Raw genomic sequence first — 57,671 nt, 5'->3', positions numbered from 1 at the left:
TGCACCACTGCGGCGGGCGCCTGGTAGAGGCCGCCGCTTCGCTGAACGTAACCGTTCACCGACTCATGCTGCGTGCGCGGGCTGAGGGACTTCCGCAAGGGGAAGCAGCGAGGGAGGCGGCAGGCTCCGGCGGTGCGTGCGCAGCGTGTCCGTGAGGAAGTCCAGTACGCCCCGCTCTTGCAGTTTGAGCGTGGTGACGGCGGTGAAGATGCGCTCGACGAAGCAGCTGCCCTCGGGGCCTTGCGTCCCGAATGACGTCTTGCGGTACATGACGGCGTGGCGGATGCACTGCTCGCCGAAGTTGTTCGTCGGCTCGATGTCGGGCACGTCGACAAAGGTCCAGAGGCACTCCTCCAGTTTGAGGATTTCTCGTGCCATGCCCGCCGTCTTCTTCTCCGCGCGTACCTCGGCCTCACGCAGCAGTCGGCCCACCGTGCGTCGTACCTTCTTCATCCGCTGCTCGAAGTCTTCTCGAGCCAGCGTCCCATCGCGCACCCGGTGCCACCACTTGAAGAAGCGGTGGCGCTCGCGCATCAACCGCTCGCCAATGCGGCAGCCTTCGCCTCCGCGGTCGATGAAGCCTTGAAAGTCGCGCGTTAAATGGCTCCAGCAGAGTTGGCGCAGGCCCTTGTCATACCAGTCATACCCGGCCCACCTGTCCGTGGTGAGGAAGCCCAGGAAGCCCTCCCCCAGCAGGGCTTGGGCCACCTTGCCGCCACGACTCCGCGCGATGTGGAACACCACCACCAAGGCCGTGGCGACCACCCACAACCAGGCACGATGGCCCCGGCCATCCTTGCGCCCCTCCACCCATCCCGTCTCGTCCGCGTGGGCCTCGTCGGCCGCCTGCACATATGCGAGGGCCTCGGCCACCGCTGGGGCCAATGCGTCCGTCATCTCCCCTTCGAGATTCACCACGCTGCCCACCGACAAGTCCACGCCTACCATGTCCGAGAGGGCATCCTTCACCAGTCGTTTGGACAGCCGGTACTTGCCTACCAGCAGACTGGCCAGCGCCCCCAGCCTGTCTCCGAAAGCGCTGCGGGCGTGCGCCGGCACCGGCTGGCGCGTCAGCGTGCCGCACGCGCGGCACTCCAGGGCGTGGCTGCGGTACTCGGTGACGACGGCCGACAACGGCGGCACTTCCACTACCTGGTGGCGGCGCGGCTCGCAGTCTCTGCCCTCCAACCGGTGCCCGCAGCCTTGGCACTCCTTGGGCACCAACTCGACGACGTGCTGCACGGCTTCGGGCGGCAGGAGACTTCGCTCATGTTTCTTGTGCCCTGGCTGACCACCGGGGCGGCGGCCCGTGGGCTTCTTCAGCGGGCGCGGCGTGCCGGGGGCGTCCGCGGAGGGGGGCTTCGAGGAGTTGCTCGAATTGAGATTCAGCCGCTCCTTCAACTGCCGGTTCTCCTCGCGCAGCTGCCGGTTCTCCTCGCGCAGCTGCCGGTTCTCCTCGCGCAACCGCCGATTCTCCTCCTCCAGGTGCGCGATGCGCCCCAGCGCCGCTTCCAGCAGCGCCTCCAGCTTCGCAATCCGCGCGTCCCGGGGGTCGAGTTCCGCCACGAGTGGCGGTGTGTCACGCCGCGGCCAACACCGTCGAGCGCCGTCCCGCCCACCGTCCGCTGCCCCGATGTCTCTTCAAGCAGGCACCAGCCGGTGAACGGTTACGACCGGGGAAGTTGCCCTCCCCGGCCCCCCACAGATCCGGACGTGCAGAATTCCCGCATCCGGCTCTTCGGAGAAGGGATTCGCTACGTGGCGTAGATGGAGTGCGTGACACGGGCGCGCGGCAGCGGATTGGACTGAAGCAGTTGGTTGAATCGCGGCCACGGGATGGTGCCTCTCTGGGGGGTGTGGCTCTCGTACTGATCACGCGGCGCATTGCACCTCCGCGCGCTGCGACGCGAGCGTGAGGTTCATGGCGGAATCCCAGCGGTCCGAGAGCACCAGGGCGCGCAGGTCCAGGATGTGCTGGCCAGACGCCTCCTTCCAGCGGGCACCTGGGCGCTTCATACGCAGGGCGACGAGAGACTTGCAGGTGGCCTCCACGTTGCCGCTGCCGATGGGCAATCCCAATCCCCGTGCCTCGGCGTAGTGCATCCGCTCGCCATGGTTCTCCAGGTAGGTGAGTGCCTCGTGCACCGGTCGCCGGTCTGCGAGGACAATGTCCCGCTTGCCGGAGGCGTGCAGTGCACTGGCGATGGTCCACACCGCCCCAGGCGTGTTGAGCAGGGAAAGCTTCCACTTCTCACACAGCACGGAGGCGTGCGGCTGCCCTGCAACCACGAGGGCTGCGGACCCGAGCTTCTCCATCAGGTGCCAGAAGTCCACCAGACGCACCACTTCGTCGGCCGCCGGGGCGTGAGCGGCGAGGGCCTCGTCCAGCAACGCGTGCAACTCGGGAGCGCCATCGGTGAGGACGATGACATGCAGTGCGGGCTGTCTGGAAACCAGCGCATGGACATCGCGAGCCAGGCGCTCGGCCAGCGCACGGCAATCGCCCTGGGGCATCCGCCCGTAGCGGAAGGTGCCCAGCGCTTCGCCGTGGGCGTCGTGGAAGGTGAGGCAGGCGGCGTAGGCCATGCGCCAGACGACGTCCACCGGGCGCTTGGGCGCGCCCTGACGAGGCCGCCCCACGGGGCGCTTCTTCGGCTCCTGCATGGGCACCGCCACCCGGTCCATGCTGACGCTCACGCTGTGCGTGCCTCCGGGCGATTGCAGGGCCTCTGCCAGCGCGGCCTCCACCCGGGGCCGCTGGTGGCCGTACAGCCCGCCCACCTCGTGGCCCACGCGCTCAAACGAAGCGCGGCAGTAGGGCAGCACGCTCAACTGGCGCGCCGTCGCTTGCGCCTCGCGCGAGGTGCCACGGGCCAGCAGGTACGCCATGGGCACCGCGGCCTCGGGTAACCAGCCGTCGGCCACGCACCCGGCACGCATGCTGACGGTGTCCACCGTGGGGCCGTTTCTCACCCCCACCTGCCGGTAGAGGCTGCGCTCTATTTCGACGGGGCCTTGCCGCGTCTTGTACGTCGCCGTGTACCGGCCGACTCGGGCGTGGACCTGGCCCGCGAGGTGGAGGCGGGGCTCGTCGACGTCGTAGCCTCGAAGCAACCTCCGCTTCGCATCGCGCTGCAACGCCTCGGCTGCCTCGTCGATGGCCTCCAGCGCGCCGTCCGGGTCCACCTCCCCGAAGCTCTGACCCTCCTTGGCCTCCCGCCGCAGCTTCGCCTCCATGCGCTTGAGCAACTGCGCGACTTCCTCCGGTACATCGAGCGTTACCTTGGGCATGGGCACACCTCCTTTGATGCAACCCACTGGAAGCCTCGTACTGTGCTGACGAGCAGGTCCCCAACCGCTCGATTCCCCGTCAGCTCATCCAACGCTCAGGATCGGATCCAGACCCAGGGCACCCACTTCGCGAACAACCGCCACACGTCGACGCCAGAGTTGGACAGCAGTCGGTCCACCTGCTTGATGGCGCGCTTGCCTTCCAATCCCCGCGCCTGGGAGAGCGCCAGTCCGATGGCCCTCAATGAGAGGCTGGCGGCGTGCACGGCGCCCAAGGTGGCATTGGACAGCGACAGCACACGCTTGGCATGGGTGTCCGGGCCGACGGCTTCCTCAATGAACCGATGCACCTCGGCGTGCGTGATGGATTTCGACATGCTCCGCACGATGCAGGACAACCTCTGGCGCCGAAAAGAGCGCGCCTCACTGCCGCTTCCCGCGCTGCTCCGGCCCCAGCCAACCACTGGGGACAGCACTTGACGCTCGGCTCAAATGAGGGGACGACTCAGGTCCGTGCGAGATTTCGGCGTCGGCATCCCGCGCAAGGACCAGACGCGCATCTTCGAGCGATTCGAACGCGCGGTGTCCTCGCGGAACTATGGGGGGCTCGGGCTTGGGCTCTGGATAAGCCGGCAGGTCGTCGAAGCCCACGGTGGCGTCATCCGCGTCGAGAGCGAGCCCGGGAACGGCGCCACATTCACCGTCGAGCTTCCGTACTCTCCTGGCAACAGCGACTGAGCGCCGTCACGAACCGGTGTGGCGACCCTCGCGTTGTTCGCTGTCTCATTTGTGCGTCAAACACACGTTGCGGCACCGCTCCCCCTTTGGCCAACACCCCACAGGCACAAGGCGAACAGGCGGGCCACCTGGCAGGCCTGATGCGTTTTCTCGGGGTCGGATTTGAAGAAGGGTCGTCGGGTCGCGGGGTTGCGCGCGGGAGGGGTGAGCGGATTCGTACACCACCTGACGGGTGCCCTGGATGATCGCCCCCTGGCGGGTGGGTTGTGCTCGAAACTGAGCGCGGCAGCCGGAGGCGGAGGGACGGGGCCGGCGAGCCCCATCCCCCCTATGCCCCGCTCCGCGAGACGCGTGGAGCGGGGCGAGAAGGAGTCGAGCATGGGTGGACTTCGAGGACAACAGCGGCGCGTGCTGCGGCAGGCGCGCCTGCCGTGGGATGACGCGGTGAGGGACCCGCGAGACTCGCGTGGCACCCGCCATGAGCACCTGGGCCTGTTGGGGCTGGTGGTGGCTGGCTTCGCGGTGGGCAAGAAAGGGTTGAAGCAGGCCGCGCAGCTGGCGGGGGATGTGGGAGCGCGGACGCGCAAGCGACTGGAGTTGCCGCATTCGGTGAGGGGCTCGACGCTCTGGCGTCTGCTGCGCAAGCAGCAGCCGGGCGGCCTGAGGGAGACGTTGAGGGCCCAGGCGTGCGAGGTGCTGGAGGATTCGAGCGCCCCCCGCCTGCCATTTCCCTTGGGCGTGGTGAGCGTGGACGGCAAGAGCTTGTGGACGACGCACCAGGGCGAGGTGGAGGGGCTGGAGGCCGTCGCCAACGACGAGGAGGGCCGCGCACTGTGGCGACTGGGCGCGCTGCGGGCCGTGCTCACCAGTGCAGCTGGCGGCGCCCTGCCTGGACTTGGAATTCATCGGAGCCAAGGAGGGTGAGTCTCCGGCCTTCCGGCAGTTGCTTCCGCGGGTGGTGGAAGCCTTTGGCGAGCACTTTGGGGTGGTGACAGCCGACGCGGGGCTGACGGCCGCGCAGAATGCAGCCTTGGTGCGAGAGCTGGGCAAGCACTACTGTTTCGGGTTGAAGGCCAACCAGCCCACCCTTCACGAGTACGCCATGCGGGCCATCGCCTCCAAGCAGTGCCCAGCCCGCTCGCGCACCGAGGAGCGGGCGCATGGGCAGACAGTGGTGCGCGAGTTGTGGACGCACGCGCTGACGCCTGACGAGGTGAACTTCCCTGGAGCGCGCACGTTGCTGCTGGTGCGGCAGCAGCACTGGGACGACGAGGACAACCTCCGGGCGGAGGACTACCGCTACTTCGTCACCTCGCTGGACACCACCGTCTTCAACTTCCACCAACTGCTGCGGCTGGTGCGGGTGCATTGGGGCATTGAGAATCGCCACAACTGGACGCTGGACGTCGTCCTGGGCGAGGACGCGCGCCAGCCCTGCCGCCCAACGCGCACGGCCCTGGAGGTGGTGGCCTGGCTGCGGGCGATGGCCTTCAATCTGCTCGCCTGCTTCAGAACGCGTCTGCCTCCGCAAGGCCGTCACCTCGTGGAGTGGACACGCGCATGCGAGCTGCTGCGCGACAGCCTCGTCCATGGACGACGACAGGCGGCATTGGTCATACCGGACTGAGGGCTCGCCGGCCCTCCCTCCGCTTCTGGCCGCCACTCTCCTCCATGCGCACGGCGCCCCGGCCGAACGGCGAAGCTTTGCCGCACCGCGCCTCACTCTCACGCGGCCTCCTCACGAAATCGCAGACACCCGAGAACGCATCAGGCCTGGGCCACCTGGTAGCATCGACAAGAAGTCCATCTTCCCAGCAACCGAGTTAACGGGTCTCCCACGACCGGTCGATAGTCATCGGCATGGCTATCTCGCCGCAGAGCAATCGGCGCACGCACGCATGTGCCCCTCCGAGAAGCCATGCGAGAGGCGCTCTCGACGGTGCGGCCGCAGGGCGCAGCGGCTGGGTTCGCGCACTGCGGCTACCCGCCTCAATCGCGATGCACGCCGTGTTAGATATTGATGCGGGAGCTGACGGCGCGGATGTCCATCCCCAACGCGGAGAACTCGGCGGAGTGGGCGCGCAGGAGCTCCACGAAGCGGGGATGCACGTCCGCCTCCTCGTTCGCCAGCAGGAAGCCGTAGCTCGTCTTCGAGAGCATCCACGAGATCCACAGCATCTCCGTGGCCTCCTCCGGAGGCGGCGCGACGTCATGGTCCGCCTCCGTCGACAGCGCGCCCGCCTTGCCCCAGCGCAGGCCCAGGCACGCGTAGAGCACCTCGCCCGCGTCGTCCCATTGGAGGTTGTTGGCCCAGGCATGGCGGAATGTCGCGAAGTAGATGACGTACCGGCACAGCTGCTTGAGCGCCTCCATCTCTCCGGGCTGGGGCGCGTCCGTCCGGGTCACCGCGCTGACGGCCTTGGCGTGGGTCGCGGCGAGCTTCGCGTCCAGGTCCATGCGCTCGGAGCGCACGAACCACGGCGCCGCCCTTCCCGGCACCGTCGCGCGCAGGTAGCGGCACACGAAGGCGGGCGCCGAGTGCGCCACCAGGTCGTCCGAGAAGCGCCGCACCTCGCTCCACTGCGCCTCCAACGCCGCGCCGTGCTCCGCGAAGAAGGCATCCACGTGCTCCCCTAACAGCCGCCAGAACAGGCCCGCCGCGCGTGCGTAGCGGTGCGACTCGCAGATGGGCGGCGCGGGCGCGAAGCCCTTCCAGTCGTAGCTGCCCATCAGGTGCAACAGCCGCGTCTCCACGCTGCGCTCGGTGAGCGCGCTGGCGCGGGTGATGTAGCCGGTGGGTCCCACGAGGAAGCCGTTGGCGGAGTGGTTGATGAGGACCACCTCCCGCAGGTGCGGCATGAGCAGCCAGCGCAGCGGACTGCGGCGCAGATTGCGGTGCGCGGCGATGGCGTACTGCTCCACGTTGAAGTGGCACTGCCCCAGGTGGTTGCCCAACTCCGTCTCCAGCGTCGCGCTCACCCGCGCCATCCGCTTGGCGGCCTCCCAGGCCTCGCCGTCCGCGGGCGTGTAGCTCCGCCGCGTCACGGGAGCGCCCGGCGCCGTCGCGCCCGGCTCACGCATGCCCAGGATGATGCGCGCCGGCAACAGCCGCCCCTCCACCAACCGCAGCCGCACGTCCACGTCCGGCAGGCAGTGGACGCCGTCCTGCTCGTAAGCGTTCCACGGGAAGTAGAGCCGGAACGCCTCCGGGTCGCCGGGGGCCTCCGGGTCTCCATCCATGAGGGTGGAGAACATGCCGTTGAGCAGCCGCTCTCCGAAGAAGGCGTCGGTGCGCGTGGAGCCCGGCGACTCGCGCTCCATCCGCACCGTCATCGCCTCCGGATAGTCCGCCTGAATCCTGTCCAGGGTCGGCGCCTGCCCCAACCGACCCTGGAGCAGGTGGCGGCGCTTGACGAGCTCGATGGGCGCCACCGCCTTCAGCATCGCCAGCGCGCGCCCCGGCGCGTAGGCCGTGGGCGGAGTCCCCTCCTCCGTGACAAGCAACCGGGCCAGCGGCGTCGTGGGGTCGTACTCCCAGTAAGGCAGCCGCAACGTGCCGAAGTCGTAGTGGAGCCCACCATGGTCATCCGGCCCCTTCTCTGAGCCGATGCGGCGCCATGCCTCCACCACGCGCCCATCCGGGCGGAAGCTGTGCTGCGGCTCGAAGAAGCGCACCTCCAGGTCGGGCAGGTCCTTCACGCCCGCGTCGGCCGGGTCATAGCGAATAGAAAAACACCCATCCGAGTCCGTGAACCCCTGCCCCAGGAAGTCATCCGGCGTGCCGAAGTCCCGGTCCCACAGCTCCACCTTGATGTGATGCAGGGGAATGGGGCCCTGGGGCCCGTCCTGCTCGAAGATCAGTCGCCCGACCGCGACGGCTGGCAGCGTGGTGGGCTCCCTCGCTGGACGGACAGCCCGGACGCGCGGTGCGAGCTCGCGGCTGATGGCCAGACGCTCCTCGAGCGCGAGCCCCGAGTACCACCGGGACAGCTCCTCCACGTCGAGCACCTCGTTGCTTCCGCTCTCGCGTCCTTTGCCGCCGAGAGAGCCCATCCATCGGCGCAGCCCCGCGAACATCATGCCCGTCCCCATGCCGCAGGCGCGCCCGTCCCAACGTCTGTCATCAGCCTCACCTCTCCGGGTCACACTCGCGCTCACGTCAGACGCTTGTTCAATGCGTTCGTGCGCTGAGCGACGCCGGCTTCATTCCCAGGGGAGGGTACCACGACTTGAGGTCCTACTTTTCTCGTTCTACGGTCTGCGCCCGCTACGCAGAGGGTTCCATGACTGTCGAGTACAAACTCACGATTCGGACGGGCACGAAGCTCGGCGCGGGGACGGATGCGAACATTTCCATCGTCCTCGTGGGCACGCGAGGAGAGAGCGCCCCCCGCGTGCTGGACAAGCACTTCCACAACGACTTCGAGGCGGGCGCGGAGGACGTATACGCCCTCTCCTCCGAGGACCTCGGTGACCTGGTCCTGTTGCGCTTCAGCAACGCGGGCGGCGTGGCGGCCGACTGGCTGCTCGACTGGGCAACCGTCACGGCCGGAGAGAAGCAGTGGCGCTTCCCCTTCTACCGGTGGGTGCTGGGTGGCGCCACGGTAGACGTGCTTGAGGGGACCGCGAAGCTCGCGCGCCAGGCAGGCAGCGAGCGCGAGTCCACTGCGCGGCGAGAGCTGCTCGAGGCCCGCCAACGGATGTACCCGTGGCGCGCGCCCGAGGCGACCGAGGGGCTTCCCGGCGCGCTCGACATCAGCGAGGCGCGGCCCCTGCCGAAGGACGAGCTCTACCGGGGCCTGACGGAGGGCAGCTACGAAGTGGTCATCGCCAAGACGCTGGCGGCCATCAAGCTGAACCTGCCCATGCTGACCCGCGCCTGGAACGGGCTGGTGGACATCTTCGACTTCTTCAAACACCTGGAGGTGCCCCAGCTCGCCCAGCGATGGAAGGACGACCTTGAGTTCGCGCGGCAGGCCATCCAGGGCATCGCCCCCCTCCACATCACGCTCGTCCCCGGTCTGCCGCAGGGCATGCAGCTCACCGACGACGACGTCCGGGGCCTCTTGTCGCCCGGCACCACGCTGGCCAGGGCGCTCGACGCCAAGCGCATCTTCCTGCTCGACTTCGAAATCCTCGACGACATCAGGATGTACCGGAAGGTCGGCGAGGACGGCGTCGAGGAGCGGCGCTGGGCTCCCGCGGCGCGCTGCCTGCTGTACCTGGATGACCAGCGTCAGCTGCGGCCCCTGGCCATCCAGCTCGGGCGGGACGCCCAGAAGGACCCCGTCTTCACGCCGAACGACGAAGCGTACGACTGGCTCGCCGCGAAAATCTACCTCCGGTGCAGCGAGGGCAACGCGCACCAGATGGTGACGCACGCGCTGCGCACACACTTCGTGGCGGAGCCGTTCGTCATGGCGACGATGCGCAACCTGCCGGACCCGCACCCCGTCTACAAGCTGCTGCGGCGGCACTTCCGCTACACGCTCGCCATCAACGAGGGCGCACGCAAGGGCCTGCTCGACGCGGGCGCGGTGTTCGACGACTTCATCGCGACGGGCGGCCCCGACAAGGGCCACCTCCAACTGGGCAAGAAGGGCTTCCAGCGCTGGACACTGGCGGACAACAAGCCCCGTCAGGACCTCGAGCGGCGGGGTGTGCTGGACCCGGCCGTGCTCCCCAACTATCCCTACCGCGACGACGCCCTGCCCTTGTGGGATGTACTCGAGGAGTGCGTCGGCGGCGTCCTCAGGCACTTTTACCGGACCAATGCCGACCTCGAGGCCGACACCGAGATGCAGCAATGGTGGAAGGACCTCACCGAGCACGGGCTGCCCGCGGACAAGCTGCCGTGCCGAGAGTTGCGCAGGGTCGACGACCTGATCGACATCCTCACCACCGTCCTCTTCACGGTCAGCGTGCAGCACGCCGCGGTGAACTACCTGCAGTACGAGCACTACGCCTTCGTGCCGAACGCCCCCCTGTCCATGCGCCGGGAGCCCCCCCGGCAGAAGGGAACGCTGCGTGCCGAGGACATCCCCGAGATGATTCCCACCAAGTCCCAGATGCTCTGGCAGGTCGCCATCGGCCGGGCACTCTCCAGCTTCGGAGACGACGAGGAGTACCTGCTGCACGAGGGCGGCTGGCGCGAGGAGTACTTCCAGGAACCGGAAATGGTGGCCATTCGCAAGCGGTTCCAGGAGCGCCTGCGCGCCCAGCGCGAGGCGGTGGAGGCGCGCAACGCGGGCGCCGAGGTGCCCTACACCGTCCTGCGGCCCGACCGGATTCCCTGCGGCATCACCGTCTGAGCCCCTGAAGACACGCGCCCATGCCCAACCTGCTCTCTCGTGGTCTCTTCAACCTGTTCTTCGGCGGCCGACGCAAGCCCCTGGAACGCCTGCCGGGGCCCCCGCCGGGGATTCTGGGCAACATCGGCGACTTCCTCGGCACCCAGCCATGGGACGCCTGCGCCCACTACGCGCGCACCTACGGCCCCATCGCCGTCACCTGGCTGGGGCCCAGCCCCGCGCTGGTGCTCAATGACCCCGCCCTCATCCACGAGGTGCTCGAGACGCGCCGGCTGGAGTTCGAGAAGGGGAACATCGGCGACCAGATTCGCCACTCCGTCACGGACGACACGCCCTTCATCGCCCAACAGGGTGAGGACTGGGCTCGCAAGCACGCCATGGATCCGCTCGCCCAGCCGTGGACTCCCGCCTGGCAGGCGGCCCAGGTGGAGCCCCTGCGTGTGGCCATCCTCGAGTCGGTGGAGACGCTGCTCCAGCAGCCGTCCATCGACCTGACGCTCACGCTGCGCAAGCTGACGTTCGACGCGTTCTGCGTGGCCACGGTGGGCGAGAAGCTCCCCACGTCCGTGTACGACGACTTCATGCTCCTGGCGACGGCGGCCGACGCGCGCATCCAGGCCAAGCTGCCGTTGAAGTTCGTCTCGCCCCCCAATGGCTTCGCGGCCGCGAAGGAGCGCTTCTACGGCCTGTTCCTGGCCAAGGTGCGCACGGCCAGGAAGGCCCCGGCGCCGCACCGCGTGGACCTGATGTCGTGGACGCTGCGCGAGATGCCCCAGCTCGATGACCTGGTGCACGCGAACCTGCTCGGCGGGTTCTTCTTCGGCGGCGTGTTCTCCTCGAGCACCACCCTGGTGGGCGCCTTCCATCAGCTGAACAAGTACCCCGCCACCGAGGAGCGGCTGGCGCTGGAGTCCGCCGCGCTGGCGCAGGGGCCGCTCACCCTGGAGCGCCTGAAGGACGCGCCCTGGGGCGAGGCCGTGGCCTACGAGGCCCTGCGAATCCTGCCCGCGGTGCGCGTCTTCCTGCGCCGCACGCCGCCCACGCCGACGCGGTTGGCGGAAGTCACGCTGCCGCCGGGCACGACGCTCATGATTTCCAACCAGCACCTGCACCGGGACCCGAGCCACTGGACGGACCCGGAGACGTTCGCCCCGGAGCGCTGGCTCAACGGGGGCGCGGCCCGGAATCCGCTCGGCAGCGGCCACTTCTTCCCCTTCGGCCGGGGTCCTCGCGCCTGCGTGGCCGGGGACTTCGCCATGGTGTTCCTGCGCACGGCCCTGGCCACCCTCTCCGCCCGCGCGCGCGTCCACGTCGACTCGATGGAGCCCTTTGAGGAGGGCTTCTTCTTCGGCGTGGTGCGGCCCCAGGGTGTCACGGGCAAGCTCGTCCCGCGCCAGAGGCAAACCCTTCACCCTCCCACGGGAGCCCGTCCCACCGCCGCAGTGGAATCCGCATGACCTTGTTCCGACATCCCCGAGACCGCATCCCCGTCCTGCTGTTCACCCTGGTGTTCGCCATGGACCTGACGGTCTTCTTCACGGCGCGAAGCTGGTGGTTCCCCATCCTCTGGCTCGCCCTGGGAGTGATTCCCAAGGGGTGGATCAGCGCGTGGAACCACCACCACCAGCATGTGCCCATGTTCCGTCATGCGCTGCCCAACCGACTCCTGGAGGTCATCTTCGGCTTCCAGACGGGCGTGACGTCCCATGCGTGGTTCCTGCACCACGTGCTGGGCCACCACCGAAACTACCTGGACCAGGCCCAGGACGAATCGGGGTGGAAGCGCCGCGACGGGTCCACCATGGGCGAGGTGGAGTACTCCGTCTTCAACACGCTCGTCGCCTATCCCCGCGCCTTCCGCGTGGGCCGCTCACATCCCAAGGTGATGCGCGTCTTCCTGGCCATGGGCGCGCTCCAGGTGGCACTGCTCGGCGTGCTGTTCTGGCACGACTGGTACAACGCCCTCTGGGTGTTCCTGCTGCCCATGGCGGTGTCGCTCTACGCCACCGTCTGGGCCACCTACTTCCACCACGTGGGGCTGGAAGCGACGGAGCACCCCCACGCCTCGTACAACATCCTGCACAAGGGCTACAACCTGATGACCGGCAACCTGGGCTACCACACCGCGCACCACGCGAAGCACGGGCTGCACTGGTCTCAACTGCCCGAGCTTCACGCGAAGCTCGCCCAGGACATTCCGGCCACGCACTACCGGCAGCCGGGCATCCCCTTCGTGTGGACCAACCCGGAGGCGAAAATCGAGCCGGCCGAGGCGGAGTTCGGGGCCATCACCCAATAATAAGCTGACGCCGGGCACGGTGTACGAGGTGCTGTGCCTACCCGAAATCCGGGTGCTGCGTCATGCGTGGGCCAAGGCGAGCGGGCGCGGCGCATAGGGGGCCGCCGAGTTCCTGTAGCGGCGAAGAAGGGGTGGAGCGGGGAGGCGGCCTCGGGGCGTACCAGGCTGCCGCTGCGCGCGGCCGGCTCGGCGCCCCCCCGAAGCGGGGACGCAGGCCGGACCCGTGTGCCTACCCAAAATTCGGTCGCTGCGTCATGAGTGCGTCAAAGCTGCGTCAAAACGCGCGTCATGACGTGAGCGATGCGCATGACGACCCGCTAGGAGTGTGTAGCGGTAGTGGGGTTGGGAGCGAGACCGGACGAGAGACGTCGGTCCGCCGCTGGGTCCGGCAGACTACTACGCCGCCGTCATGCGGAAGAGCTTGAGGAGGTTGTGGGTGGCGCAGATGAGGGCCCACTCCTCCCGGGCGGCCTTCAGGCCTCGTCGCAGCAGGGCACGGATGCCGCGGGCCTCTTTGATTTGGCCGAAGACGGGTTCCACAATCGCCTTGCGCATCCGGTACACCTCCTTGCCTCGCTTCGTCGCCAGCTTCCGGGCCATCCGCTCCTTCGGGGTGAGTCCCGAGGGCGGACGGCCTCTGACTTTCGGTGGCGCTTCTCCATGCTTCTGGCGGCCGGTGGCGAGGTATGGCTCGACGCCCACCGACTCCAGCCAGCGGACGTTCTTCGCCGAGAAGTAGCCCGCGTCCGCGCTCAGCTTGCCCGGCACCTCCTCGAGGTGAGCGACCACCCGGTCCACCAGCGCCGGCAGGTGCTCGGCGTCCGGAGGCTGGTTGGTGAGGGCCTGGGCGACAATCACCTGGTGCGCCGAGTCCACCGCCGCCTGCGCGTTGTAGGCCTGCTCGAAGCTTGCGCCCTTCTTCATGATTCGGCTGTCGGCGTCCGTGAAGTTGCGCTGCGCCTTCGGCGTCGGCTTGCCCTCCGCCGTGTGGGGCACGGTGTGGCTGGGCAAGTCCTGGACGGACGGGGGCGCGTCGTCGTCATCATCCTTGCGTTTGCCTGCCTCCGTGGCGGCCTTCGCCTCTGCCTCCAGGGCCCGCCGGGCCTCCTGGATTCGCTGCAGTCGCGACTGCGCCCGCCGCAACTCCTCGGGAAGCTCGTCGCCTCGCTTGCCCTTGCCGTGGCGGGCGTCCTCTTCCGCGTCGACGGCCTCCGCCTGGGCCAGCAGGTGCCGCACCTGCTCGCGCAGCTTCGCTTCCTCCTGCTGCATCCGCTCGTAGCTCATCGCCTTGTGCTTGCTGGCGTTCGCCTTCAGCTTCGTGCCGTCCAGCGCCACGTGCCCCAGCTTCACCAGCCCCGCCCTCGCGCACAGCTTCAGCATCTGCACGAAGAGGCTCTCGAAGTGCGCCCCGTGCCGACGCCGAAACTCCGAAATCCTCGAGTGGTCCGGGGACTGGTTCGCCGCCAGCACGCGGAAGGCCACGTCCTCCTGCGTCTTCCTCTCAATCTTCCGAGAAGACGTCACCCCGGTGCAGTACGCGTACAGCAGCAGCGCCACCATCATCTTCGGCTCGTACGGCGGGTAGCCTCGCAGCTCCTTCTCGTACGACTCGTAAATGGGCCCCAAGTCCAGCTCCTCCACCACCTCCAGCACGAATCGCGCGAGGTGGTGCTCCGGCAGCCAGTCCAGCAGCGACGGCGGCAGCAGGAAGGCCTGCTGCACATTCCAGGGGCGGAACTTCTTGCTCATGCCCGGCATTCACCACGCGGGCCTCCCTTCGGGCAAGCCCCACCGCGATTACCGCGACACGCTCCTAGCAGGCTGCTGAAAAACTCCGGTACGGGATCGACCTTCCGCACCGGGGCATGCTCTCATTCCGACCTGGAGGGTAGCAAGTGTTCGAGGAGATGTCAGGGGTCAGTCGAGCTTCAGTCTGGTGCAGCCGGCGCAGCGGGTGCCGCAAGGCCACCCCATTCGGCGCGTCAAGGCGCTGGCGGATGCCCAGCTCGCGGCGCTCTCACCCGTCTTCGACGCCATGTACTCGGGCAAGGGGCGGCCGAGCATTCCTCCCGAGGTGCTGCTCAAGGCGTGCCTGCTCATCGCGCTCTACAGCGTGCGCAGCGAGCGGCAGTTCTGCGAGCGGCTGGAGTACGACCTGCTCTTCCGCTTCTTCCTGGACATGGGGCTGGACGAGCCGGGTTTCGATGCGTCTAGCTTCGCGAAGAATAAGCAGCGGCTGCTGAAGGCCGACGTGGCGCGGCGCTTCTTCGAGGGCGTGGTGGGGCAGGCCAAGGGCCAGGGGTTGATTTCGGCTGAGCACTTCACCGTGGACGGCACGCTCATCGAGGCGTGGGCCGGGGTGAAATCCTTCAAGAAAAAGGGCGGCCAGGACGAGGAGCCGCCAAACGACAAGGGCAACCCCACCGTCAACTTCCACGGCGAGAAGCGAAGCAACCCCACGCACGAGTCGACGACGGACCCAGAGTCGAGGCTGGCGCGCAAAGGAGGTAACGGCGCGAAGCTCTCCTACTCGGCCAGCGTGTTGATGGAGAACCGCACCGGACTGGTAGCGGACATCACGGTGGAACTGGCCACGGGCGAGGCGGAGTGGACAGGTGCGCTCAAGATGCTCGACCGGCAGAAGCAGAACGGGCTGACGCCCACGACGCTGGGGGCGGACGCCGGTTACGACGTGCAGCGCTTCGTGGACGCCACGCGGGAGCGAGGCATTACGCCGCACGTGGCCCAGACGCGCGATGTGCGCCGGGCCCTGTTGATGGTCTCCAGGAAGCGCTGATTCCTGGTCATGGGCGACCAGGAGTTCGGGCGGGCAGCGCCGCCAGCGCGGGCCCAGTCGGGTGCGCGCCAGGGTGGTGTGGCGGAGGAAGGGACTGGCGCGTCCGCAGGACGTGCACGCAGGAAGGGACGGTGGCGCATACTCAGGGGGCCTCGCTGCGCTCGGCTCCGCGGCCACCTGCGTGGTGGCCTGGACCGGCGTGGGCGACACCGTCACCTCCAGGGCCCCTGGCGGGGGAGCCTGATTCGTCACTTTCTGCCGTCGCCTCCGGTACGCAGCCTGGCGCTCCGCGTGCGCATGCCGGCCGTCTCGGGTGCGCTGGTAGCGCCGCCCGGCCGCACGCACCGACTCCGCCCGCGCCAGCACCCCGCACCTGCGCCCGCAGTAGCGCTGCCCTCTGTCACACCGGCTGCACAGCTGGAACAGCCGCCGGCACTCCGGCCGTCCGCACACCACCAGACGCAACGACTCCACGCACACCTTCCCGTGCGCGCGCCGACTTCTGGCGCTGCGCCCTGGAGTGCGCTACCCCTCCCTCACCGGCTCGCCCCTCTCGCACACCAGGGCGCGCCCCCAGGAAGGCCCTCCAGGTGTCGCTGGTGGGCCTTCTGACTTTCTGGACACGCGCTGCCCTGGACTCCACCGGCCGGAACCTGTCAACGCGAGTGAGACAGTGAGTTCGAGAGATTACTGCGTAGCATCCTGTGAGGCAGAGAGCCGCGCGGGGTCATTTATCCAGACGATGGTTGGCGGGGCCTTCGGCACGGGTACACCGCGAGGGAAGCGCTCAGGGTGAGCGGCGTAGGCAGCGGCGAGCACGGCAGCGCGGGCCGCGAGGCGCTCGGCCGCCAGGCCGTGGTGCACGTCGTAGGGCGTCAGCAGGCCGAGGCCGCCGTGGTGGTGCTCATTGTTGTACCAGCCGAAGAAGTCACCTGAGTGGCCGCGAGCGTCCTGGATGCAGCCGAAGCACTCGGGAAAGTCGGGCTGGTACTTCATCGTCTTGAAGTGGGCCTCGCTGAAGGGGTTGTCGTTGGAGACGTAGGGCCGCGAGTGCGTCTTCGTCACGCCCAAATCGGCCATCAGCAGGGCCACCGGCTTGGACGTCATGGAGGAGCCCCGGTCGGCATGAATCGTCAACTGGCCGGGCACCACGCCTTGGCGCTCGCACGTCTGCGCCAGCAGCTTCTTGGCCAGGGTGGCTGACTCGCGGTGGGCCACCATCCACCCGACGACGTAGCGGCTGAAGACGTCCATGACGACGTAGAGGTAGAAGTACGTCCACTTCGACGGGCCGTGCAGCTTCGTTATGTCCCAGCTCCAGAGTTCATTGGGCTTCGTTGCGTGAAGCTGAGGCACCGGGTGGTTGGGGTGGCGCAGCTGGTCGCGGCGCTCGCGCACCTCCTGATTCTCGGCGAGCACCCGGTACATGGTGCGCTCCGAGCACAGGTAGCGCCCCTCATCGAGGAGCTGCGCGTAGACTTCCGCGGGCGCGGCATCCACGAATCTCGGCTCGTGCAGCACCGCGAGCACCTCGGCTCGCTGCTCGGGCGACAGGGCCCGCGGCTGAGGGCCTCTGCGCACCGGCCCGTGTAGGGGCCGAGCCTGCCGGTAGAAAGTGGCGCGCGGCAGGCCCAGTGCCTGGCACACCGGCGCCACGCCCAGTGCGTCGACAGCCTCCAGTGCCACGGCCATCAGGGCGTCTCGCCGGGCATGGGCAGCTCCACTCCCAGGATTTCCGATACTTTTTTTTGGAGGTCCAGCAGGGCCTCGGCGCGCTTGAGGCGCACCTGGGCCCGCGCCAACTCCCTCTCGAGCTCGGCCACGCGTCGGGCACTCGCGTCGGGCACCTTCGCTGGCGGCCCTCGCTTCTTCGGGCTGCGGGCCGACAGCTCTCCCGCGTCGCGCTGACGTCGCCACGCGCTCAGCAGGGAGGAGTACAGCCCCTCGCGGCGCAGCAGCGCCCCGACTTCACCTGGCTGCGTGCAGCGCTCTGCCTCCGCCAGCACTCGCAGCTTGTACTCCGCTGTGAATCCTCGGCGCCTGGCCTTCTCCACCACCTCGGTCTCCCGGACTCGAGTCTCTTCCACCACTGGATTCATCGTTCCTGCCTGGGTCGCCCTGCACACTAAACTACCGGGTACGAACTGTCTCACTCACGTTGGCAGAGAGGGGGCGCGCTTCCCTCTCCTCAACTTTTCGGCCGCTCCCAGCGCTGCACCGGCCGCGCAGTTTCCGAACTCCTGGTCGCCCATGACCAGGAATCAGCGCTTCCTGGAGACCATCAACAGTGGTGGTGTTCCACATCGCGCGAAGCCGCGGTGGCAAGGTGGCCAAAGCCCTGCTGGGGGAGGACTTCCTGGGCATCCTCACCACGGACAGATGGGGCGGGTATGACGGGTATGACAAGGGCCTGCGCCAACTCTGCGCTTCGTTGAGCGCATCTTCACCGCGGTCACCTCGCTCAAACTGCAAGAGCGGGGCGTGCTGGACTTCCTCACGGACACGCTGCGCACGCACCGCCGGAGCCTGCCGCCCCCCCCTCTCTGCTTCCCCTTGCGGAGGCACCTCAGCCCGCGCACGCAGCATGAGTCGGTGAACGATTACGATAAATGACCCCCGCGCGGCTCTCTGCCGCACAGGAAGCTGCGCAGTAATCTCTCGAACTCACTGTCTCACTCGCCTTGACAGGTTCGGCCCGGAGAGGAGCGGCACGGGCCGCGCCGACTCCGGCAGGGTGACTGTGAATGTCGTCCCCTCTCCCGGGAGGCTCCGCACCGCAATGCGGCCCCCATGCGCTTCGACGATTCTCCGACTCAGGTACAGCCCGAGGCTCACCACGCCTGTGTAGCCAGTGGCTCCCGGCGGAATCGGTTCGTAGAAAGGCTCGAACACATGGAGTTGGCGTTCGGGCGGGATGCTCGGTCCGTGGTCGCGCACCGAGAAGACCACCTCCCCATCAACATGCTTGGCCGTCACGTCGATGGGCTCTCCGGGATGCGAATAGCGGATGGCGTGCTCAAGCAACTCGGCCACGACCTCCTCGATGCGCTGGCGGTCGGCCTCCACATGGAGGGGGCGCGTGGCCTCAACCCGAATCGGAGCTTCGCGGGCCCACCGGCCCCCTCCCGCCTGCGCCTCCACCAGCGCTCCGAGGTCGAAGCGCTGGTACTCCAACTTGGGAGGCCCGGAAGCCATCTGCACGACGGCGAGAAGGTGCTCCACCAGCCGGGCCAGCCGCCGGGTGTTCCGGTCGAGAGCCATGAAGCCCCGCTGGTGTTGCTCGGAGAGGGAGCCCTTGCGCAGCAGCAATTGGGCCCAGGTCTGGATGGCGGTGACGGGCGTCTTCAGTTCGTGAGCAGCCGCCGACATGAACTCCTCGCGCAGCCGCAGGGCCTCGCGAAGCTCCTGGAACAGACGAGCCTTCTCGAGGGCCACTGCGAACAGGTGCCCCACGGCGGCGTGGAAGTCCTGCTCCCAGCGGGAGAGCGCTCGGGGCTCCCGGGTGTAGTAGCTCATCACCCCCACCAGGCGCTCGTCCGCGTGAAGCGGAATGGACACCACGCCGCGCGCGTGTTCCGCCGTCGCCAGGAGGCTGGTGCTTGTCGGGGTGCCAAGTGCGGTCGAATCCTCGATGACCTGGAGCTGGTCGGTCCGGGCCGCCGAGGCGGTGAGGTAGGGAGCATCGAAGGAGAGGCAGCGAAGGGCGTCCACCGTGAGCGGGGACAGGCCGAAACTGGCAAGCATCGTCAGCTCGCGGCGCTCCGGGTGGGCCAGCCACAGCCCCACGCCGTCCGCCCCCAGGCCCAGGCGACTCTCCGCGATAATCACCCCGGCGATGCGCTCGAGTTCCACCTCGCTGACCAGGACCTGCCCGATGCGGGCAAGGGCCTGCTCCCGGCCGAGGAGTCGGTCGCGCTCCTGCTCGGCCCGCATACGCTCGGTGATGTCGCGCCCTAAGACGACGAAGCTCTTGCGTCGCCCGTCCGGGTAGAAGAGGGGCACCTTGAGCACGTCGAAGTAGCGCGTCGTGCCGTCCGGCCGGGGCACCACCTCCTCCACGTGCGCGAGCCGGCCCACCGCCCAGGTGCGCTGGTCCGTCTCGTAGCAGTTGAGGAGCGCCTCCCGATAGAAGTCGGTGAAGGCCGACAGCTGCGCATCCGTCTTCCCCCGATAATCCACTCCCTCCAGTTGGAAGAGCTGCCGCGCCGCCGGGTTCATTTCCAGCAGCCGTCCCTCTCCGTCCTTGAGGAAGATAGGGTCCGGCGAGGACTCAATGAGGGTGCGCAGCCGCTCTTCGCTGGCGCGGAGCTCCTCCTCGCTGCGCGTGCGCTCGGTGATGTCCTGGAGCGTTCCCACCATACGCACCGGCCGCTCCCTTTCCCGAAGAATTTCCCCTTCGGTGTGGACGAAGCGCTCCGAGCCATCCGGACGGACGATGCGGTGGTCGAGGCAATAGTGATGGCGGCCGGCTCGCGCCTCCTTCAGGGCGTCCTCCACCGCGGACCGGCCCTCAGGGTGAATGAAGCCGAGGAAGGCATCAAGACTGCCCTCCCGCGAGCGGGGGGCCAGACCGAAGATGCGGTAGAGCTCGTCCGACCAGCGCTGCCGCCCCGTCTTCAGGTCCCAATCCCAACTACCCACATGGGCGATGGCTTGCGCGCGCGCCAGGCCCTCCTCGCTCCTGCGCAGCGCTTCCACCTCTCTCCGCTGCCGGGCCCCCTGCGCGTTCCGGGCATGGGAGAAGATGACGGAGAAGCGGGTCAGTATTCGCGGCAGCAGAAGGACCCTCAGCATCACATATTCCCCCTCGTGGCCACTCGCCGGTGGAAAGACTCCCGTGTCCAGCCGCCCACCCCACCGGGCCAACAGCAGCCACCATGCTTGCCATTGACAGGAGGCAGACAAGGAGGACCAACAGCAACTCGCGGGTGCTGTGACAACCGAGATGCACGCAAACCAAATCCTCGCCGAACTCGCCAGGGCAGCCGCCGAGTGCAGCGGACGATGCGCTGACAGACACATGAAGCGGGAGTGGCCGGGAGGCACGCGCCCTTTAAGTAAAAGAATGTAGGCCCGCCCAGCAGAAAGCCCGTCCCCGAACACGACCATGAGCTACGGCGCTCGCTCGACGGGCTGTTGCGAGGCCCTGGGCAGCAGCCCTCCCCGCCTATAGGGGCCCACACCTGGACGGCGGCGCGTCCACCCGCGATGCCATGGCAGAGGCGTCCATTCCCCCAAGTGCCCGCCGGAGATGCCCCCCCTCACGGCGGGCGCCAGGGACCGGAACCTCACGGCGGCGCAACCAACAGGCCCGATGTCATGTGGGGCACCGCCTCCAGGGCGTGCTGGTCCAGCTTCACCAAGCCTCAGCCGAACAGCTCCCGGTCCAGCAGGGGCACCGGGAGCGACGCTGGCATCGTGTTCAGGGCGCGGACACCCGGCGGGACCCCCGGCTCAATTCAGCAGGAAGGAGCCCTCGGCGATGATGAGGAGCTCTGCGGCCGGGGCCGCATTGGCGCCGAACTGCGAGAGCGCCTGGGCCTGAGCCCGCACCGCCGTGTGATAGGTGCTGAAGGCATTCACCACGGTGTTCGCGAGGGCGGTGGTGTTGATGTTGCCGGCGACCCCCGCCAGTTCCACCGCCAGCCCCAGCGACGAGTCCAGCGCGGCGCTGGCCTGGGTCGCGGCATCGATGGAGCCCCGGAGGGCCGCCTCGTTGGAGGCATTCACCCCCAGGTGCGTGCCCAGCACGGAGGCAGACACGTTGCTACTGGACGCGAGCGCCACGGAGTAGCTCGCCCACGCCTGCGCCGCAGCGCTGGCGTTGGTAGCGCTGGCGAGGCTGGCGCGGAGGCTGCCGGCCGCCGTGCGCGCCTTCGCCAGCGTCGTGTCCGTGGCATTGGCGCCCTGGAGGATGGCCTCCACGGCCGCCTCGGCGGCGTACGCCTCCAGCGACGCGGCCGAGCGAATCGCCGCGTCCGCCGTGGCCGCGCTGCCAGCCGTGGACAGCCGAGCCTCCACGGTGGCGCGGAAGGCGGCGCTGGCCGCGCGCTCACCTTCGGCCTCCTCCTCCTCGTCCAGTTCCGGCGTGGCCGCGCGCAGGGCCGCGAAGAACTCCGCGTAGGTGTCCGCTGCGGACTTCGTTCCGGTATCCAGCGCCGCGTCCAGCGCAGCGGAGGCCTGCAGCGACGCATTGAACAGCGCGTCCTGGCTGGTGGTGAAACCCGCCTCCGCGTACGCCTGAACCTCCGCCTCCTGCGCCGCGCGCACCGCCGTAGCAAGCGTGCCCACCGTCTCCTGGGCCCGCGCGTCTGACTCGGCCGCCACCGCGCGCGCCATCTCCGTGTTGATGCGGCTGCGCAGGTCCACCGTGTCCACGGACTCCACCGAGGCACCGTCCTTCACCATGCGGACGAAGACCTCCGCCTCCAGCGAGGACTCACTGCTCATGGGCGGCGCGGTGCGCGAGTCCTGCCCCTCCGGGGTGGCATCCAGCAGGGCGGAGGCCACCACCTTGCCCGAGCCGTCCACTGCCTCCAGCACCACGCGCTTGCTGTCTGGCGGCAGTTCCAGGGTGTAGGCACCGTTGGCCTCCAGCGACGCCTCGGCGAGGACGGTGAGGTTGCCGCCACTGCCCACGCTGCTGGCCTTCACGCGCGAGGCCGCCGCCACGGTGCCCTCGCCGCCCAGCGCGGGAGTACCTTCGCCCAGGCCCTGCTGCTGCTGGCCGTAGGTGTCGGTGACACGGCCCTTCACCTTGACGGTGTCCTCGCCACACGCCGTCAACATCAGGGTCATCAGAGAGCCCAACAAGGTGTTTCGCGTAAGAGTTGTCTTCATGTTTCACTGACTCCTGTGCCGGGAGCGGCTGGGGATCGGTTCGTGAGAAGACTCCATCGCGCGGCCAGGTCCCGGTTGCAGCAGGCGGGAGGCCGGGCCCTCTCCCCCCCGCGGCCTGCCCGTCACGACGGATCCGGCATGTATTGCGCGTGCGACGGACGGCTGGATCTTCTTTTTTCGGAATGGCCTACCCCCCTGCGCTCGCGGTGCGGAACGGGCACGGCGCTCCCACATGGAGCGCCCCATCGGGGCGCTCGACATGCGCCTGCCGCCACCGCCGAGGCGGTTCAGCGCCCCTCACAATTGCCTCAGCGAGGGGTCAGCGTCACTCGCGTCTCCGCCAGTGGCCGCCCCTGCGCGTCGGTGAAGCGCGCTCGCACCTCGAGCGCACCCGACAGCCACCCGCCCTGCACCGGCGTGCTGTACGGCAGGGGAACATCTACCCCGGGCGCGATCTCCGCCGCCGTTCCCTCCCGTGGGAAGAACCGCAGCGGCTCGCCGGAAGGAGACGCCGCCTCCAACCGCAGTCGCGCCGCCTGCGGCGCCGTGTAGCTGAACTGGACCGCGCTCCCCTCCGGGCAGGCCAGCGCCCCTCCGGGCCGGGCCTCCGAGACCACCTGCCCCGCCGGGCCGATGCAGAAGGCTCTCACCCCGTACGCCGAGCCCGCCGCGCCCGAGCGCGCCTGCCACTCCTCGGGCTGAGACTGCTGGCGCATCATGGCCGGCACCACCAGCATCACCAGCACGGCGGCCACGGCGAAGCCGAGCGAGGCCCCCATCCAGGGACGGAACGTGAAGCGCTCGGGCGCGGCGGCCCGCGTGGGGGACTTCGCCGGCACCGAACCCGCGCGCAGACGGGCAAACAGGTGGTCCTCCAACAGCGCCTGCCGCCGCTCGGGAAGAACGCGTTTCTCCAGCGACGACTCCACTCGCGCCAGCCGGTCATACGCCTCGCGGCAGCTCGCGCAGGTGGCCGCGTGCGCACGCAGCCGGGTGAACCCGTCCCGGTCCAGCTCGCCGCGGAAGAGCGCCTCCAGCGCCTGCTTCGCCATTCTGTCCGCGCACTCTGTCATCGGTCGCCTCGCCGTCTGAAGAAGCTCCAACCCCGTACCTCCAGCCCCTGCAGATAGCCGCGGGTCTGGAGGAAGCCCAGCAGCCGCGTCTTGATGCGGTGCTCCCGCCGCCGCACCTGAATGCGCGTTAGCCCCATCCGGCTCGCCGCCGCCTCCTGCGACAGCTCCTCGCCGAAGCGCAGCTCGAACAGCCGCCGCTCCTCCTGGGACAGCCCCTCCTTGAAGCCCGCCAGCAGCGCCTCCACCTCCCGGTCCTCCAGCACCTGCGACAGCCCCTCCTCCTGTCCCGTCTCCTCAAAGGGCTCCAGCCCCACCGCCACCTCGCGAAGCCGCGCCTGCTCCAGAAGCACGTTGCGGGCAATCCCCATCAGGAAGTACCCGTACGGCCGCGCCCCGTCGTAGGCGGCCCGCGTCCGGGGCTCGAAGGCCCGAGCGAAGGTCTCCAGCAGGACGTTCTCCAGCTCCATTGCGCTCCTCAGGTGAGCAAACGGCCCGCCTCGCCAGGCGGCAGCTCTCAACATGCGTGCGAGTCCCTCCGCGTTCGCGCGGTACACCTCCGCCATGGCTTCCGGACTTCCTTCCCGGAAACGGCGCAACATGTCGTCATCCCACTCCATCCGTCACCGACTTGCCGCGCTGTGCGGCCGACGTCACTCCATCTTGATGGGAGGTCGCCCGAGTGGATTGCGCATGTCAACTCGTGGCAGTCTTCAATCCGCTGCGGCTCATTGTCCCCTCCCGAATGAGACGACCTCTCCGTGCTACCCTGGCCCTGTGGGCCGCGCTGCTCGCGACCGCGAGCGCCGCGACCGAGCGCCCCAGCTACGCCCTCATCATCGCTCACAACGGAGGCATGGACCGCTCGCAGGTCCCCTTGCGTTATGCGGACGATGATGGCGCCCGCTACCACGAGCTGTTGACCCCCCGCGTGACCGAAGCGGTGCTGCTGAGCGTCCTGGACGAGGAGACCCAGGTGCTCCACCCCGGGCTGGCCGCGAAGGCGCGCCCGCCCACCCGCGCTGCCCTCGAGGAGGCGCTCGCAGGGCTGAACGCCCGCATGGCGGAGGACCGGGCCCGGGGCGACCGTCCGGTGCTGTACTTCGTGTTCACCGGCCACGGGAAGCGAGGCCCCGCGGGCGAGGGGGCGGTGAGCCTGTTGGACGGCCCCTTCACGCGCACGGAGCTGTTCGAAAAGGTGCTGGCACCCAGCAAGGCGTCCATCGTCCACCTCATCGTGGACGCGTGCGACTCCTACTACTTCGTCCACTCGCGGGGCGCGCTGCCGGTGGGACCCGCGCACCCGGAGGCGGTGAAGGGCCTCCTGGCGACGCGGGAGCTGGAGCGCTACCCGCAGGTGGGCGTGGTGCTGTCCACCTCCACCGAGCAGGAGAGCCATGAGTGGAGCGCCATCCGCTCGGGCATCTTCAGCCACCTGGTGCGCTCGGCGCTCACCGGCGCGGCGGACGTCAACGCGGACGGACGGGTGGAGTACTCGGAGCTGCAGGCCTTCGTTGCCGCCGCCAGCCAGGGCGCGGAGGACGTGCGCGGCAAGCTGGCGGCATTCGTCCGGCCGCCTGCGCTGGACCGCTCGGCGCCGTTGGCGGACCTGGGCGCGCGCGCGTCCGTGGGCTACCTCCTGGTCCCCACCGGCATCGAGGGCCGGCTGTGGGTGGAGGACTCGCGCGGAGTGCGGGTCACCGAATTCAACAAGGAGCGGGAGAAGCCGCTGGTGGCGGCACTGCCCACCGGGCGCGGCTATTTCCTGCGCGCCGTCGGGCGTGAGGTGGCCTTCCGCTTCGAGCGGACCGGCGAGGTGGTGGACGCCGGTGGCCTCACCTGGCGCGAGACGTCGCTCGCCGCCCGCGGAGCGGTGGAAGACGCGTTGCGAGAGCGGCTCTTCTCGGTGCCCTTTGGCTCGCGCTTCTACCGTGGCTACGTGGCCAGCCTGGCGCTGCCACCCGTGGCGCCCGAGGAAGGTCCGGACTTCTCGCCATGAGTGTCCTGGCTCTGGCACTGTCCCTCTCGCTCACGCAGGCGGCGGCCGCGCCTTGCGCGGGAGAGCGGGTGGTGCTCGTTCCGTTCTCGCCCGTGGCGCTCTCCCGTGCCGAGACGCGCGTGCTGGAGGACACCGTGCGGCGTGCGGTGGCGGGCACGCCCGGCGTCTGCCTGGAGTCCCGCGCGGAGACGGTGGCGCGGCTGAAGGCGCTGAGGCCCACGGCGGCCTCGTGCGAGGGCGCGGCGTGCCTGGCCGCCAAGGGAGTGGCGCCCGGAGCGGCGTGGCTCCTCAGGGGCATCGCGCTGGGCGTGGGCGGTGCGCGCAGCGTGATGCTCACCCTGGGAGACTCACGGGGCTGGGAGTGGCGCGGCTCGTTCCAGCTCCCCACCGCGCGGGCGGATCCCGGCGAGGTCGAGCCACACGCCCGTCAGACCTTTGGAGCATTGTGGCGGGTGCGGCCCTCGGTGGCGAAAGGCTCGGCGGGGGCGCGGGTGGAGCAGCCCGCATCGATGTGGCCCAAGGTGCTGCTGGTGGCCGGTGGCGCCGCGCTCGCAGCGGGTGTGACCCTGGGCGTGGCGGCGAGCCGCGCGGAGTCCCGCCTGTCGCAGGGAAACGCAGGCTGTGCTGGGCAGGGCGAGGTGTTCCGCGACTGCCTTGAGGGGAAGCTGAGATCGGGACGGAGGCAGGCCACTGCGGCCAATGTGTTGCTGGGTTCCGGCGCGCTGCTGGGCGCGGGCGGTGCCCTCTTCCTGGTGTGGGAGCTGCCATGAGGCGGGCCCTGGCGCCCCTGCTGGCACTGCTGCTGGGGGCCGCGTGTTCCTTCTCGCCGGACCTGTCGCGCTTTCCTCCCTGCGAGGAGGCCGGGGTGTGCCCCGCAGGCTGGACGTGCCTGGCCTCGGAGGCGCACTGCGTTCCCGATTGCGGGGCGCAGGGGGCCTGCCCCGCCCCGGTCGGGGACGCAGGGACGGCGCTGTCGCTGGACCCGGACAGCCTCCCGGTCGGGCTGGAGGGCACGGCGTACAGCGGCACCCTGAAGGCCCGGGGAGGAACGCCTCCGTACTCCTTCACCGCCACGTCGACGCTGCCCGCGGGGCTCACGCTCAACCCGGAGGGCGTGCTGTCCGGCACCCCGGCCATGGACGGGGAATTCTTCCTCGCCATCCGGGTGAAGGACCAGAGCGCGGCGCAGGCGAGCGGTAGCATCCCCCTGCGCATCAACCAGAAGCTGCGGCTGGCGGGGCCGGGCGTCCTCGCCGACGCGGCGATTGACAGCGCCTATGTGGAGCGCATCTCCGCCACGGGCGGGCAGGAACCCTACCGCTTCAGCCTTGCCACGGGCAGCGCACTCCCCCCGGGGCTGAGCCTCGCCAGCAATGGCGAGGTGATGGGGAGCGCCTCGGGCCAGCCGGCCGTCACGAGGTTCACCGTGCAGGTGACGGACAGCGGCTCACCGTCCCAGGAGAGCACGCGAGAGCTGGCGCTTGAGACGGTGGCCCCGGAGCTCTTGGGGGTGCGCATCATGACCCGGTCCATGCCGGACGCGCGCTCGGGGACGCGCTATAGCTACACGCTGCGCAGCTACAATGGAACGCAGTGGTCGCTGAACGGCGCACTGCCTCCGGGCCTCATGTTCCATGAGACCGAGGGTGTCATCTCCGGCACACCCCAGGCTCCCCCCGAGCCCAGGAGGTACTCCTTCTACATCATCCGGTCGAACGGGCCGGCGGGGAGCGTGGACCGCGAGGTGTCCATTCGGGTGGATGAAGGGCCATGAGGCGGAGGGCCCGGCGACCGCGCCGCGCGGCAGCCGTGCCTATCTCAATTTCAGTCGCTGCGTCATGGGCGCGTCGAGGCCCAATTGAGTAGGGCTTCAAGGAACGTTGGCGAGGCTCACAGGGACGGCAAGCTTCCGCAGCGGCGAAGCGAGTTCGAACCACCGAGGTCCCCCTACGCTATCCCCCGCCCCCAAGCGGCTGAGCGCTCATGACGGAGGGAGCGCCAGGCCGGTTTCGACGACCACCAGCCCGCCGAGGACGGCTGCGTGCCCCGGCAACCAGCGCCGCGGCACTCACGACCAGTGCTTCGCCCCCGAGCCCCTGTGCACCGCGAAGCCGTGCGATATCCACCCGCCTCGATGATTGTGGGTGGAAAGCTGACAGCGACCCTTCGCCATGACAGCGGGCACACAGGAAGTAGAGTTCGCGGAGGTTCGATCGGCCCCCGACTGAAGGGCGCCAGCAGCCCTCCTCCGCCTCTTCGCCGGGCACTTGCCCCTCCGCGTCAGGCAGACGGCCCACCCCTCAATCGGCTCCTGAGATCATCCCAGAGTGCCAAGACTCCGCAGAGCGCTCGCCCTTCGTCGAGCTGCCGGACCCCACACGGGAGGTCAGCCCCAGACGCCCCGGGCCCGACGCCCCTCGCTGGACGGTCACGGCCGCGTAGCCCTCCGCAGCAGCAGTACCACTCGGGCTAGACCTCCTCGAACTCCGCCCCAGTGACGCTCGCGCGCTCCATCGCCGTCTTGATGTCCTCGAAGACAATGAGCACGCCGGTCCATCCCCAGGTGCGGAACACTTTCACGTCGCCCACCTTCGCGGGGTCAATCCTCATCCCGTAGACGCTTCGGTACTTGCCGAGCTTATCGGGGCGCTCATCCTCTGGCTTCCAATACATCACTTCTTCCGATGCCTCGTCGTCGATGCACCGCACCAGCCGTGTCGCCACGAGAATGAGGTACTCGTCGAGGTAGCCTTTGATATCCACGGGAATCAGTTGCACGTCATTGGGGGACAGCGCCGCGAAGATGGGGGCCACCTTGACATGGACAACGGAAGTCAGACTGGCGCCTGCGGCGTTGTAGTCCAACCGCCTTCCAGGCTCGTCGATGGGAATCCATAGGGGGCCGGACACGCGTGCGGATCGTCCTGATGTGAACTCCCTCCAGTCCTCCATCTCGTGGCCCTGCTTGTCCAACGGCTCGTCCAAGTACCATATCCCGTCCAGCAACGCGGGCATGAGTCTGGAGAATCGCGATTGATTCGACATGGTGTGTTGCGCAGTGTCCTGACTTGCCCAGCGTCACGAGCTTGTGGGGTGCCGGGCCTGGGGCATGGATTTCCACGGTGATGCTGCGCAGGTCAACTGCGCCTACGCGCAGGCCCGTCGCGGATCCACGCTCCTGCATTCCATCCGTCTGCAAGCCACTCGTCCTCGTGCCTCGTGACGGGATGGTGCTTCACCTACCGCTGATCGCCGCAGGCCCGTTTGACTGGCACCTTGGATGGCCGGGCAACGAGGTCCTCGGCCATCTGCGCCATCACCTTCAGGGACGCGGCGTAGGCAGCAGCTCACTGCAAGCTCACCGGCATAAAAACGCACTGTGCCTGTTGCGCGCAGCCGGGAAACCTGATGCCGCGCGCAGCCGAACCGGACGCCTCTCGCGCAAGTTGTCGCCGCTGGCGTCTGGATGAGCCATTTCCACCGACATCACCGGGCTCCAGAGGACCATCGGTGAAATCAGAGCAGTTTCCCCCAGGCCGACAGCGCGCCGAGGCCGCGTTGAATCACGCATCGGCGTGAACCCCGGCTCGACGCGGTGTGCTGGACCTTGCAGGCGTCCGACTTTTCATCCGGCGCGGCCGCCAGCGGAATCTTCCTGCAAGTGGGAGGAGTAAGAAGTTCCTACCGCCCAAGTCGTATTTGCTGGCGTTCGAGGTGGCGCACGCCCAGTCTGTCAACCGCTCCTCGAATAAAAAAGAGACCTTATATTGCCCTGGAGTACCAGCCCTGCGCCGGAGCCGGTCTGCTGCACACGCTCGTCCGCCTGTGCCGCAACTCGTACTTCCCCGTCCCACGCAGGGGCCGCACGACGCGATGAGAGCGGAAAAGAATGCGATGGCCAGCCCAAGCGCTTCAGGTATGCACCAAACGAGCCGCCTCCCTGGCAGCCCCACCTTCGTCCAACATCGGTGAGCACGTGGACACCCTCGGCATGCGAGGCTCCTGCCTCCTTCAGTGCGGGGTCGGCGCCCTTCCAGCAGAGGCGCGGGTCGTTCGAGCGGGAGGAGTGACGCGTGCTTGACGAGGGTCACCACTCGGCCTGCGTGGACGCCTGGCTTGACCGAGCCGACAGGAAGCTGTCGACGGAGGCCTTTCTCCAGCTCTTCGAGACGGCTCTCACCGTGCTGTGGAAACAGACGTTGACCACGCTGGGCGACGTGACGCTGACCGCCATCGCTGGACGCGTTCTGCACAATGCCTCCGAGCGGTTCCCGCTCTTCTCGTCCCTAAAGGTCGAACGGCTGAGGGGGCTCCAGTTCGGAGAGCTCTGGGAGCAGGTCCGCGCCGGGCGCGACTCCGGGCTGAGGGAAGGAAGTCGATTCGTACTCGTGGAGTTCCTCACCGTGCTCGGCAACCTGACCGCTGAAATCCTCACACCGGAGCTGCATGCGGAACTCTCCAAAGTCGCACTTCCGGAGGCGGCCCGTCCACGCGTCACCGAGGGAGAGGGCACAACGTCATGACGAAGAGAATCGAAATCCCGCGCCTTCAGACCGGCGTCCCCAACCTCGATGAGCTCTTCAAGGGCGGCCTGCCCAAGGGCTCCGTCACCGCCGTGTGCGGCCCGCCCGGCTCGGGCAAGACGACGCTCACCCAGCAGATCTGCTTCCACAACGCCTCGGCCGCCCATCGCGTCCTCGCCTTCAACACCCTCTCGGAGCCGACCGCGAAGACGCTGCGGCACCTCCAGCAGTTCTCGTTCTTCGACCCGAAGAAGTTCGAGGAGGGCGTCAAGTTCGTGGACCTCGGCGCCATGCTGCGGCTGAGGAGCTTCGATGCGGCCCTCGCGCTCATCATGGACCACCTCAAGCAGGTCAAGCCAGACATCGTCGTCATCGACAGCTTCAAGGCCTTTGACGACCTGGCGACCTCCAAGGATGAGCTCCGGACGTTCGGCTATGAGATTGCCGTGAACCTGATGGCCTGGGAGACCACCGCACTGCTCCTCGGCGAGTACGGGCCCTCCAACTATGAGAACAATCCCCTCTTCTCCATCGTCGACGGCCTCCTCGTCCTCTCTCAGCGCGTGTCCCAGGGCGAGCACCAGCGCTTCTTCAGAATCGTCAAGATGCGTGGGACGGACCACAGCCGGGACGAGCACCCCTTCCTCATCACACCCAACGGCCTGAAGATGTTCGCTCCCCGCGAGGCCATCAAACGCGAGTCGATTCCGGAGGAGTCGCAGGAGCGCTGCAAGACGCACATCACCAAGCTCGACGAGCTTCTCGGGCACGGCATCCCCTGGGGGTCGAGCCTCCTCCTCAGCGGCGTCGCGGGCACAGGAAAGACTGTCCTCTCTCTCGAGTTCATCTACCGGGGCGCCCTCGCGGGCGAGAAGGGCATCCTCTTCTCTTTCGAGGAGAGCGAGGAGCGCCTCCGCGCCGCCGCGAAGGGCCTCGGCTGGGAGCTCGACAGGGAGATTGAACGCGGCATGGTGGAAATCGTCTTCATCCCCCAGCCCGACATCATGGTGGAGGCCCACCTCTTGATGATTCGCGAGCGCATCAAGGCCCTGAAGGCCCGGCGCGTGGTCATCGACTCCATCTCGGTGTTCCTGGACAAGGTGACGGACCCGCAGCTCAGCCGCGAGAAGGTCTTCCACCTCTGCAGCATCGTCCAGAACGCACACGCCGTCGGCTTCTTTCCCACCGACATCCCCTACGGCGCCCACCAGGTCAGCCGCATGGGCGTCGAGGAGACCGTGGTGGACGGCGTCATCATCCTCAGCTCCACGGAGGAGGGCCTGGAGCGCGAGCGCTACGTCGAGGTGTACAAGCTTCGCAACACCGCTCACCTCAAGGGCAGACACTCCATGGCCATTAGCGCCGGTGGTGTCTCCATCTTCCCTCGCTACGGGGAAGAGCTCCGCGTGGAGGCCCCTCCCCCCGCGCTGGAGGCGTCCTCCCGGCTGGGCTCTGGCACTCCCGGGCTCGACGGGCTGATGGGCGGTGGGTTGCTCAGGCGAAGCGCCACCCTCGTCTCTGGCAGCGCGGGCGTCGGCAAGAGCACCTTCGGGCTCCAGTTCCTCCTGGAGGGCGCCAGGACTGGGGAGCCGGGCCTCTATGTCTCGATGGAAGAGGGACCCGAGCAGCTGCTCGCCAGCGCCGAGTCCCTGGGATTGCCACTGCGCGCGCGGCTCGACGCGGGCCTCATCCAGGTGCTCTACGTCTCCCGGGAGCACCTGCGCGCGGGTCAGTACCTGACCGTGCTGTCGGACCGTATCAAGGCGCTGAAGGCCTCACGTGTCGTGCTCGACGCCGCGACGCAGCTGCTGACGGCACACACATCCATCGACGAGCTCCGTCACGTGCTCTACAAGCTGGTGGTCCGCTTCAAGACCCTCGGCATCACCAGCGTCCTCACGCTCGAGTCGTCCTCGCTCTTCTCCATGGAGCGAGTCACCGACCAGGGGCTCTCACCCATCGCCGACAACCTGCTCATGCTGCGCTACGATGAAGCAGCGGGCCGCCTGGCGCCTACGCTGACGGTCGTGAAGACTCGTGGTAGTGAGCATGATCGACGCACTTTTTTCATGACGGTCGCGCAGGGAGGGCTGCGAATCGGTTCGTCCGTGAGTGAGCTCCCGGCGCCTTCCTGGGCCGCCCCCGAAGACACGAGGCGCTGATGAGCTCTGGTCGGCGAAAGAAGGGCCTTCCCCCTGACACGCGAGAGGAGGCGAGCGGACAGCGCACGCGTGGCCCGCCCCCCAACGATTCGTTGGCGAGTCTGGAGCAGGCCTATCGGCGGCTCGAACACCTATATGAAATCAGCAAGCTCTTCGCGAGCTTCGAGAGCGTCGTGCAGTCCTTCGACCCGGCGCTTGGCATCCTTGCGAAGTCACTGCCCCTGCGCAGCGCGGTCCTCATCCAGACGGAGAACGGCCAATCGCGGATGATCATCTGGCCGTCCGGAAGCCAGGACCCCGAGCGGATGCGAGCAGTCAGCCGGCACGCGGAGGACGCCTACGCCTACCTCGTCGGGGCGGAGTCAACCGAGTCCCTCGGACTCACTGAGCAGCCGGGCATGACCCTGCTGCCCAGGCAGGAGTTGCTTCAAGGAGAAGACGAGAAGCGGTTCATCGTCATCCCGCTCGTGGTGGCCCAGCACTCGCTCTTTGGCGCCCTTCAGCTCGAGGCGGCCATGTCCCTCGACAAGAAGGACCTGATCTTCGTCAATGCCATCGCCAATCAGCTCGCGATCGCACTCGAGCGCGACCGTGCGTGGCGGCAAGACATCACCCGACGAGTGGACGCCGAGGAAGAGCGCGCCCAGGCGGAGGCGCGAGGCGCCACGTCCGACAGAGACCGCCTCGTCGCCGAGAGCTCGAGTGCGAGATACAAGGCGCTCGCCAGCGAGAACGCCCGCTTGTACAAGCAGGCGCATCTCTCGGTGCGGGTGCGTGAGCAGATCCTAGGGGTGGTCTCCCACGACCTGAAGAATCCGCTCTCGACCATCCTCATGACCACCAGCGCGCTCGCGCAGCGAGAAGCTCTCGAGGGGCGGCTGACCGATGTTCAACGGGGGGTGGGGCGAATCCAACGCGCGGCCGAGCGCATGCTGCGGCTCATCGACGACCTGCTCGACTTCGCGAGCATCGAGTTCGGGCAGCTCTCCATCAAGCGCCAGCCCAATGACGTGGACTCGATGATCAACGAAACCCTGGCGAGCTTCGAGCGCGTCGCGCAGGAGCATCGACTGAAGATGACCGCCGAGGTCGAGCCGCGACTCCCGAAGATCTTCTGCGACAGGGATCGCATCCTCCAGGTCCTGTCCAACCTGGTCGGCAACGCCACCAAGGTCACCGCGGAGGGCGGGCACATCACCCTCAAGGTCGAGGGGCACGAGAACCAGAGCGTATTCGCGGTCGCGGACGATGGTCCTGGGATTCGCGGGGAGGACCTCAAGCATCTCTTCGACCGGTACTGGCGCAGCGGCGAGGCGAGATACAGGGGGACTGGCCTGGGGCTTGCCATCGCGAAAGGAATCGTCGACGCGCATGGTGGCCGCATCTGGGTGGAGAGTGAGTGGGGACACGGCGCGACGTTCCGCTTCACGGTTCCCCTGGCCGCCGGCGACGGCGCGGTCGCCACGCCGTGACGTAGCGGCTGCCGTTGCCGCCGGCGAGCACCCGGCGCCAAGGCCCGTCCGCATACGGAGGATATGGCCTCTCCAGCCCAAGGCCGGCCCCGGTCCTGTACCTGGACCCATCCAAGGGCCATTGCTATCCGAGGAGGAGCCCCCTCGCCCCACTCGTGCAACGGCTGCCAGGCATCTTCCGCTCACCCTCTGCCGAGAACGACTGCGCAGCACCGCCGCCAATGCACGATGGCGGAATGGCCACGCTCGCCCTTCTCCTGCAGTGACGCCGTCAGCGCCGACTGAAGGAGCGACGATTCGCGACCTCGGGTCAAGCCAGCTCCAGAAGCCTCCTGGCGAAGGCCTCCCACAGACGGCACTGGCGCCCACCACCGTCATGCGCACGCGACTCTCCACGACGGGCCAGCCACTCAGTCGCGGAAGAGCTCAGACGGGTGCGCGTCGATGTACCGCAGGAAGCAGTCCTCCAGTCGCTCCTCGCCAACGAGGCGCTCGCTCAGAGGGTCGATGTGCTCGTTGAGCCATGCCCGCGGGCGCGCATCGAGTATCCGACGACGCTCGTTCTGCGTCTCCGGGGGGGTGGCGCCGAAGAGAACAAGCATGCCGGCCCTCACCGTCGCAGCGTGCTCGGCCGCGCCAAGCGCGTCGAAGCTTTTCACCACGAAGTTCACGTCAGACGGGCTGAAGTTGTACAGCGCCTGGTCCAACCCTCCGTTCCCCACGTCTCGAATGAAGAACGTCGTGAGGGCAAGCCAATTGTGAGCCTGCTCCGATTCCGTGAACTCCCGGCGCTGCCTCCGGCTCTTCTTCTGCTTCGCGTCACTCACCGACATTGGACACCCTTTCCACCACATCTCGGGTGTCCACGGAATCGGGGCAGGCTCATACGACAACGCTCGCCGCTATGTGAGCACATTGGACGGCCCAACGCGTCGCATTGCTGCAAACGAAGCCGCTGCATTCTCTCCTCGTTACTCTGACACGCGCACGACAACTTTTCCGAAAGGCCCACGGCGAAGGTGCACCAAAGCCACAGGCACATCCGTCGTCGGCTACCGCATCGATGACAGGCCTCCACGCATCTACGTCCACGTCGCGCACGAGTTCCTCGAGCGAGCAGCGAGGCCCCTTTGTTCGTCATTGTCTCGCCAGGAATTCGCGACGCGGGTGTATGCTTCCGGCCAGAGCGCTCCTGCGTCAGGAGCGACGAAAGGACAAAACACCATGCCTAGCCTGAAGACCTTTTCACACAACTTCGTCGCAACATTGCTCATTCTCGGCGCGATGACATGGGCCCGGGACGCGTCGGCGGCCCTGAAAGTGGCGAGCTGGAACATCCAAATCCTCGGCTCGAACAAGATAAAAAATCCAGACGTCGTGAAGGTCATCATAGACACCATCAAGCAGTACGACCTCATCCTCGTGCAGGAGATAAAAGACACGACCGACGCCACAGCGATGAGCCTCCTGAACCAAGTCAACGCTGCGACGGGCAACGCGTACGGCATCCTCGTGAGTAATCGTCTGGGTCGGACGAGCGCGAGGGAGCAATACGCCTACTTCTACAAGAAGAGCGCGCTCAAGGTGGTCGACAGCTACCACTATGCCGACGCCGACGACCTCTTCGCGCGCGAACCGTTCGTCGTCAGGTTCAGCACCACCCAGGCGACCGTGAAGAATTTTTTCGTCGTTCCACTCCACGCGGAGCCTTCGGCGGCGGTCGCAGAAATCGGCTCCCTGGTCAAGGTCTACGACGACGCCGCAAAGCGCTGGAACATCAAGAACGGCATTCTCATGGGGGACTGGAAAGCAGGCTGTAGCTACTTTGCCAAGAAATACTGGGGGACGAATCCCCTGCGTTCAGACGCTCGGTTCACTTGGCTCATCGGGGACGACAACAACTCCACCGTCGGTAAGTCGGATTGCGCGTACGACCGAGCCGTGGTGGCAGGAGATAAACTGCGCGCGAATGCCGCGAAGGGTCGCACCGCGTATGTGGACACCAAGTTCAATCTGACCTTGGAGTTTATGAGGTTGGTGAGCGACCACTATCCGATTGAGTTCGAGATCAACTAAGCAAGGCCCTCGAGGGCATCACGGCTTCGGCTGTTCCGCGGGAGCGGTCGATGCGGAGGCCGCGCGGTGACGACACCCGAGGCCGTCCACGACGCCGACCGCAGCCTCCAGACCATCGACCATCCAAAGCCATCGTCGTCGGCGAGCACGTACAGGCCCCCGCAAGCAGCCCGAGCGGCGAAGACGTCTCGATGCCGTTCGCCGCGGCCCGCGCGTTTCAGCAGTCCTATCCTCCGGAGGCTGGGTGCCTCCTCGTGAAGCACTCCAACTCGCTCCGGTAGCATGGGCGACGCCTGGCCGAGGTGCTCCGCTCCGCCGCTGGCACTCGTGACGACGTCGGCGAGTTCCGCGCCCTCGCTTCGGACAGGCAACTGGCGGAAGCGGGCGTGGGCTTCCCTCCATTCCACGGCCTCTGCCGAACCACGACGCTCGCCGTCACGTGAGAACGACCAGCGGTACTACTGTCACGAGCCGCTGCACGGCCCCAGCGATAAAGCGTCACCCACGACGCCATGGTGGACGTCGACACCGTGCCAGCCGTCCCATGAACTCGCCTCCCGCGAAATGCTACATGAACAATGCGCGATTGAGGCGGACCCCATACTCCCCATCGGGATTCGTGGTGCCATCCCCGACCCGTTCCGTGATAGCCGCCACCGCAAGGTCGCGCCGCTTGGGCAAGCGCGCCGCATCGGCTGCCGCCAGCGCCGCCGGCATTTGCTCGCGGGTGAGGTCCGTGCAATAGCACGGTGCGCCAGGCTGCTGCCGCCACGACTCCGCTAGCGTGCCCGCGTCGAATGCGTCGAATCCGGTGTCCTCGACAAGCGACATGCCCACCTTGCGCTCCGTATCCCGGTCCGCCGCCACAGGGAGAGCAATGCGCCCTGGGCTCCCCGGCGCCATTCCCTTTGTTGCGAAAGACGCAGAGCCAATCGAGTTCCACGCCTTGACGACCGGCCGGCCCAGCATTTCGGCCACCCACAGGCTTTCGACCTGTCCGGCCTCGATGGCGGCAATCTTGCCGTCACGGAAGGGATAGTAGTTCGACGTGTCGATGACCACCGTCCTGGCGGGAACGCCGGTGATGAGCGGCGCGAGCCCGGGGATACGGTTTAGGGGGATTGAGAGGATGACGGCGTCCACGTCGGCTACCGCTTCCGCGACGGTGACCGCGCGCGCGCCGGAGGCCAGCACATCGGCTTCTATCGTCTCCGGGCCGCGCGAGTTGGCCACCTTCACGTCATGCCCAGCCGCACCCAGTTTGCGCGCCAGGGTCTTCCCAATGTGGCCAACGCTGTCAGGCGACAGGAACTTTTGACCCCCTTACGTCACTAAAACTGCCCCCCTCCCCGGGCCCAGTTGGACTGCGCCGTGATGCTACGTCGTTTCCCTGCGTGCGTCCGCCGGAGCGCGCCCTCGCTGCTTCTCAAGCGAGGGCGCGCGCAGGCCACGTCCGAGGCACTGCGCTCGTGCTCGACTCAGCCGTCGTTGCCAGGCGGCGCGCTGCGGCCCAGCAGCCCCGCCTTGCGCTTCTGGCGTAGCCGGTAGCTGTCGCCCTGGATGAGCACCGTGTGGCTGTGGTGCAGCAGTCGGTCGAGGATGGCGGCGGCCAGCACGTCGTCGCCGAAGACGCCGCCCCACTGGCCCACCAACTGGTTGGTGGTAATCAGCAGGCTGCCCTTCTCGTAGCGTCGCGCCACCAGTTGGAAGAAGAGGTGCGCGCTCCTCTTCTCGAAGGGCAGGTAGCCCAGCTCGTCGATGATGAGCAGCTTGGGCTTGGCGAAGTAGTTGAGCTTGTCCTTGAGGGCCCCTTCGCTCTCGGCCTTGGCCAGCGCCGCCAGCAGCGCCGTCGCGCTGGTGAAGAGGACCGAGTGCCCGGCCTCCACTGCCGCCCGTCCCAGTCCAATCGCCAGGTGCGTCTTGCCCACGCCCGGCGGGCCGAAGAGCAGCACGTTCTCGGTCTGCGCGATGAAGCGTCCGGTGGCCAGCTCCCGCACCAGCTTGCTGTCCACCGAGGGCTGCGCCTTGAAGTCGAAGTCCTCCAGCGTCTTCACCGCGGGGAAGTGGGCGATGGTGATTCCCATGCTCACGCGCTTCTTCTGCTTGGCGCCTATCTCCTCGCGCAGCAGCGCGTCGAGGAAGTCCAGGTAGGTGGGCTCGGTGCGGGCCGCCTCCGACAGCAGCGCGTCGAGCCGCTCGGCCAGGTGGCCCAGGCGCAGCCGGCCCAGGTGCTCCCGTACGCGCGCGTGGACCAGGTCGTGGCTCATGCGGCACCTCGCTTCGAGTCCTGCTCCACGACGGCGGCGTAGTCCTCCAGCGAGCGCCCGAGGCCTGTCAGCGACGAGTCCTTCTCGGAGCGTTCCTCGTCACGCGGACGCCACAGCCCCTCCCAATGCGCCGGGTCGACGACGCGCGCGTGCGGCTGCCGATGGCGAGCGTGCGTGGCCACCAGCGCACCGGCGTGGAAGATGCGCACCTCGTCGTCCCCCACCTGCACCTCGACATTCTCACGCACCAGCCGGTGCGGCACGCTGTAGCGCACTGTGTCCACGTCCACGAGCGCGTCGTTGGCCACCTTGCGCTTGAGCCGCTGGTGACGGCGCGGCAGCACTCGCAGGGGCAGCGGGCGCAGGGCGGCCTTCTCCTCGCGCTCGAAGCGCTCCAGGGGCGGCTCGTGCGTGGTGCCGTGCACGCGCTCATCCGCCTCGCCCATCCACTGCGCCAGGTGGGCCTCCATCGCACCGAAGGCCTCGAAGTCCCGGCCCGCCAGCGCGTTGCGCTTGACGTACTTGACGCCCGACTCCGTCTTGCCCTTGGTGCGAGCGCGGTAGGGCCCGCACGCCTTGGGCGTCACGTCCCAGTCCCGGCAGAACTGCACCCAGGCCGGGTGGAAGCGCACGGTGCCCGCCTGCCGGTTGTTCTCTTCCACCAGGGGCCGGGCGTTGTCCGAGAGCACCTCCAGCGGCACGCCCCGAAGTGCACGAAGGCCGCGGCCACGCCCTCGCGCCAGTCGTCCCCGCGCTGGTTGAGGAAGGCTCGCACGAACAAGCGCCTGGAGAACGAGAGCACCGCCACCAGCAGGAAGACCTTCACCACCTGCCCGCCCAGCCGCACCTTCTTCTCGCCGAAGTCCACCTGCATCTGCTGCCCTGGCTTCGTCTCGAACCGCACCGTCGCCGTCTGAGCTGCGTGCACCTGGCGCCGCCTCTTCTCCACCGCGCGTTGCACGGTGCGCACGCTGGCCTCCACTCCCTCCTGCGCCAGCAGCGCCTTGACGACAACGGCGTTACCTTCAGCAGCCGAATCCCAGAGTTCCACCGCGCGCTGCTGCTCGCTCTCGGTGAGCCGCCGGGCCTTCGGTCGGACCTGCGTGTCGGCCGCACTCCCCGCACGCAGGTAGCGCCGCACCGTGTTGCGCGCCACGCCCACCTCACGCGCGATGCGCTTGGCGCCCCAGCCCGCCTCCGCCAGCACGCGCACCTGCCGCACCACTTCCTGCTCGACCATCGACTCCTCCGCTGTCGAGCGGAGGGCTACTACTGCTGTCCCTTCCATTGCTGCCTACCTCCCTGGTTTGCAGGCCCGGAGAGGGGGTCAGTTTTAGTGGCACGAGGGGGTCAATTTTGCTGTCGCTCTACAAACGCCGACGATGCCGATTTTCATGTTGGAGTCTCCTTGTGTCCCCTGAGGTCTTCACTCATCTGCCGGGTGCGCAAGCGCCTCGAGCGTGCGACGCAGGTCGTCCAGGCCTCGGTCGGTCAGCTGGCATGCCGACTTAATCTTCCCTGAAATACTCCGGACATTGGTTTCGAGGGCTCGACCACGGGGTGTCAGGTCCACCAGTACACGGCGCTCGTCGGCAGGGTCTCGTTTCCGCGTGACGAGCCCTGCCGTATCGAGCCGCTTGACCAGCGGCGTAATCGTTCCCGTGTCCATGTCCAGGCGGGCGCCGAGTGCACCAACGGGAAGGGGCGCACCATCCAGCAGCGCGAGAATCACGAGGTACTGGGGGAACGTCAGGCCTAGCGGTTCAAGGAACGGCTTGTGCAGACGCACCATCCGGTTGGCCGCACCATAGAGCGCGAAGGATAGCTGTGTGCCAATGCTCTTCGGTTCCAACGCCACATTCCCTCGTTCACTACTATCTAGCGCACTAGATAAACGACAGTGCTTCACAAATCAAGTCGCTGACTGGCGGTCAACCGCATGGACCGCACAAGGGCGTGATGGAGCTGCGCCAAAGGGGAAGCGTGCGCTGGTAAGCCACCTTCCCGGCCAGCCCTCCAAGCGACTTCACCGACGACGCCAAACTTTCGGTGGGCAGTGGCGCCGCGCTCTCCGTCCCACTAGGAGCTTCACGGCCCGGAGCCGGAGGAACCAGATGGCCCTCTCTTGGCCGCCGCCCCAATTCCATTCAGGCTTCCTAGCCTTCGCCGCGTTGCACGTAGTCGCGCTCCCCTAACCGAACGCGCAGCGCGTTCTGGCCCTTCTTGCACGGCAGCGCCGTGGCCACGCTGCTCGGTTCGCTTCCCGCCGACCGCAGCACCTACTCCTGGGCGCTCTCCGGCGCGGCTCCGGTGAGTAGCACGGCGGTGGCGAGGACGAGGCATGCGCCCGGTGGCGGCGCCCGTGCTTGGGAACATGGGGCATGGACATGGACGTCTGAACCTTCTCGAGAACGCTTCGCGGGGCTTGCACGAACTTCCCGCCGCGCAGAAGAGGGCCGGGCCAGGAATGTTCGGCGCGCCTTTAGTGCTCCTCCAAGCCGACGAAAACTCTCGCTGGACGCCCGAACGGACGCACTCCTCGTCCAGACGGGACGCAGCGCCCCTATACGGCAGCCCGGCAAGGAGGGACGTCGTGTCGCCGTCGGCTCCCCCTCGACTAGCGCGCTTTGTCTCGTCCGCGCGTTTTTCAATTAATGCTCGCCACTGCTACCGCATTTGAAGCAATGGCTCTCACGCGCCGACTGCAAGCGAGGCCGAAGGGCCTTCGCGCATTCATCTGGGCCGTTGCAGCGACGCGTAGCGGAATCCAGAGGGGGGAAGAAGACACCATCCTGTTGGTAGACGTGCTGGAGGAGCATCTCGACGAGGCGGAGTTCCGGTGGCTGCAGTGAGAAAAGGCGCTGGGGGCGCCAGACTTCTCACTGACTGAGATTGCGAGATTTGAGGAGCTCCTCCTCGCGCATCTGGGCGGCCTGGTGGTTGGCGCATCCACCGCTATCGAATCCGTGCTGCGGCCCGCATTTGAAACAGAGGACGCCTTTCGCATCTCCGCGGCGGCCTTCGTAATGGTCCAGGCCGAGTTCCCCCTTGAGGTCTTCGTAGACGCGTTCGGTTCTCCATCGCTGCATCACCAGGCGGATGAGCTGCCTCTTCGTCCAGCCCTCCGGTAGGGATATCAGGAAGTAGTTGGCAGGCTCGAGCTCTCCGTCTCGCCACTCAATGAGCAACCCCAGAGGCTCCTGCTCTCGCTGGGGGACGCCCGCGGCGACGACGCGGCGCAGGGCAAAGCGTGCCGACAAGGCGTCTTGCGTGCCCTGGCGCCAGGTGCTCCGCCGGAAGCCGCCTCGTTCATGAATGTGCCAGGCCAGGTCCGAAACGCTTTGCGCGTCCTTTCGGGGACGGCCCTTCGCATCCAGGAGGCGGACACCCGTTTGCGCAGACACCGCGACGGCGTAGTGCAAGCCCAGCGCGCGAAGGCGCGCGCGGAGGTCGCTGGAGTTGCCGTAGGCGCTGTCCGCCAGGAGGACGCCCGGAGCAACCCCGTCCTCCACGGCCCGCTCAATCATTCGCAGCGCCAGCTGGGGCTTGGTTTTGAAGGAAACCTCGGAAGGTATGCGGGCCTCGCGGCGACGCGCCTCGTCGTTGGCCCAGCACTCGGGGAGTTACAGCTCGAAGTCGACGGGCAGGTGCTCGGTACGAGTGGCCACGCTGAGGCTGACGCCAATCTGGCAGTTGGTAACCTTCCCCGCCGAGCCGGTGTACTGCCTCTGGACGCCCACCGAGTGCTTGCCCTGCTTGAGGAAGCCCGTGTCGTCCACAATCCAGGCTTCCACCGACTCCCGCCGCGTCATCGCCTCCAGCGCGTACCTCGCCGCCTGGCGCCGCACGTCCCGGTCGCTCCACTTCGAGTCCACGGCGAAGTGCAGCAGTCGCTGGTGCATGGCATCCACCCGCTCGGGGTCCGGACACGCGCGGGCGGCGATGGGCTCCACGCTCTTGCGCTCCCCCTCCCCCTAATGGCCCATGGCGTAGAGGGCGAACGAGCCGCGTCGGCTCTCCTCACCGAGAACCTCGCCGATTTGCTGGAAATACCTCTCAAGCCGCTGCACGGCGGCGCCGTTCATGAAGGAGTCCATACCTGTTTCATGAGTGGGGCGGATGGCGGCCGATGCAATGAGGTCCTGCCCGCCCAGCCCTCCGTCGCCCATTCCCCCTTCGGCCTACCCCTGACGTAGTAGTGCTATGATGCCGCCCGCGCCAGTCGGTCCAGCGCGCGGGAGGCTGTCGGTGAGGGAGCGTCAACGAGTGGTCTTGACTCAGCCAGAGGCCGAGGAGCCCGCGGTCGAGCACCTCGATGCCCTGATTCGCCGGGCCCGGGCGGCCTCGGAGGACGAGCGGGATCTGCTGGGCGAGGAGCTCAACACATTGTTGCTCCAACTGCCCGCGGCGCCCGAGCCCGAGCGCAACGCCGCGTGGGTGCGGAGGCTCCTAGAGTCTCAGGCACTGGTGGGCCTCGGCACGTCGACCATGCCCGCGACCATCGCCGCCATGCGGGTGCTCCTGGACCTGGGCTACCCGAGCTCGCTCACGCTGACGCCCGAGGAACTCGCGACGCTGCGGCGCTGGGAACACCAGCGCTTCGCGGTTCCCTGGCTCCTCCTGCTCGTGACGCTGTGCCTGGTCTTCCTCGTCCAGTTCGGCTTCATCATGATGGGGACCGAGAACGCGCTCATGCTCCACTTCAAGGCCTCGTTCGACGCCTTGTCGGGGGAACCTCCGCCGCCGCCCACCCTCATGGAGCGCTACGAGACCTTCATCCGAGACACAGCCTATCAGGTCCTACCCGCCCAGTTCCTCGCGGGGACGGCCGCCTTCTTCTTCACGGTGACGCTCGGCCTTCGCCCGGTTGGGAGACGTCGAGCCCGGCTCGCCTTCCTGTCGCTCGCGGTGGCCGGTGCGGTGGTGAGCCTGCTTCAGCTCCCCGCGAATGGGTGGATTGCCGCCACCACCTTCGTGGGCGCCGTTGGGGCATTCATCTGTGCCGCAATGCTGAAGCCAGTCTGAAGCCCTCCGTGAGCCGCGGCCTGTGACGTCTCAGTTGAAGATTATGTCGGACGGCCGATGTACACGGCCTGCCTGACCTTCAATTTGATGCGGCATTTATAGCTTTCCATTCTTCCCGTGATGTTGGGCTGTGGCACTCCCGCTGGCGAGAAGCCACCGAGGCGCTGGCGACGCACACGCAGGCCCTGCTGACGGGGACTCCGGCGTCCACGGGCGCGCTGGCGTTCCTCAACAGCCGCTCGACGACGGCGACGGTGCTGGACATCGACGTGCCCCTCGACTCGGACGCCGCGCAGAACCTCATCGCATACCGCAACGGGCCGGACGGGGTGGCGTCCACAGCGGATGATCGCCACTTCGTCTCCATCGACCAGGTGGACGCGGTCCCCCAGGTCGGGGCGAGCGCGCTGGCGGCGCTGGAGGCGTACGCCCGCGCCACGGGCCGCCTGCACTCAGCGTGGGTGAAGGACGCCGCGCCCCACAGCATCCCCGTCGTCATTCTCCCGCGCGGGCGCAGGCCCAAGGCCGACGCTGCGCCTCCCGCACCGAAGCCTGTGCCTACCCAAAATTCGGTCGCTGCGTCATGGGTGCGCCAAGGCCACATTCGAAAGTGCGTCACAGTGAGCGAGGCGCCGGTATAGCGCTCACCACAACGAGAGCAGCCGCATACCCAGGAGCCGTGGGCACAATCTGGCAGACGCCGGCCAGCTGGCGCCTATGGCCATGCCCCCAGCGCGCCACCCCTCGGCTTGGACGGCGCGCCAGCCAGCATCTCCTGGCGCGCGAGGAGCACCAGCACCAAATCAGGGCCGGTACCGCTCAGCCTCCTTGAAGAACTGGGTGAGCGAATACTCCAATAGCGACTGGCGGGACTGCATGCACCGGCGGGCCCGGAGGAAGGGCAGCCAGACGCGCCTCCCAACGCGCAACTGGGACCTCTCCAGATTTAGCCGCAGCACCCACGTCCCTCCCAACCGCCGCACCAGCACGTCCCCCAGATAGGCGCCGAGCGCCGGAGCTGTGTGACTGTCGATGAGTTCGCGCGTGTACCGCTCCGGGAAGTTCTCCCGCCAGAAATAGAAGTCGAGGTCCGTGAGGGACTCGGCCGTCTCGTCCATGATGGAGGGCACCTGGGTGTGCAGTGCCGCCACGAGTCCTTCGGACCAGTCGCCGTAGGACTCGAGGACGCGCTCCGGATTCACCACGTCCGAGGGATGAGCGACAGGGAGCCACTCCGCCGGCACCGGCGGCCGGAAGGCGTTGAATTCGGCAATCTTCCGCTGCCGAGTAGCGACACCGGACTCATCCACGAGCCGAGTCAAGAGCGACGCCACGTCCGGATGGAAGCGCGGCTCGATGGGGACGAGCGCGGCGCTGCGCTCCCGCAGCGTGCGCAGCACCGTGTCGAAATCGAGGTCTGGCCGTTGGACGAACAGAAGCACTCGTTTCCCCTTGGCCCTCGTGCTGAGATGCTTCACCATGGGTGATTGGGCGGTGACGACGCACTGGGCATGGACACGGCCACGAATGCCTGAAGCCAGGGACTTTCCGAGCGACCGCTGGGCTGCCCGCCTTGGCCGAGTGGGCCCAGGGCTCTGGCAGTTGGAAACGCTCCAGAAGTACGGCTACTACCGTGCCCCCGAAGGGACGGCCGCCGTGGGGGTCCAAGCTCCCGACGGCTATCTGGTGGAATACGGAGGCGGCCCCTTCTCCGCAGCCTGGAACTATCTCGTCGCCACAGAGCCCTCCGGCGCAAGCCGCTTCGCGCGAGCCGCGGGGCTGCTGGGTGAAGACGCCTCCCTCCCGCCTGCGGTTCAACACGCGGTGCTGTGCCTGCGCACCCCCATCCGCTTCGAGCGCCCTCTTGCGTCCTGGAGCCTGAGCGAAAGCCATCTGGACTCAGCCCCCGCCGCCCGCGTCGCTGAGGCGCTCATCGCCGGAGGCCCCCCTCCTCGCCGGGGACGGATCGAATGCGTAGTGGGACTCTTTACTTTCGAGTTCGGCTGGGTCCACACAGGCGTCCTGACACTGTTCATCGACAAGTCGATGGAGCAAAGTGGGGCAGAACTCGAAATGACAGGCCGGTTCAACGCACTCTCCGAGACAAAGGAGGTCGGCCCTTTCGCGCACTCCCTGTACATGGAGCGGCCCACATCAGTACCGGTGCCCCTCGTCGCCTGGCCCTTCCCCTCGCGGTAAGGGCTCGCTCAGAAGGAACCGTTCTTCCCCGAAGGAGGGCTGGGTGGGTGAACAGTCCAGCAGCAACCGGAGGGACGGCGTGTACCGGCGGGTGAGGCAGGAGCCGCCAGGCGCGCCTGTCGACGCGCGTCCTGGCTCCTCCAACTCCTGCCTCTGCTCCCTGCCTCGCCCAGCCACCGCAATCAGGGGCGGTACCGCTCCGCCTCCTTGAAGAACTGGGTGAGCGAGTACTCCAACAGCGACTCGCGCGACTGCATGTACCGGCGCGCGCGGAGGAAGGGCAGCCAGACGCGCTTTCCAAGGCGCACCTGGGACTCTTCCATCTTCTGCCGCAACACCCACGTTCCTCCCAACCGCCGCACCAGCACGTCCCCCAGGTAGGCGCCTAACGCCGGAGCTGTGTGACTGTCGATGAGTTCGCGCGTGTACCGCTCCGGGAAGTTCTCCCTCCAGAAGTAGAAGTCCAGGTCCGTGAGGGACTCGGCCGTCTCGTCCATGATGGAGGGCACCTTGGTGTGCAGTGCCGCCACGAGGCCTTCAGACAAGTCGCCGTAGGACTCGAGGACGCGCTCCGGATTCGCAACGTCCGAGGGATGGGCGACAGGGAGCCACTCCTCCGGCACCGGCGGCCGGAAGGCGTTGAGCTCGGCAATCTTCCGTTGCCGCACGCTGATGGCGAACTCGTCCGGTAGCAGCGAGAGGAACGGCGCCACGTCAGGGTGGAAGCGCGGCTCGACGGGTACGAGCGCGGCGCTGCGCTCCCGCAGCGTGCGCAACACCGTGTCGAAGTCGAGGTCCGGCCGCAGGTGGACATGCGCACGGGCCTGGGCCACGCGAGCCTCCTCGCTGGCGAACTCGGCAGCAGTCGGCCATAGCACCAGGAGGATGGAGCCGTTGGGGAGTTCCTCCACGAGGTGCGCAGGCGTCGAGAGCATCCGCTCGCGACCAACGCTTTCCACGAGCTTGGGGCCGAAGATGTTCAGCCAAAACAATTCGTAGACCTTGTCGAACCCGTCTCTTCGCGCTTCTCGGTCATCACGGCCAAAATTGGGGGGAGTCAGCCAGCTGCTCGTCTGCATTGCCATGGGCCGACGCATAGGCAACTGGATATTGAGATGCCCACGCACGAGCCACCGCCACAAGACTGCGACTAGACTCCTCTCTGAAAAATGGGAGCGGCTGCACATCGAGACTGGCGCGCAAAGTGGACTGACCTTGTGCAAGAATGAGATTGAGCACCAGTGACACTGCGGGGCTCTCTGAACGGTACAGCCCGATGATCGAGCCATGCTCATCGCGACGTTCCTCTATCGCGCGCCACACGGATTCTCTTGAATACTTACGCTTCCGGGTCGACTTGACGAGCGTCGGCATCCAACCGTCAGCATATTTCTCAAGAGCATCAACCAGAGGCGTCAAGGCAAGCTCCACCCCTCCGGTCGCGTCGAATGTCCCCTTAAAGGAGAAGCTCAGACTATCCACTTTGTTTATGTCGTGCAGCGTCAGCAGCTTCATTGAGACAGCACCTCCACACCCTTGATTCGCTCCTGTGCGGCCTCGACCGCGTCGCCGAACGTCTTCCGCTTTTGGGGCAGAAGTTCTCCGCCCTCGTAGACGAGGCGCACCCGCTTCACGGCCGCCTGCTGTCGCATGCCATCCCGAACAATTTTCAGCGGCCCACCGTAGTACTTCATCGCATTGCTCGCATCCGTATTCACCTGCACTTCCAGGTCCTCCTTCTTCAGGATGCTGAGGTTTCGACTCTTGAAGCTGAACGTCTCCACCCGAGGTGACTGGCCCGGTGGGGCGCGCTCCTCGATGACGAGCACGTCCGCATAACGAAGGTCCGCCTTCGAGACTCCGCCGTGGGTCTCGATGCGCGGCTGCTCGAAGTCGCCGAGCCAGCGCCGTTGTGCGCGGGGCAACGCCGCGTCCTCCTTCAAGATGGCGATCATCGTCCTCTCGAAAGCCATGCCCCGAGCATAGTAGGCGCGCATCCCCTCGTAGCCCTCCCACTTCAGGGGGCCCTTGACGGTGTCCCTTCGGCGAGCGTGCGTGAGTGTGCCGCTGGGGGCCAGTAGACTGGGGGCAGGCGTGGAGCGCTGGTGCCTGCGCTGAGGGTCACCAGGAAGCGCGGATTTCTGGCCATGGACGGCCAGGAATTCGGCGGCAGGGGGCTGAGTGAATCAGCTCGCGGACGGCGCATCCGCCGCGGCCAGCGCCTGCTGGTAGTTCCAGGGCATCCACTCGCCCGGGGCTTGCGCCACCGCCTCCGGGTGGCGGAGCAGCGCCACCAGGTAGTCGAAGGGGTTGCCCTCGCACAACTCCACGGTGTGGATGAGACTCATGAAGACGTCTCCCACGTGAGCGCCATTCAGCGTCTGGTAGAAGAGGGCATTCTTGCGGTGGAGAATGGCCTTCTTGAGGGCCCGTTCACACACGTTGTTGTCCAGTGGGGCGCCCTCCTCGCGCAGGAAGAGAGTCAGCTTCTCCCAGTGCTTGCGCAGGTAGGTGATGGCCTGGCCCAGCCCGGAGTTGGGCTCCACCTTGCGCTGGGTGACTTGTTCCTCCAGCCACGCCTTGAGGCCGTCCAGGACGGGACGGCTTTCTTGCTGGTGTCGCGCCAGCCGCTGCGCGGGCGTCAGGCCCTCCTTCCGAGCGACGGCGTCCACCCGGTACACCTCCCGGAAGGCCTCCAGCACGTGCGTGCATTCAGCCGGGAAGTCGGTGGCCACGTCGACGAAGCCCCGCCGCGCATGCGTCAGGCAGTTGGCCCACAGCGTGGCGAACTCCCCGGGCACATTCGCCGTCTGCGCGTCGCTCATCTGAATGGGCGCCGAGAGTGCGGCGGCGCGCTGCCGCAGGACGTCCGCGAGATTCTCTCCGGCGTGCTGGCGTCCGGTGAAGAAGAGGGCAATGGGGTGCTGCTGGCCCACGGCGAGCAGGCCCGAGGTGTGCACGCCGGTGCGCTTCAGCGGGGCCCCCTCGGCGGCCGCCTGCACCTGCTCCCGCGTCAGCGCCAGCACCTTCATGACGGTGTCGTCATTGTGGAGCACCGGAGCCTGGGCCGCCTGGTTGAGAAACTCGTCGAAGGCGGGCTGAAGCTTGCTGGCGCCGGCCTCGACGAGCTCCCATTGGGTGGCGGCCGGCAGGGGAATCCCCAGGCCCGCCTGGAGCTTCTCAATGCGGTGGAAGGGCAGCCCGCAGCCGTACTTGAGCAGCCCCGTCATGGCCACGGCCGTCTCGTCGTACTTCTCCTCGCCGACGCCCTCGGGCGCCTGGGCGGTGTACACCTCCCCGCACAGGTTGCAGCGCAGCCGCGCGCACTCCCACACGGTAGCCACCAGCGGGGCCATGCCCTTCACCCGCACCCGCACGGACGGCTCCTTCAGCGGGTACACCTTGCCCTTCAAGCAGCCCTGGCACGCGTCTCCACCGTGCAGCGAGGCGTGCGCCACCTTCTCCCGGCTGGCGCCCGTGTAGGCCGCCGCCGCGGTGCGCCCATGTCCCGGGGCACGGGCCTTCTCTTCCGCCTGGTGCTGGGCGCGCCCGGCCGGCTGTCCCGCCTTGCGCAGCACCGCGTCCGTCTTCTCGGTGGGGGCGCCGAAAAGCAGCCTGCGCAGCCGCTCGAGGCTCGTCCCCTTCGCCTGCAGCTCCGCCGTCACGAAGGCCAGCGTGTCCATGGCGGCCTTCAGCTTGACGAAGTCCTCCTCGCCCAGCGCCCCCGTCTTCGTCCGCTCGACAATGACTGCCAACTCCGCCGAGTCCACCTGCCTTGGCTGTCGCTGCTTCTTACCCATTGCCCGCTACAACACGTCTCTGGGGGGCAAGCCTGCCTGGGACATGGGAGGCCGGACTCGCCCCCATGGAAAGCGACGCGGCCTACGTGCCCACCTTGCGCCACTCGGGGGCGGCCTGCGTGGCCGAAGCGTCGCCCGCGCACAGCAGCACCTGCAACTCGTGGGCGCGCAGCGGGGCCGCCGCCTCACTCGCCGTGGGCCACCAGCGAAAACGCCCCTGGGAGAGGCGCTTGTGACATAGCCAGAAGCCCTGGCCGTCATAAACGAGCAACTTCACCGCCGTCCGCTGCCGGTTGCGGAAGACGAATACCGTTCCGCTGAAGGGGTTTTCCGCGAGGGCCGCCCGGCACTGCCGCGCCAGGCCATCAACGCCCTGGCGGAAGTCCACCGGCTCAATGGCCACCAGTACTCTCATTTGAGGAGTAATTTGAATCATGGGCCCCGCAGCGCGGCCACCAGGGCCAGCACGTCGAAGCCCTGGCACGAGGCGGGCACGGTGAGCGTCAGCCGGCTGCCCTCCCGGGCCACGTACTCGATGACGAGGTTGGAGGCGGGGCCGGGCGCAAGCCACTGCGCGGCGCTCACCTCGACGAAGCCGTCCGGCCTGCCCACCTCGCCTGACTGACGACTCGGCGGGTGCGCCGCCGACGTCCGGGCCTTCAGCGCGGCATGGCCCACCCCCAACGCGCGCGCGACATGGGACACCCCGTAGCGCTGCGCCGCCGAAACCGCGGCCCTCCACAGCGCCTCCGGCATCCGTCCCTGCCGGGGACGCGTCAGCCGCCACTGCTGCACGCGCCCGCGCAACGCCTCCACCTCTCCCGCTGCTGCTATACTTCGTCGCGCCACCGTGTCTCTCCCGGTCCACTCCAATGGGCCGAAGACGGTACCGGGGGGCACCAGGGCCTTTCACGCACGTCTGCCGGAAGGACACCCTTGACGGCGTCACCGTCCTGAATCTCCTTCAACCGCCTCTTGCGGTAGGCGACGTACTCCCGCCAGAGCGGCGCCCCCTTCTCGACTCCCGGCGGCGGCGCCTCCAGCTTCGGGGCCATCTGCTTCAGCAGCTTCACGTCCTTCGGGAGACGGGGCCCCAAGGACTCCAGCTCCGCCAGGAACAGCTTCGCCTTCGCGGCCTCCGCAGCGCCCACTTTGGCGTCCTGCGCGAAGAGGTCCAGGTTGACGTACCGCTTCCCTGACGAGCCCCGTGTCGCCGCGGGCTGGGCGGCCTCGCGACTCGCCGCGCCAGCCCCAGAGGACTCGCGGCTGGCCGCCTGCGCCTCCGCAGCGGACGCCTCGGCGGACTGCTCGAAGAGGTCCAGGTTGACTGGCCGCTTCCCTGACGAGCCTCTTGTGGCCATGGATTGGGCGGGCTCGCGGCTGGCCCCCTCCATCAGCACGGCCTGCGCCTTCGCGGGGTTTCCGCGTGCCTCGTACAGCGCCAGCAGTCCCGCCTCCCCCCACTCGGCGGCCAGCAGGGCCCCCTCGCGGCTCGCCTGGAGGTAGCGCAGCAAGTCGCGCGCGGCGTTGAAGCCGAGTTGCTCCTCCAGGCGCGCCATCAGCGCCTTCATGGCGTCCACGTCGAGCGCCGGCATTTGGAGCCGCCGCAGCCCTCCGCGCGACTCCACCAGGGCACGAGCGCCCTTACCCCCGGCGTACAGCGTCACCACCAGTGCGGCCGGCGCCAGTTCGCGCGTGGCCTGCTCGTACTTGCCCTGTGCCAGCGAGTACGCCCCGCGCCCCGTGCCCACCGCCAGGTGGTAGAAGCCCACCGGCACACCGAAGGTGAGGTGGTCGAAGGCTCCCGCCGAGACACTTCCCGGCGAGTAGTGCCTCTCCATCAGGGCCTTCTCCACCTCGTCGATGGCGGCCTCGTAGGGCGGCGGCAGTTGCCCACGCATGGCCATGAGCTCCGTGTACCGGGCCTCGCCGCTCACCAACGTGCTGGGAAGCATGTCCCTGCCCGCGCGCCCCAGCCCGCGCAGCACGTCGAGGCCCTGCTCTCCCCGCTCCGGGAAACCTTCCAGCGCCAGGCCCCGCCGCTTCAGCTCTTCTCGGACGGCAGCCATGGCGCCCAGCGTCTCGCCAAGTTGCTTGTCACGGGCCAGCCGCTGCACCACCTCGCGCAGCTCGTCGTCGAAGGCCGCGTGGAGGACAAGAGGGCGAACACCTCCGCATACGTGCGTGTTCCGGGCCAAGCCGAGCACCGATTCCGGGCCAAGCCGAGCAGCGATTCCGAAGCAAGGTGAGCAGCCGTTCCGGGGATGCCGAGCAGGCATTCCGGGCATGTCGAGCACCGATTCCGGGGATGCCGAGCAGGCATTCCGGTGAAGCCGGGCACCACTCGTAGTGAGGAGTGGGCGGTCGACAGAAGCGTTGACGGCGCTGGGCAGCAGCAGGCCACTGCGCCTCCGATTTGGAGGTGGAGATGGCGGCACAGAGGCTGTCCATGCGGAAGTTGAGAGAGAGCTGTTCCGGTTGCGGTTCGAGGCGAAGCTGACGACGCGGTCGATTGCGGCGAGCCTGGGCATCGGCAATGGCACGGTGTGCGACTACCTGGGGCGGGCGCGGGTGGCGAAGCTGCCGTGGCCGCTGCCACCGGAGTTGGACGATGATGCGGCGCTGGCCGCGCTGCTGTTCCCCGACGACGCAAAGGCGTTGGCGGAGCGTCCGGAGCCGGACTGGGCCCGGGTGCATGCGGAGCTGAAGAAGAAGGGCGTCACCAAGCTGCTGCTGTGGCAGGAGTACCTGGAGGCGGTGCCGGGCGGCTACCAGTACAGCCGCTTCTGCGAGAGGTACGGGCGGTGGCTGGCCACCGCCAGCGTCACCCTGCGCCAGGAGCACCGTGCCGGTGAGAAGTGCTTCGTGGACTTCAGCGGGGACGGGGTGCAGGTGGTGGACGCGGCCACCGGCGAGGTGCGGGTGGCGAAACTCTTCGTGGCGGTGCTGGGGCCAGCAACCTGACGTACGCGGAGCCCGTCTTCAGCGAGGACGTGCCCACGTGGGTGGGCTGCCACGTGCGTGCCTTCGAGTACTTCGGCGGCGTCAGCGAGTTGGTGGTGCCCGACAACCTCAAGGCGGGCGTCACCCGGGCGCACCGGTACGAGCCGGACTTGAACCCCACGTACGCGGACCTGGCGCGGCACTACGGCTTCGCGATTCTGCCCGCGCGCCCGCGCAGGCCGAGGGACAAGGCGAAGGTGGAGGTGGGCGTGCTGCTGGCCGAGAGGTGGATTCTGGCGGCGCTGCGCCACCGGCACTTCACGTCGCTGGCCCAGGTGCAGGAGGCGGTGAAGCCGCTGCTGGAGAAGCTCAACACGCGGCCCATGCGCAAGCTGGGCAAGTCGCGCTGGGAGCTCTTCGAGCAGGTGGAACGCGCCACGCTGCGGCTCCTGCCGGCGCGGCTGTACGAGCTGGCCTTCTGGAAGAAGGCGCGCGTCAACATCGACTACCACGTGGAGCTGGAGGGCCACTGGTACAGCGTGCCGTACACGCTGGTGGGCAAGTCGGTGGACGTGCGTCACACCGAAGCGTGCGTCGAAGTCTTCCTCGGGGCCGCCGCGTGGCCAGCCACGTGCGCAGCCAGCAGAAGGGGCGCTTCACCACGCAGGCCGAGCACATGCCCGCCTCCCACCGGCAGCACGCCGAGTGGACACCCTCGCGCCTCATCCGCTGGGCCGAGAGCGTCGGCCCTCGTGCGCGAAGCTGGTGGAGGAGCTCATGACGAAGCGGCCCCACCCGCAGCAGGGCTTCCGCCCGCGCTGGGCGTGCTGCGCCTGGCCGACGAGAAGAAGTACGGCAAGCCTCGCGTGGAGAAGGCGTGCGCCCGGGCGCTGCGCCACCGCGCCGTGGGCTACAAGTCCGTCCTCGCCATCCTCCAGCACCGCCTCGAGGACGTTGACGAGACGACGGCCGACAAGGGCCCGCTGCCCGAGCACGAGAACGTGCGCGGCGCCCACTACTACCACTGACAGCACGCGCGGCTTGACGGCCGTGCGCGGACATTCCCCGTCGGTGCTGGCCTCAAGTCTCCCAGCATCGGAGGTGGCCGGCGCGCGCCCTGGCAGCCGGGCGCGCGCCGGCCGGACGACGAGACTGCAAGGAGCGCAAGAGATGCTGGTGGAACAGACGCTGGAGAAGCTCAACGCGATGAAGCTGTACGGCATGGCCAACTACCTGCGCAGCTGGGTGGAGCGGCCGGGGGACAAGGGGCTGGGTGCCTCGGACCTGGTGGGCCTGTTGGCGGACGCGGAGTGGATGTACCGGGAGAACAAGAAGCTCACCTCGCGGCTGCAGCACGCGAAGCTGCGCCAGCAGGCGTGCCTGGAGGACATCGACTACGCCCATGCGCGGGGCCTCACCAAACCGCAGGTGCTGGAGCTGTCCACCTCGAAGTGGGTGGCCGACAAGCAGAACGTGCTGCTCACCGGGCCCACCGGCGTGGGCAAGAGCTTCCTGGCATGCGCGCTGGGACAGAAGGCGTGCCGCGATGGCTACAGCGTCGTGTACCGCCGCGCCTGTTGGCGGTCATCGCGGAGCGCGGGAATCTGGTCATCGATGCGGTCATCGCGGAGCGCGGAATTCGGGTCATCGGCAGGCGCGGGTACCGAGTCGAGTCAATGCAAGACGGCCTCGCTCCCGCCCCGGTTGCGGGGCGCAGAGCGAGGCCGGTGGGCAGCGGTGAGTAGCGGGGACGCTCAGCTCTTCTTGGCCTTGCGCTGCGCGCGTGACTCCTCGGCCATGCGCCTTCGGTAGCTGTCGCCCTCGATGCTGATGATGCTCGCGTGGTGGATGACGCGGTCAATGAGGGCGATGGCGCACGCGGCGTTGGGGAAGATGGTGGTCCACTCCGAAAACGGGAGGTTGGTCGTCAGGACAATCGGCTTCTTCTCATACCTGCGCGACACCACCTGGAAGAGGAGGTCGGCGTTCCTGGCGTCGTAGGAGAGGTAGCCAATCTCGTCGATGACGAGCAGCCCCGCCTGGGTGCAGTAGTGCTTCAAGCGCCTGTCGAGAGCCCGGGCGGAGTCCTGGCTTCCGAGGTCGAGCAGCAGCTGGGCGGCGGTGGTGAAGAGGACGGAGTGGCCAGCCTGCACCGCGTTGTAGGCGATGTTCTGGGCAATCATCGTCTTGCCCAGGCCCTGGGGCGCGACGAGGACGACGTTGGCGGGGCGGGCCATGAAGTCCAGCGCCAGGGCACTCTCGACGGCCGTCCTGTCAATGTGCTTGGGCCAGCCCCAGTCGAAGTCGGCCATCGTCCTGAGGGCGCCCAGCTTGCTGCGCGACAGCCGCCGCTCGACGCTGCGACGGGCCCTGTCCTTCGTCTCCTCCTCGGCGATGGCCTCCAGCAACTCCATGGGCCCCCACCTGCGCTTGCTGGCCAGGGCGATGAAGTCCTCGAGGGTGTCACTGGTGTGGTGCAGGCCCAGGGTGGTGAGGCGCTCTTTCAAGGGGCTCATGGCGCTTGCTCCGAGTCCCGCCCGAGGAGGACGTCGTAGGCGTTGAGGAGTGCTGGGGACGCGCTGCTCGCGCACGCGCGGGTCATCCGGCAGCACGTGGGGCAATGGCGGAGGAGCGCCCTTTTCCGGCTGCGCTGGTCGAGAATGTGGGCGACGGAGGCGGGGCCGAGTGCGCCGCGCGCGAGTGTCTCGGCGATGGCGGTGTCGGTTTCCGCGGAGCCGTACCTGTCGGCCAGCGCCAGCAGCTTCACGGTGTGGTTTCCGAGGTTGTCGCCGCGGTTTGCGAGGGCCTGGAGGAGTTGCTCGGCGCGGGGGCAACGGGCGAGCAGCAAGTCCCTGCCGCGCAACTCGTGGGCGTGGGCCTTGCGTCTGGCCAGGGCGGCCAGGTGGCTTGAGTCCTCGACGACGGCGCCCTTGTCCCAGCTGCGCACGTGCGAGGCGACTTCCTCGGCGCCGTCGAGGAGGCGCACCCTGGTGGGGGAGGCCACCAGCGTGAGGGGCCGGCGCACCAGGCCGTCGGGAATGGAGTAGTCGTTGCCGTCGAAGCGCACGTAGGGCGTCTTGCCGGAGGAGACGGGGCGCAGCACGTCGGTGGGCAGCGGGTGCGCGGGCAAGGGCAGCAGCAGGGGGCGCTCGGCTTCCAACGCCTGCGCCACCGTGCGGCCCGAGGCGTCGCCGGGCACCCGGCGCTGGTGGGCTACCTCCTCCACCCAGCGCTGAAGCTGGCGGTTGACGTCGTCGAGGCCGTGGAAGGTGCGCGCGGCGAAGAAGGAGTCGCGCAGGTAGCGGATGGTGCGCTCCACCTTGCCCTTCTCATTGCCGCGGTAGGGGCGCAGGGCTTGGGCGCGAAGTGGTAGTGGCCGGCGGCCTCCAGCACGCGTGGGTGGAAGCGGATGGCGTCTCCGGCCCGCTCCAGCACGACGGACTTCAGGTTGTCGTAGAGGAGGCTGCGCGGCACGCCGCCCAGCGCTTCAAGCGCCTGGACGTGCCCCTGGAGGAAGCACTCCATGGTTTGGCCCAGGAAGAAGCGCGCGTACATGGCGCGCGAGTGGCCCAGCACCAGGACGAAGCAGGAGAGTGTCCGGGTGGCCCGCCCCACCTGCACCTTGCCGAAGCTGCCCCAGTCCACCTGGGCTTCTTCGCCCGGCAGCGTGGTGCGGCGCAGGAGCGCCTCGGCTTGAGGCCCCGGACGCACCCGCCGCACGTAGCGCTTCACCTGCTCGTAGCCGCCCGGGTAGCCACGGGCCTTTACCATGTGGAAGAGGCGCGTGGCCCTCAGCCGCGGGTGGGCCTTGAGGGTGCCGTCAATGAAGGCCGTGTAGGGGCCCAGCACCGTGGGCTTCGCCGTGCTGCTGTCGGCGCTGGCTACTGGCGCGTCCTCCAGGGCCGCCTCCACCGTGTCGTGGTGCAGCCCCAACTGCGTGGCGATGGTGCCCACCGGCCAGCCCTCCGCGTGGTGCAGTTGGCGAATCCGGGCGCGTACCTCGAGGCCAATCATCCTCGCACCTCCTCACCCGGCGCAGCGCCGCCAGCGCGGGCCCAGTCGGGTGCGCGCCAGGGTGGTGTGACGGAGGAAGGGGGTGGCGCGTCCGCAGGACGTGCAGGCAGGAAGGGACGGTGGTGCATACCCAGGGGGCCTCGCTGCGCTCGGCTCCGCGGCCACCTGCGTGGTGGCCTGGGCCGGCGCGGGCGACACCGTCACCTCCAGGGCCCCTGGCGGGGGAGACTGATGCGTCACTTTCTGTCGCCGCCCCCGGTACGCGGCCTGGCGCTCCGCATGCGCATGCCGGCCGTCTCGGGTGCGCTGGTAGCGCCGCCCGGCCGCACGCACCGACTCCGCGCGCGCCACCCTCCCGCACCGACGCCCGCAGTAGCGCTGCCCCCTGTCGCACCGGCTGCACAGCTGAAACAGCCGCCGGCACTCCGGCCGCCCGCACACCACCAGACGCAACGACTCCACGCGCACCTTCCCGTGCGCGCGCCGGCTTCTGGCGCCCCGCCCCGAAAGTGCGCTAACCCTCCCTTACCGGCTCGCCCCTCTCGCACACCAGGGCGCGCCCCCAGGAAGGCCCTCCAGGTGTCGCTGGTGGGCCTTCTGTCTTTCTGGACACGCGCTGCCCTGGACTCCACCGGCGCGCCTCCCACTCCTCAACTTTTCGGCCGCTCCCTGCGCTGCCTCTGGCCACAAAGCTCGTGAACGCCTGGCCGTTCATGACCAGAAATCCGCGCTTCCTGGTGACCATCAACACGCGCCTCACGCCTCTTCGACGAGTTGGCCCAGGCCCGCGCGGACGGCACGCACCCGCACGCGCTCAAGCGGCTGGCCAAGGCCCAGGTGCTCATCCTCGACGACTTCGGCCTGGAGCCACTGGGCTCGGCTGAGCGCAAGGAACTGCTCGAAGTCCTGGAGGACCGCTACCACCAGTCCTCCACGGTGGTGACGTCCCAACTGGAGCCCAAGGACTGGCACGCCGTCATTGGCGACGCGACGCTGGCCGACGCCATCCTCGACCGACTCGTCCACAACGCCCACCGCCTCCGGCTCGCCGGGGACTCCATCCGCAAGGCGGACGCGAATTTGACGAAGGCGCGTAAGCAGGTGAAGTGAACGAACGTCCCAGCGTCGCTGACGCTCCGACTGCTCGCCATGCCCGGAACGGCTGCTCGGCTTGAGCTGGAATGGGTGCTCACCTTCGCCGGAATACGCACTAAACAACATGGCGCGGTGGCGAACCTCCGGCATCATCCGCCCGAATCTGGCCCCACCGGATGATGGCGTCGAGCGCCTGTTCGGGGTGGGTTTCGTGGGCGCCGTGTTGCATGCGGCGAACCCGTAGCACGTCGTCAGCTTCGACAATGCGCATGCGACTGGGCGCACGGAGGCCATGTGCGCCAATGTACACCAGCCAACCTGTGACGTGGCCAACAAGCATGCGGACGGGTCTCCTGTGTCGTAGCGCAGCTTCCCTCAAGGTGCGTCAGGCCGAGCGCGCCCCATTCTCCCGAAGAAAGCCCACAGAAATGAATCGTCTTCTCCCGTTTGTATTGTGCGCTGCGCTCGCGCTCATTGGCTGCGGAGGCGATGCGGTGTCGTACTCGGCGCCGGTCGGCATCAACCTCAAGGCCAAGTCGTCCGACACGGCCAACGCCACCGTCACAACCCAGAAGGGGATTTCGACCGAGTCTGGTAACCCATTCAAGGTCTTCGTCGATAGCGCGCGCCGAGAACTGGACGGCAAGTCGCCCTCCCTCGTGGACCTCACCAGCCTCACACTCACTTTGGGCGCCGGCAGCGTGGGCGTGGCCTCACTCGCCGAGGTCTTCAGCGGCCGAGTGGACATCC

The 57,671-nt window shown here is 67.9% G+C and carries 40 protein-coding genes and 11 pseudogenes (2 of these 51 only partly in view); 23 read left to right on the top strand and 28 right to left on the bottom strand.

Translation table 11 applies throughout. The annotated features are described in order from the left end of the window. The 4 genes from KGD87_RS35840 to KGD87_RS35825 all read right to left on the bottom strand — a co-directional run. Nucleotides 1-59 carry the 5' end (the start) of an RHS repeat-associated core domain-containing protein gene (locus KGD87_RS35840; RefSeq protein ID WP_284665396.1) on the bottom strand. The gene continues 9,268 nt to the left of window position 1, outside the view, so only the first 59 of its 9,327 coding nucleotides appear in the window; it begins with the start codon at nucleotides 57-59; its stop codon lies beyond the left edge, outside the window. A 4-nt stretch (nucleotides 60-63) separates the two neighbouring features. Then, entirely contained in the window at nucleotides 64-1,566 is a 1,503-nt protein-coding gene (gene tnpC / locus KGD87_RS35835) for an IS66 family transposase (RefSeq protein ID WP_284664471.1), read from the bottom strand. A gap of 306 nt (nucleotides 1,567-1,872) precedes the next feature. Beyond that, a complete protein-coding gene (locus KGD87_RS35830; RefSeq protein ID WP_284665395.1) occupies nucleotides 1,873-3,291 on the bottom strand; it encodes an ISKra4 family transposase in 1,419 nt (472 codons plus the stop codon). A gap of 95 nt (nucleotides 3,292-3,386) precedes the next feature. Beyond that, nucleotides 3,387-3,668 (bottom strand): hypothetical protein, encoded by a 282-nt coding sequence (locus KGD87_RS35825; RefSeq protein WP_284665394.1) that lies wholly within the window; start codon nucleotides 3,666-3,668, stop codon nucleotides 3,387-3,389. Nucleotides 3,669-3,804: 136 nt separating this feature from the next. On the opposite strand from KGD87_RS35825, the pseudogene KGD87_RS35820 reads away from it, so the two are divergent. The 3 genes and pseudogenes from KGD87_RS35820 to KGD87_RS35810 all read left to right on the top strand — a co-directional run. Then, a pseudogene (locus KGD87_RS35820) lies at nucleotides 3,805-4,029 on the top strand (sensor histidine kinase); the annotation flags it as partial. Nucleotides 4,030-4,407: 378 nt separating this feature from the next. After that, nucleotides 4,408-4,953, top strand: coding sequence for a hypothetical protein (locus KGD87_RS35815; protein WP_284665392.1), 546 nt, complete (start codon nucleotides 4,408-4,410; stop codon nucleotides 4,951-4,953). Next, complete coding sequence (locus KGD87_RS35810; RefSeq protein WP_284665391.1) at nucleotides 4,925-5,656, top strand: ISAs1 family transposase; 732 nt, start codon at nucleotides 4,925-4,927, stop codon at nucleotides 5,654-5,656. The genes KGD87_RS35815 and KGD87_RS35810 overlap by 29 nt, the downstream gene beginning before the upstream one ends. Before the next feature lie 383 nt (nucleotides 5,657-6,039). Here KGD87_RS35810 and KGD87_RS35805 read toward each other — a convergent pair whose 3' ends face one another. Then, the gene (locus KGD87_RS35805) at nucleotides 6,040-8,121 is read right to left on the bottom strand and encodes a lipoxygenase family protein (RefSeq protein WP_284665390.1); all 2,082 of its coding nucleotides are present in this window, start codon (nucleotides 8,119-8,121) and stop codon (nucleotides 6,040-6,042) included. A 191-nt stretch (nucleotides 8,122-8,312) separates the two neighbouring features. Between KGD87_RS35805 and KGD87_RS35800 the strand changes: the two genes are divergently transcribed. The 3 genes from KGD87_RS35800 to KGD87_RS35790 are packed head-to-tail and all read left to right on the top strand — an operon-like array spanning nucleotide 8,313 to nucleotide 12,639. After that, nucleotides 8,313-10,340, top strand: a complete 2,028-nt coding sequence (locus KGD87_RS35800) for a lipoxygenase family protein (RefSeq protein ID WP_284665389.1) — start codon at nucleotides 8,313-8,315, stop codon at nucleotides 10,338-10,340. Nucleotides 10,341-10,360: 20 nt separating this feature from the next. After that, nucleotides 10,361-11,797 (top strand): cytochrome P450, encoded by a 1,437-nt coding sequence (locus KGD87_RS35795; protein ID WP_284665388.1) that lies wholly within the window; start codon nucleotides 10,361-10,363, stop codon nucleotides 11,795-11,797. Beyond that, nucleotides 11,794-12,639, top strand: coding sequence for a fatty acid desaturase family protein (locus tag KGD87_RS35790; protein ID WP_284665387.1), 846 nt, complete (start codon nucleotides 11,794-11,796; stop codon nucleotides 12,637-12,639). Before KGD87_RS35795 ends, KGD87_RS35790 begins: the two co-directional genes overlap by 4 nt. A gap of 396 nt (nucleotides 12,640-13,035) precedes the next feature. Here KGD87_RS35790 and KGD87_RS35785 read toward each other — a convergent pair whose 3' ends face one another. Continuing rightward, the gene (locus KGD87_RS35785) at nucleotides 13,036-14,388 is read right to left on the bottom strand and encodes an IS1182 family transposase (protein ID WP_284665386.1); all 1,353 of its coding nucleotides are present in this window, start codon (nucleotides 14,386-14,388) and stop codon (nucleotides 13,036-13,038) included. A gap of 187 nt (nucleotides 14,389-14,575) precedes the next feature. On the opposite strand from KGD87_RS35785, the gene KGD87_RS35780 reads away from it, so the two are divergent. Then, a complete protein-coding gene (locus KGD87_RS35780; RefSeq protein ID WP_284665385.1) occupies nucleotides 14,576-15,436 on the top strand; it encodes an IS5 family transposase in 861 nt (286 codons plus the stop codon). Nucleotides 15,437-16,123: 687 nt separating this feature from the next. Here the strand turns inward: KGD87_RS35780 and KGD87_RS35775 are convergent. Next, nucleotides 16,124-17,535 (bottom strand): IS3 family transposase gene (locus KGD87_RS35775; RefSeq protein WP_502887984.1). Its coding sequence is split into 2 segments (ribosomal slippage): nucleotides 16,124-17,175 and nucleotides 17,175-17,535, totalling 1,413 coding nucleotides; the frame shifts between segments, so codons are not numbered across the junction. A 188-nt stretch (nucleotides 17,536-17,723) separates the two neighbouring features. Here KGD87_RS35775 and KGD87_RS37125 point away from each other — a divergent pair. Beyond that, a pseudogene (locus KGD87_RS37125) lies at nucleotides 17,724-17,861 on the top strand (IS66 family transposase); the annotation flags it as partial. 239 nt (nucleotides 17,862-18,100) lie between these two features. Here the strand turns inward: KGD87_RS37125 and KGD87_RS35765 are convergent. From KGD87_RS35765 to KGD87_RS35750, 4 genes are all read right to left on the bottom strand, one after another. After that, complete coding sequence (locus tag KGD87_RS35765) at nucleotides 18,101-20,230, bottom strand: sensor histidine kinase (RefSeq protein WP_284665383.1); 2,130 nt, start codon at nucleotides 20,228-20,230, stop codon at nucleotides 18,101-18,103. A 660-nt stretch (nucleotides 20,231-20,890) separates the two neighbouring features. Beyond that, entirely contained in the window at nucleotides 20,891-22,276 is a 1,386-nt protein-coding gene (locus tag KGD87_RS35760; RefSeq protein WP_284665382.1) for a hypothetical protein, read from the bottom strand. Nucleotides 22,277-22,584: 308 nt separating this feature from the next. Further along, nucleotides 22,585-23,328, bottom strand: coding sequence for a hypothetical protein (locus KGD87_RS35755; RefSeq protein WP_284665381.1), 744 nt, complete (start codon nucleotides 23,326-23,328; stop codon nucleotides 22,585-22,587). Nucleotides 23,329-23,345: 17 nt separating this feature from the next. After that, a complete protein-coding gene (locus KGD87_RS35750) occupies nucleotides 23,346-23,870 on the bottom strand; it encodes an RNA polymerase sigma factor (protein WP_284668735.1) in 525 nt (174 codons plus the stop codon). A gap of 221 nt (nucleotides 23,871-24,091) precedes the next feature. On the opposite strand from KGD87_RS35750, the gene KGD87_RS35745 reads away from it, so the two are divergent. Genes KGD87_RS35745 through KGD87_RS35735 form a run of 3 tightly spaced genes read left to right on the top strand, consistent with a single transcriptional unit; the run spans nucleotide 24,092 to nucleotide 27,119 of the window. Continuing rightward, nucleotides 24,092-25,345, top strand: a complete 1,254-nt coding sequence (locus KGD87_RS35745; RefSeq protein WP_284665380.1) for a caspase family protein — start codon at nucleotides 24,092-24,094, stop codon at nucleotides 25,343-25,345. Then, a complete protein-coding gene (locus tag KGD87_RS35740; protein ID WP_284665379.1) occupies nucleotides 25,342-26,115 on the top strand; it encodes a hypothetical protein in 774 nt (257 codons plus the stop codon). The genes KGD87_RS35745 and KGD87_RS35740 overlap by 4 nt, the downstream gene beginning before the upstream one ends. Continuing rightward, nucleotides 26,112-27,119 (top strand): Ig domain-containing protein, encoded by a 1,008-nt coding sequence (locus KGD87_RS35735; protein WP_284665378.1) that lies wholly within the window; start codon nucleotides 26,112-26,114, stop codon nucleotides 27,117-27,119. Before KGD87_RS35740 ends, KGD87_RS35735 begins: the two co-directional genes overlap by 4 nt. A 695-nt stretch (nucleotides 27,120-27,814) precedes the next feature. On the opposite strand, the gene KGD87_RS35730 is transcribed toward KGD87_RS35735, so the two are convergent. Continuing rightward, nucleotides 27,815-28,360: an imm11 family protein gene (locus tag KGD87_RS35730; RefSeq protein WP_284665377.1), complete on the bottom strand. Its 546-nt coding sequence runs from the start codon at nucleotides 28,358-28,360 to the stop codon at nucleotides 27,815-27,817. Nucleotides 28,361-29,418: 1,058 nt separating this feature from the next. On the opposite strand from KGD87_RS35730, the gene KGD87_RS35725 reads away from it, so the two are divergent. The 3 genes from KGD87_RS35725 to KGD87_RS35715 are packed head-to-tail and all read left to right on the top strand — an operon-like array spanning nucleotide 29,419 to nucleotide 33,502. Continuing rightward, nucleotides 29,419-29,868, top strand: coding sequence for a hypothetical protein (locus tag KGD87_RS35725; protein WP_284665376.1), 450 nt, complete (start codon nucleotides 29,419-29,421; stop codon nucleotides 29,866-29,868). Beyond that, on the top strand, nucleotides 29,865-32,030 hold the full coding sequence (locus KGD87_RS35720; protein WP_284665375.1) for a DUF7125 family protein: 2,166 nt from the start codon (nucleotides 29,865-29,867) through the stop codon (nucleotides 32,028-32,030). Before KGD87_RS35725 ends, KGD87_RS35720 begins: the two co-directional genes overlap by 4 nt. Further along, entirely contained in the window at nucleotides 32,030-33,502 is a 1,473-nt protein-coding gene (locus KGD87_RS35715) for a GAF domain-containing sensor histidine kinase (protein ID WP_284665374.1), read from the top strand. Before KGD87_RS35720 ends, KGD87_RS35715 begins: the two co-directional genes overlap by 1 nt. A gap of 410 nt (nucleotides 33,503-33,912) precedes the next feature. Here KGD87_RS35715 and KGD87_RS35710 read toward each other — a convergent pair whose 3' ends face one another. Continuing rightward, on the bottom strand, nucleotides 33,913-34,335 hold the full coding sequence (locus KGD87_RS35710; protein WP_284665373.1) for a DMP19 family protein: 423 nt from the start codon (nucleotides 34,333-34,335) through the stop codon (nucleotides 33,913-33,915). Between the two features lie 391 nt (nucleotides 34,336-34,726). Between KGD87_RS35710 and KGD87_RS35705 the strand changes: the two genes are divergently transcribed. Then, nucleotides 34,727-35,578, top strand: a complete 852-nt coding sequence (locus KGD87_RS35705; protein WP_284665372.1) for an exonuclease/endonuclease/phosphatase family protein — start codon at nucleotides 34,727-34,729, stop codon at nucleotides 35,576-35,578. A 290-nt stretch (nucleotides 35,579-35,868) separates the two neighbouring features. Beyond that, a pseudogene (locus KGD87_RS37010) lies at nucleotides 35,869-36,021 on the top strand (head morphogenesis protein); the annotation flags it as partial. A 124-nt stretch (nucleotides 36,022-36,145) separates the two neighbouring features. On the opposite strand, the gene KGD87_RS35700 reads toward KGD87_RS37010, so the two are convergent. The 5 genes and pseudogenes from KGD87_RS35700 to KGD87_RS37120 all read right to left on the bottom strand — a co-directional run. Continuing rightward, the gene (locus KGD87_RS35700) at nucleotides 36,146-36,862 is read right to left on the bottom strand and encodes an NADPH-dependent F420 reductase (protein WP_350102636.1); all 717 of its coding nucleotides are present in this window, start codon (nucleotides 36,860-36,862) and stop codon (nucleotides 36,146-36,148) included. A 194-nt stretch (nucleotides 36,863-37,056) separates the two neighbouring features. Next, nucleotides 37,057-37,845, bottom strand: coding sequence for an IS21-like element helper ATPase IstB (istB, locus tag KGD87_RS35695; RefSeq protein ID WP_284665371.1), 789 nt, complete (start codon nucleotides 37,843-37,845; stop codon nucleotides 37,057-37,059). Beyond that, nucleotides 37,842-39,085: pseudogene (istA, locus tag KGD87_RS35690) on the bottom strand (IS21 family transposase). The gene istB (KGD87_RS35695) and the pseudogene istA (KGD87_RS35690) overlap by 4 nt, the downstream one beginning before the upstream one ends. Nucleotides 39,086-39,271: 186 nt before the next feature. Beyond that, nucleotides 39,272-39,703: a MarR family winged helix-turn-helix transcriptional regulator gene (locus KGD87_RS35685; protein WP_284665370.1), complete on the bottom strand. Its 432-nt coding sequence runs from the start codon at nucleotides 39,701-39,703 to the stop codon at nucleotides 39,272-39,274. 1,153 nt (nucleotides 39,704-40,856) lie between these two features. Further along, nucleotides 40,857-41,930: pseudogene (locus KGD87_RS37120) on the bottom strand (IS701 family transposase); the annotation flags it as partial. A gap of 187 nt (nucleotides 41,931-42,117) precedes the next feature. Between KGD87_RS37120 and KGD87_RS35665 the strand changes: the two are divergent. Together KGD87_RS35665 and KGD87_RS35660 are read left to right on the top strand one after the other, a co-directional pair. Further along, a complete protein-coding gene (locus tag KGD87_RS35665; RefSeq protein WP_284665368.1) occupies nucleotides 42,118-42,870 on the top strand; it encodes a hypothetical protein in 753 nt (250 codons plus the stop codon). A 254-nt stretch (nucleotides 42,871-43,124) separates the two neighbouring features. Then, complete coding sequence (locus KGD87_RS35660) at nucleotides 43,125-43,511, top strand: hypothetical protein (RefSeq protein ID WP_284665367.1); 387 nt, start codon at nucleotides 43,125-43,127, stop codon at nucleotides 43,509-43,511. Between the two features lie 162 nt (nucleotides 43,512-43,673). On the opposite strand, the pseudogene KGD87_RS35655 reads toward KGD87_RS35660, so the two are convergent. Then, nucleotides 43,674-44,294: pseudogene (locus tag KGD87_RS35655) on the bottom strand (hypothetical protein); the annotation flags it as partial. A gap of 178 nt (nucleotides 44,295-44,472) precedes the next feature. On the opposite strand from KGD87_RS35655, the gene KGD87_RS35650 reads away from it, so the two are divergent. Next, a complete protein-coding gene (locus KGD87_RS35650) occupies nucleotides 44,473-45,069 on the top strand; it encodes a hypothetical protein (RefSeq protein ID WP_284665365.1) in 597 nt (198 codons plus the stop codon). Nucleotides 45,070-45,251: 182 nt separating this feature from the next. Here the strand turns inward: KGD87_RS35650 and KGD87_RS35645 are convergent. The 6 genes and pseudogenes from KGD87_RS35645 to KGD87_RS35620 all read right to left on the bottom strand — a co-directional run. Then, nucleotides 45,252-46,584 (bottom strand): annotated as a pseudogene (locus tag KGD87_RS35645) (hypothetical protein). Beyond that, nucleotides 46,581-47,108 (bottom strand): annotated as a pseudogene (locus tag KGD87_RS35640) (hypothetical protein); the annotation flags it as partial. The pseudogenes KGD87_RS35645 and KGD87_RS35640, both read right to left, overlap by 4 nt. A gap of 147 nt (nucleotides 47,109-47,255) precedes the next feature. Then, nucleotides 47,256-48,869: an IS66 family transposase gene (gene tnpC / locus KGD87_RS35635; protein WP_284665364.1), complete on the bottom strand. Its 1,614-nt coding sequence runs from the start codon at nucleotides 48,867-48,869 to the stop codon at nucleotides 47,256-47,258. An 82-nt stretch (nucleotides 48,870-48,951) separates the two neighbouring features. After that, entirely contained in the window at nucleotides 48,952-49,272 is a 321-nt protein-coding gene (gene tnpB / locus KGD87_RS35630; protein ID WP_284665363.1) for an IS66 family insertion sequence element accessory protein TnpB, read from the bottom strand. Nucleotides 49,273-49,301: 29 nt separating this feature from the next. Next, entirely contained in the window at nucleotides 49,302-49,718 is a 417-nt protein-coding gene (locus KGD87_RS35625; protein WP_284665362.1) for a hypothetical protein, read from the bottom strand. Between the two features lie 77 nt (nucleotides 49,719-49,795). Further along, nucleotides 49,796-51,048: pseudogene (locus KGD87_RS35620) on the bottom strand (hypothetical protein); the annotation flags it as partial. 249 nt (nucleotides 51,049-51,297) lie between these two features. On the opposite strand from KGD87_RS35620, the pseudogene istA (KGD87_RS35615) reads away from it, so the two are divergent. Together istA (KGD87_RS35615) and KGD87_RS35610 are read left to right on the top strand one after the other, a co-directional pair. Beyond that, nucleotides 51,298-52,840: pseudogene (istA, locus tag KGD87_RS35615) on the top strand (IS21 family transposase). 142 nt (nucleotides 52,841-52,982) lie between these two features. Further along, nucleotides 52,983-53,624, top strand: coding sequence for an ATP-binding protein (locus KGD87_RS35610; RefSeq protein WP_284665361.1), 642 nt, complete (start codon nucleotides 52,983-52,985; stop codon nucleotides 53,622-53,624). Here the strand turns inward: KGD87_RS35610 and istB (KGD87_RS35605) are convergent. From istB (KGD87_RS35605) to istA (KGD87_RS35595), 3 genes are read right to left on the bottom strand one after another with little or no spacing between them, the layout of a single operon-like run. After that, the gene (istB, locus tag KGD87_RS35605; RefSeq protein ID WP_284665360.1) at nucleotides 53,567-54,328 is read right to left on the bottom strand and encodes an IS21-like element helper ATPase IstB; all 762 of its coding nucleotides are present in this window, start codon (nucleotides 54,326-54,328) and stop codon (nucleotides 53,567-53,569) included. The genes KGD87_RS35610 and istB (KGD87_RS35605) overlap by 58 nt on opposite strands. Beyond that, nucleotides 54,325-55,131 (bottom strand): Mu transposase domain-containing protein, encoded by an 807-nt coding sequence (locus KGD87_RS35600; protein WP_284665359.1) that lies wholly within the window; start codon nucleotides 55,129-55,131, stop codon nucleotides 54,325-54,327. The genes istB (KGD87_RS35605) and KGD87_RS35600 overlap by 4 nt, the downstream gene beginning before the upstream one ends. Then, on the bottom strand, nucleotides 55,026-55,826 hold the full coding sequence (gene istA, locus KGD87_RS35595; protein ID WP_284665358.1) for an IS21 family transposase: 801 nt from the start codon (nucleotides 55,824-55,826) through the stop codon (nucleotides 55,026-55,028). Before istA (KGD87_RS35595) ends, KGD87_RS35600 begins: the two co-directional genes overlap by 106 nt. A gap of 759 nt (nucleotides 55,827-56,585) precedes the next feature. Between istA (KGD87_RS35595) and KGD87_RS35590 the strand changes: the two are divergent. After that, nucleotides 56,586-56,936: pseudogene (locus tag KGD87_RS35590) on the top strand (ATP-binding protein); the annotation flags it as partial. A 413-nt stretch (nucleotides 56,937-57,349) separates the two neighbouring features. After that, a protein-coding gene (locus tag KGD87_RS35585; protein ID WP_284665357.1) for a hypothetical protein crosses the window boundary here: on the top strand, nucleotides 57,350-57,671 show its 5' portion. 242 nt of this gene lie beyond the right edge of the window; only the first 322 of its 564 coding nucleotides appear in the window; the start codon lies at nucleotides 57,350-57,352; the stop codon falls past the right edge of the window.

The sequence above is a fragment of the Myxococcus sp. SDU36 genome (assembly GCF_030168875.1).
GTDB lineage: Bacteria > Myxococcota > Myxococcia > Myxococcales > Myxococcaceae > Myxococcus > Myxococcus vastator.
The sequence above is the reverse complement of the archived record's forward strand: the minus strand, read 5'-3'. Positions and strand labels throughout refer to the sequence as shown.

Coding starts and splice junctions, on each gene's coding strand:
- KGD87_RS35830 (WP_284665395.1), bottom strand. CDS start 3,291: ATGCCCAAGGTAACGCTCGATGTACCGGAGGAAGTCGCGCAGTTGCTC.
- KGD87_RS35825 (WP_284665394.1), bottom strand. CDS start 3,668: ATGTCGAAATCCATCACGCACGCCGAGGTGCATCGGTTCATTGAGGAA.
- KGD87_RS35815 (WP_284665392.1), top strand. CDS start 4,408: ATGGGTGGACTTCGAGGACAACAGCGGCGCGTGCTGCGGCAGGCGCGC.
- KGD87_RS35805 (WP_284665390.1), bottom strand. CDS start 8,121: ATGGGGACGGGCATGATGTTCGCGGGGCTGCGCCGATGGATGGGCTCT.
- KGD87_RS35800 (WP_284665389.1), top strand. CDS start 8,313: ATGACTGTCGAGTACAAACTCACGATTCGGACGGGCACGAAGCTCGGC.
- KGD87_RS35795 (WP_284665388.1), top strand. CDS start 10,361: ATGCCCAACCTGCTCTCTCGTGGTCTCTTCAACCTGTTCTTCGGCGGC.
- KGD87_RS35790 (WP_284665387.1), top strand. CDS start 11,794: ATGACCTTGTTCCGACATCCCCGAGACCGCATCCCCGTCCTGCTGTTC.
- KGD87_RS35785 (WP_284665386.1), bottom strand. CDS start 14,388: ATGAGCAAGAAGTTCCGCCCCTGGAATGTGCAGCAGGCCTTCCTGCTG.
- KGD87_RS35765 (WP_284665383.1), bottom strand. CDS start 20,230: ATGCTGAGGGTCCTTCTGCTGCCGCGAATACTGACCCGCTTCTCCGTC.
- KGD87_RS35760 (WP_284665382.1), bottom strand. CDS start 22,276: ATGAAGACAACTCTTACGCGAAACACCTTGTTGGGCTCTCTGATGACC.
- KGD87_RS35755 (WP_284665381.1), bottom strand. CDS start 23,328: ATGGCGAAGCAGGCGCTGGAGGCGCTCTTCCGCGGCGAGCTGGACCGG.
- KGD87_RS35750 (WP_284668735.1), bottom strand. CDS start 23,870: ATGTTGAGAGCTGCCGCCTGGCGAGGCGGGCCGTTTGCTCACCTGAGG.
- KGD87_RS35745 (WP_284665380.1), top strand. CDS start 24,092: ATGAGACGACCTCTCCGTGCTACCCTGGCCCTGTGGGCCGCGCTGCTC.
- KGD87_RS35740 (WP_284665379.1), top strand. CDS start 25,342: ATGAGTGTCCTGGCTCTGGCACTGTCCCTCTCGCTCACGCAGGCGGCG.
- KGD87_RS35735 (WP_284665378.1), top strand. CDS start 26,112: ATGAGGCGGGCCCTGGCGCCCCTGCTGGCACTGCTGCTGGGGGCCGCG.
- KGD87_RS35730 (WP_284665377.1), bottom strand. CDS start 28,360: ATGCCCGCGTTGCTGGACGGGATATGGTACTTGGACGAGCCGTTGGAC.
- KGD87_RS35720 (WP_284665375.1), top strand. CDS start 29,865: ATGACGAAGAGAATCGAAATCCCGCGCCTTCAGACCGGCGTCCCCAAC.
- KGD87_RS35715 (WP_284665374.1), top strand. CDS start 32,030: ATGAGCTCTGGTCGGCGAAAGAAGGGCCTTCCCCCTGACACGCGAGAG.
- KGD87_RS35710 (WP_284665373.1), bottom strand. CDS start 34,335: ATGTCGGTGAGTGACGCGAAGCAGAAGAAGAGCCGGAGGCAGCGCCGG.
- KGD87_RS35705 (WP_284665372.1), top strand. CDS start 34,727: ATGCCTAGCCTGAAGACCTTTTCACACAACTTCGTCGCAACATTGCTC.
- istB (WP_284665371.1), bottom strand. CDS start 37,845: ATGAGCCACGACCTGGTCCACGCGCGCGTACGGGAGCACCTGGGCCGG.
- tnpC (WP_284665364.1), bottom strand. CDS start 48,869: ATGGGTAAGAAGCAGCGACAGCCAAGGCAGGTGGACTCGGCGGAGTTG.
- KGD87_RS35610 (WP_284665361.1), top strand. CDS start 52,983: ATGCTGGTGGAACAGACGCTGGAGAAGCTCAACGCGATGAAGCTGTAC.
- istB (WP_284665360.1), bottom strand. CDS start 54,328: ATGAGCCCCTTGAAAGAGCGCCTCACCACCCTGGGCCTGCACCACACC.
- istA (WP_284665358.1), bottom strand. CDS start 55,826: ATGATTGGCCTCGAGGTACGCGCCCGGATTCGCCAACTGCACCACGCG.